The following is a 57671-nucleotide window of genomic DNA, read 5'->3' as shown; positions in this document are numbered from 1 at the left end:
GTTGTGACAATGATACTTTTCCTAACGCATTCAAATTATTATCTACACTTGCTAAAATTCGTTTGCTCAAATCTACCGCCGATTCATTTCTGCTTCCTGAACCAATCAAAATAGCTATTAATTCCGCATCACTCAAAACACTTTTGCCCTTGAGCATCAGTTTTTCACGTGGTTTATCATCTTCGGACCAATTGGTAATAGGGAAAAAGGAATTTTCAGCCATTCATTTTATTGTTTAAATTGGTTTCCGCATACAAATACTATTTTCTAAACCTACATAAGGCTCGTAATTCTCAACTATAGCATATCCTGTTTTTTGATATAAAGCAATGGCTTCCTTTTGTTTGCTTAAAGTTTCTAAAACAGAAAAAGAATATCCTAAATCACGTGCCCAAGCTTCTAATTCAAGTAATATTGTTTGTGCCAAACCCATTCCTCTAACATCAGGTGAAACAAACATACGCTTTATTTCTATTGTATTTTTATCGTATTTTTTAAAACAACCACAAGCAACAGGTTTCTCTTCTAAATAAAGAATAACAACATTTGGATTTATTTCCAAAATATTATTTCCCCAATAATCAGATTTCAATTCTGGATAACGTTCCCATAAACTTTTATCCAAAGCGGAAATCAAATTGACAAAATCTGGATTTTCACTAGTAGTTTTAACAATTCTAACTTTGTCTTTCATACCATTTTTACTTTACCAATTCCTTTACATCATCAAAGTTTAGTCCGCCGTAATTACCGGAACTCATCAACAATAAAGCAGAATTATCTAGATTCAAGTTGAATAAATAATCCTTGAAATCTTTTGGATTCGTATAAATAATCAAATCCTTTCTATTAAAAGCATTTGCTATTTGGTCGTAAGTAACTTCTTCAAGCTGTTTAATTTTTACTGCATCGGGCGAATAAAAAACAACTGCTTTATCTGCAAATTCGAGTGCGCCTTCGTATTCTTTTAGGAATTCAGCATTCAAACTGCTGTACGTATGCAATTCTAAACACGCGACTAAAGTTCGATTAGGGTATTGCTCTTTCACCGCTTTTGTAGTTGCAGCCACTTTGCTTGGTGAATGCGCAAAATCTTTATACGCCACTTTTGTTTTACTTTCGGCTATTTTCTCCAATCGTTTTGAAGCACCTTTAAAACTGGCAATAGCTTCATAAAAATCGGCTTCATCAATGCCCATATTTTGACAAATCCATTTGGCTCCAGCCAAGTTATTCAAGTTATGTGCCCCAAAAACTTCAATTGGCATGTCGCCTTCGGGAGTTTCCAGAAGTGTCACACCGTCACTTACAGTATATTTTGGAGTATGATACGCTAATTTTCGAATTGGGTTTGTTGCAGCTTCGGAAACACGCTTTACCTCAGCATCATCTTCATTGTAAACTAGAATTCCACCATTTGTAATTTTGCCAATAAAAATTTCAAACTGTTCAACGTAATTTTCATACGTTGGAAAAACATTAATATGATCCCAAGCAATTCCTGAAATTAAAGCAATATTCGGTTGATATAAATGAAATTTTGGTCTGCGGTCAATTGGCGAAGACAAATATTCATCTCCTTCCAATACAATAAAATCGTTCTCTTCTGTGAGATGCACCATCGTATCAAAACCTTCCAGTTGTGCACCAACCATGTAATCTACAGCAATGTCATGGTAGTGCATTACATGCAAGATCATTGAAGTAATCGTTGTTTTTCCATGAGAACCACCAATAACAACACGCGTTTTATTTTTGGATTGTTCGAATAAAAATTCCGGATAAGAATATATTTTCAGTCCTAATTCTTGTGCTTTTAGTAATTCAAGATTATCGGCTTTGGCATGCATACCAAGAATAACTGCTTCAATATCTGCCGTTATTTTCTCGGGAAACCAACCCATTTCTTGCGGTAAAATCCCTTTTTTATCCAATCTTGATTTAGAGGGTTCAAAAATCGCATCGTCACTTCCTGTTACTTGATATCCTTTATTATGTAGTGCTAAAGCTAGATTGTGCATGGCGCTTCCTCCAATAGCTATAAAATGTGTACGCATTCTAATTTATGATTTATGTTAAAAGACTAGAAAAACTAAATAAAATTAGTCTTGTCCTTTGTTACTGTAGGTTTCTAATATTGTTTTTGCCTTTTCAGGATCCCGCATTTTATTTTTGTATAAACTAGCTAATTTTTGATAACTCTTTTTAGATCCACCAATCTGTATTGCTTTTTTATACTGTAATTCAGCAGCTTTATATCGTTTAAAATATTCTTCGATGTGTCCTCTGGACAAATACCCGTCTACAGGAGATAATCGTAGTAATTCATTGGAGTATTTTATAGCTTTAGATTCGCTTCCACCAACAATTCCAGGCAACTGAATATACAATTCAATTAATGCCCAACGGGATTCAATGTGTTTTGGATTCAGACTGATGGCTTTTTCAAATGAAGATTTCACTTCATCAATCATTCCAAGTGCTTTAAATTTGTTTGAATCTTTGGCTTTCATGCCTAAAACTCCTCCATATTTAAAATGATAATCGGCCTCAGAAGGTTTCAGCTGTTTTAGTTTTTTATAATACCCAATTGCTTTATCCCAAGATTTATTATGTCCGGCAATATCTCCTAAATATTCAATTGTTTTTAAATTCGATGGACTGGACTTTAAAACAGATTCAAAGGCCAACTCGGCTTGATCCATTTTGTTTGCCTTATATAGTTGTTCCGCTTTATCAAAATCAGATTGACCCCACATCATAATTGGTAGAAATACAAATAAATAAATAATATGTTTCATTCTTCAAAAATAGGGAAATTTATAATTGTATTTCTCTAAGTATGTGAAAGGTTTAACTATTTTTTACAAAAAAACCGTCTCACATTATCTATGAAACGGTTTTGATTATAAATATAAAATCAAGAATTAGTCATTCAACATTTTCCATAATTTATCTTTCAACTCTGTTAAACCTTGTTGTGCTACAGAAGAAATAAACATATAAGGAATATCCTTGAAAGCAACATCTAGTTCGGTTTTCAATTCTGCTTTTAACTCATCATCAAGCATATCGCATTTAGATATAACCAACAAACGCTCTTTGTCAAGCATTTCAGGATTGTATTTTGTCAATTCGTTTACCAAAATATCGTATTCTGCCTTGATATCCGGAGTATCCACTGGAACTAAAAATAACAAAGTCGAATTACGCTCAATGTGACGCAAGAAATAGTGTCCAAGACCTTTTCCTTCGGCAGCACCTTCAATTATTCCAGGAATATCAGCAATTACAAAAGATTGAAAATCTCTGTAGGCTACAATTCCAAGATTTGGTTTTAAAGTTGTAAACGGATAATCTGCAATTTTTGGTTTAGCAGAAGTTAAAACAGAGAGCAAAGTTGATTTTCCTGCATTAGGAAAACCTACCAAACCTACATCAGCCAAAACTTTTAGTTCAAGAATTACATCCATTTCTACACCAGGTAAACCCGGTTGAGAGTATCTAGGGGTTTGATTGGTCGAACTTCTAAAATGCCAGTTACCTAAACCACCTTTTCCACCGCGAGATAGAATTTGTTTTTCACCATCTTCGGTAATTTCAAATAATATTTCACCAGTTTCTTTATCTTTTACTACCGTTCCTAACGGCACTTCTATAAATTTATCATCTCCATCAGCACCAGTACTTCTGTCTCCACTACCATCTCCACCATTACCCGCTTTGATGTGACGCGCAAATTTAAGGTGAAATAATGTCCAAAGACCTTTGTTTCCTACAAGATAAACATGTCCTCCACGACCACCATCTCCTCCATCTGGCCCACCTTTTTCAATAAATTTTTCTCTATGCAAATGCGTAGATCCTTTTCCTCCCTTTCCGGAAGAAACATATATTTTAACGTAATCTACAAAATTCCCTTCTGTCATTATAATTTTAGATTTAAGCATTCAGAGTTTAGATTTCAGTACTATTTTAATACTGAAAACTGCAACTGAAAACTATTTTTACACTTTTAAGGCTTTCACCATCACTTTATCAATCTTCACGCCATCCATATCGATGACCTCTAATTCAAATTTTTGCCAAATCAATTTTTCTCCCTGTTTTGGAATATGAGAGAGCTCTGTCATTATTAATCCGCTTACCGTAGTGACTTCATAATCATTGATTAATTCATCTAATTCAAAGTAAGTCAAAAAATCATGCAACGAATAATGCCCATCAACCAACCAACTGCCATCTTCTCTTTCTATCAACTGAAAATCATCTTTGTAAAAATCAGAAGCATCACCAACTAATGCTTCCAGAATATCATTTAGCGTAATTACCCCTTGAAAAACACCATATTCATCTGAAACAAAAGCATAATGTATTCCAGTTTTTTTAAAGTTTTCTAAAGCAACATAAGCTGTAGTTTGCTCCATCATAAAAGGTGCTTCGGTCATTATATCAGCCAAATTGAAGTTTTCATTTTCAAAATGAGCAAATATATTTTTGAGGTTTACAACTCCAACAATATCATCATAATTTTCACCATAAACGGGATAAATTGAGTGCAATTCTTTGAGCATAAATTCCTTTACTTGCTCGCGATCTGAATGCAATGGTAAAAAAACAACCGACTTGCGATGGGTCATCAAAGAGTTTATTTTGCGGTCTCCAATATGAAAAACACGCTCTACAATATCTTGTTCTATTTCCTGCACTTCGCCACCTTCGGTTCCTTCTTTAATTATCGCTTTTATTTCCTCCTCCGTTACTTTTCCGTCAGCTGTGGGTTTTATTTGTAAAACATTCAGCAAGAAATCTGTAGAATGTGTTAATAACCAAATAAATGGTGCTGTAACAATCGAAACAATTTTCATTGGTAATGCGACCGCTTTAGCAATGGATTCTGGATGATTTAAGCCGATTCTTTTGGGCAATAATTCTCCTAAAACTAAAGAGAAAAAAGTCAACACAACAACTACTAAACCGACGGCAACAGGATGAGCATACGGTTTTAGAATTTCAAATCCATTTACGAAAGATTCAACGTCAACAGTAATTTTATCACCACTATAAATACCCGTAAGGATTCCAATCAAAGTAATTCCTATCTGTACAGTAGACAAAAATTTATTGGGAGAGTTGGCTAAATCCAATGCGATTTTCGCACTCTTATTTCCTTTTTTTGCAGCAGTCTCTAACCTGTTTTTTCGTGCTGAAATCAATGCGATTTCTGACATAGAGAAAACTCCATTGAGCAGTATTAGAAAAAATATTATTAGTATTTCCAATGTGTTAATTGATTCGTTTATAAGTCTTGTTGTTTGTAGTACTGATTATCAGAATTACAATTGATCAATTACTGAACTCACGCGTTCTGTAATTTCGGTAATAGAACCAATTCCGTTTACAGCAAAATACTTATTCTGGTTTTTGTAATAATCCATTAAAGGCGCCGTTTTTTCGTTGTATTCTTGGTAGCGATTTCTAATTTTTTCTTCGTCTTGATCGTCTATTCTACCGCTTGTTTTTCCTCTTTCTAATAAGCGTTGAACCAAAATTTCATCGTCTGCTTCAAGTGCAATTGTAGCTGCAACAGAGGATTTTATTGATACTAGAAAAGCGTCTAATGCCTCTGCTTGAGCAATTGTTCGTGGATATCCGTCAAATAAAATTCCATTAGTGTCTGGATGTTTATTTACCTCATCAATAAGCATTTTTGTAGTTAATTCGTCTGGGACTAAGTCTCCAGCATCCATGTACACTCGTGCTTGCTTGCCTAGTTCAGTATCGTTTTTTAAATTAAAACGAAATACATCTCCCGTGGATATGTGTGTTAATTTGTATTTTTGTTTCAAGAACTCAGCTTGAGTTCCTTTGCCAGCTCCCGGTTTTCCAAATAAAACAATGTTAGTCATGTAGTTGTGTCGTTATTCTTTTAATTTATATACTTCAGGTAAATTTCGCCCTAATCCATCATAGTCTAAACCATAGCCCACAATAAATTTATTTGGAATTCGGATTCCAATATAATCTATTTTGATGTCTTTAGTATACGCTTCGGGTTTGAAAAAAAGTGTTGCTATTTTAAAATGTTTTACATTTTGTTTTTTAAATAATTCTTTCAATTCTACTAATGTATTTCCAGTATCAACAATATCTTCGATGATGACCACACTGCGTCCCGTAAGATCCTGATTGATACCTATTAATTGTTTCACATCGTTCGTAGATGAAGTCCCTTCATAGGAAGACATTTTGATAAAAGACACCTCGCATGGTTTTTTGTACTGCTTCATAAAATCGGCCACTACCATGAATGCGCCATTTAAAACCCCCACAAATACTGGTGTTTCATCAGCAAAGTCAGCTTCGACTTGCGAAACCATTTTAGCAATGGCAAAATCAATTTCTTGGGCAGAAATAAACGGAACAAATTGTTTATCGTGCAGTTGTATCATTATTTTCGTTTTTAAAATAATGGGCAAAGATACAGAATTCGGATTTGCGAATTGATAATTGGGCATTAATTTGTATTTATATATCGCTTTAATCATCAAAAGAACCTGAGACTTGTTTTAAATAGATAACTAGGCTAGTAGCAAATCAATCACATCGACAGTTTAGGCTCGTAAAATTAAATGAACGAGTAGTATTCTTTTCTAAACAAAAAAGAGGTTGACTGAAAATCAGGTAGCCTCAAATAATTAGAATGTCATAATGAATTAATGAAAATAAATTGAGGTCAAACTAAATAGCGCCTCTGTTTTTCAACTAGTTTAAATCAGGCAAAAACTGCTAATACTATTCATATTTAATTTAAAAACAATGCCAATTGAGGGCGTAAAACAAATAATTTTTGCCTTTTACTTTCTTATTGAACAAAAAAACGACAGAAGAATAAATGGTATTAAAATATACGTCAGTTGTTTAATTCAAAAAATAAAAAGACAAATTATCAAAATTCATTTTGCTTAAAATATACTGTTGGATGTTATTAAAAAATCTTCTAAATCATCCGTTAAAAAGGAATAATCTAGAGTAACAAGAATATAAATAGGATTTTCGGATTTGATCATTATGAAGTATCTTTGTCAAAACATACAACTACACAATGAATTATTTTTCTTCTAACTTTAAATTGGGAATTCTTGGCGGCGGACAACTCGGAAAAATGCTGCTGTTTGATACTCGCAAATTCGATATCCAAACCTACGTTCTTGATCCGAGCGATGAAGCACCCAGTAAAATTGCATGCAACCAGTTCTTTAGAGGTGATTTGATGGATTTTGATACGGTGTATAATTTTGGAAAAAAAGTGGATGTATTGACGTTTGAAATTGAGTTGGTTAATCTGGAAGCTTTGGTAAAACTAGAAAACGAAGGATTAAAAATATATCCTTCGCCGAAAACTTTAAAGTTGATTCAAAATAAAGGCATTCAAAAAGATTTTTACACCGAGCACGCTATTCCAACAGCCAAATACAAACGATTTGAAAATTTAAAGAGTTTGATTGTAGACATTCTTGATTCAAAAACAAAGCTTCCTTTTGTTTGGAAATGCACTGAATTTGGTTACGATGGCAATGGAGTAAAAGTGATAAGAGAACTTTCGGATTTAGATAATCTTGCTAATGTAGAATGTATCGCTGAGGAAATGGTTCCTTTCAAAAATGAACTTGCCGTTATCGTTTGTCGTAACCCATCTGGAGAAATTAAAACCTATCCAGTAGTCGAAATGGAATTTCATCCCGAAGCCAATCAAGTAGAATATGTGATTTGTCCAGCTCGAATTGATCCTAAAGTCGCTGAAAAAGCTAGAGCAATTGCTTTACATGTGTCGGAAAAATTTAATCATGTCGGACTTTTAGCCGTTGAAATGTTTCAAACTGAAGATGATGAAATTTTAGTAAATGAAGTCGCTCCTCGCCCACACAATTCAGGTCATTACTCTATTGAGGCAAGTTACACTTCTCAATTTGAAAATCATTTACGCGCCATTTTAGACTTACCTTTGGGAAATACGGATAGCAAAGTTGCCGGAATTATGGTAAATTTGGTTGGCGAAGAAGGTTTTTCGGGTCAAGTAGTTTACGAAAACATCGAAAAAATAATGGCAATTGATGGCGTTACACCTCACATTTACGGCAAAAGAGAAACAAGACCTTTCCGGAAAATGGGTCATGTTACGATTGTAAATGAGAATATGGTTGAAGCGAGAAAAATTGCAGAGGAGGTTAAGAATAGTATTAGGGTGATTTCATAAATTAAAAGATTGAAAAATTGGTTTGCAACAAAATTTAAAATTCCACTCTAAAATCTTTAAATTCTTAAATCTTTAAATCTTTAAATAAAAAATAATGAAAGTAGCCATCATAATGGGAAGTATTTCGGATATGCCGGTAATGCAAGAAGCCATCGACATATTAAAAGGATTTGACATCGAAACCGAAGTAGATATTGTTTCGGCGCACAGAACACCTGAAAAATTATTTGATTTTAGTAAAAACGCACACAAGCGTGGTATCTCAGTAATAATTGCGGGTGCTGGTGGTGCGGCGCATTTACCAGGAATGGTTGCTTCTATGTCGCCACTTCCTGTTATTGGAGTTCCTGTAAAATCTAGCAATTCTATCGATGGTTGGGATTCGGTATTGTCAATACTTCAAATGCCTGGTGGTGTACCTGTAGCAACAGTTGCGCTTAACGGAGCCAAAAATGCTGGAATTCTTGCCGCACAAATCATTGGAAGTCATGACAACTTCGTTTTAGACAAAATCATTTTTTACAAAGAAGGATTAAAACAAGCTGTTGATAAAGCGGCATCTGAATTGAAAAAATAATTATCTTTAATCAAAAGAAAACTATGAATATTCAAACTTCTAAAATTGAGTTAGCCAAAGTTATTTTGGATATTGAAAATCCAAAATTGATTGAAGAAATTATTCATTTGATTCAATCTAAATCTACTTTAACCGAAAAACAAAAGATAGCCATCGATGAAGCCATTTTTTCCATAGAAAACAACGAAGGGATTGCTCATGACTTGGTCATGGAGGAAACAAGAAATCACTATTCGAAATATTTCAAATAGTGATTATTATTTGGTCTCCTCAAGCAAAAAAAGACTATTGGCAAAACATTGATTATCTTGAAGCTGAATGGTCATTTCAAGATGTTGTAAATTTTATAGACAAAGTAGACAACACAATTGCTCTATTAGTAAATAACAACATTGAATTTATTTCTACAAATTACAAAAACGTAAACAAAGTTGTAATTACGAAACAAATAACACTTTACTACAGAATAAATTCTAATACCATCGAATTACTCCGATTTTGGAATACATACCAAGATTTAGAAAATTTTAAACTTTAAAACGTAAGGACAAGTCCCGACTTATCCCTTCAAATAAAATTATGAAAACACTTACCTCAACATTCAATACTAAACACAATACAGCACCATTTTCTGAAATAAAACTAGAAGATTACAAACCTGCTTTTATCGAAAACATTGCTACTGCAAAAGCCGAAATTAATGCCATCATTACAAATTCTGATGTTCCAACATTTGAAAACACGATTGTTACTTTAGATTTTGCAGGTGAACAATTGGATAGATTATCTTCGATTTTCTTCAATTTGAATTCAGCTGAAACTAACGACGAAATGCAAAAAATCGCTCAAGAGATTTCTCCATTGCTGACTGAATTTAGTAATGATATTGCTTTAAACGTAGATTTATTCAAAAGAGTTAAAGCCGTTTATGATCAAAAAGATTCGTTGCCATTAACCACTGAACAAGCGACTTTGATAGATAAAAAATTCAAAGGATTTTCTAGAAACGGTGCTTTGTTGAATGAAGAAGACAAATTAAAATTACGTGAAATTGACGCCGAATTAGCCAAAATCAAATTGACGTATGGCGAAAATGTTTTGGCTGAAACCAACAATTATCAACTTCATATTACTAAAGAGGCCGATTTAAAAGGCTTACCGGATGGCGCTAAAGAAATGGCCACAAGTTTGGCAAAATCAAAGGAACTCGAAGGTTGGGTTTTCACTCTTGATTTCCCGAGTTACTTGCCTTTCGTGACGTATATTGACAATCGTGAATTACGCAAAGAAATTGCCATTGCTGCCGGAAAAAAATCATTTCAAGACAATGAATTCGATAATAAAGAAAACGTAAAGCGAATTGTAGCATTGCGTCATAAACGTGCTAATTTATTGGGTTACAAATCGCATTCTAATTTTGTTTTGGAAGAACGAATGGCTCAAAATCCTGAAAAAGTGCTGTCTTTTTTAAATGATTTATTAGAAAAAGCGAAACCAGCTGCTCAAAAAGAATTTCTTCAATTAATGGCTTTTGCAAAAGAACTAGACGGAATTGAGCAATTGGAAAAATGGGACGGTGCTTACTATTCTGAAAAATTGAAACAAAAATTATTCAACTTTGATGATGAGATTTTAAAACCTTATTTCAAGTTAGAAAACGTGTTGAATGGAGCTTTTACTATTGCCGAAAAACTGTTCGGAATTACTTTCAAAGAAGTTTTTGATATTGACAAATACCACGAAGATGTTCAGACTTTTGAAGTTTTGGATTTCGAAGGACAATTGGTAGCTGTTTTCTATGCTGATTTTTTTCCAAGAAAAGGAAAACGAAATGGCGCTTGGATGACTTCTTATAAATCGCAAGCCATAAAAAATGAAATCAATGAAAGACCACATGTTTCTATCGTTTGTAATTTCACACCTGCCACAGAGACTAAACCATCTTTATTAACTTTCAATGAAGTAACAACTTTATTCCACGAATTTGGTCATGCGTTACACGGCATGTTAGCCAATACGACTTATCCTAGTTTGTCTGGAACTTCGGTTTATTGGGATTTTGTGGAATTGCCAAGCCAAGTAATGGAAAACTGGTGCTACGAGCCGGAAGCATTGGCTTTGTTTGCAAAACATTATGAAACGGGTGAAGTGATCCCTCAAGAATACGTAGAAAAAATAAAAGAAAGTGCAAGTTTCTTAGAAGGAATGGCAACATTAAGACAGATCAGTTTTGGACTATTAGACATGACCTATCACGGAAAATCGCAAGCAATTCAAGATGTAAAAGCCTTTGAGAAACAAGCTATGGCAGGCACAAGTTTGTATCCTGATGTTGCTGAGAATTGCATGAGCACCTCGTTTTCGCACATTTTTCAAGGTGGATATTCGTCTGGATATTACAGTTACAAATGGGCCGAAGTTCTCGATGCCGATGCGTTTGCTTATTTCCAAGAAAAAGGAATTTTCAATAAAGAAGTCGCAACAAAATTCAAAGACAACGTACTTTCAAAAGGTGGCACCGAATTACCAATGGAATTATACAAGCGTTTTAGAGGTCAAGAACCGAAGGCGGATGCATTGTTGAAACGTGCTGGGCTGATTTAGAAATTAAAACTAAAGTTATGAGGAGAATTTCGTGTTTTTTTATGATCATTTTAATGCTAGTTAGTTGTAAAAAAGAAAGGGAAATTAATAAATTTACTGAAATTACGCATTATTTTATTGATAGCGAAATTGGCAATAAAAATGATACGATAAAAAGATTCAATGAAATTTTTTCGAGTGTTTATGGACATAAAATAAATTTTCAAACTTTTGAAAATGAGCTTATTTCATATGGTTACATAAAAAATCCTGTGCCTAGAGAAAAAATTAGAAAAATTGATGAATTCCTAACAAATGCTATTAATTACGAAAGTCAATTAACAGCATGTTTTCCGTCATACAGAGATATATTAATTTTAAAGAAAAACAATAAAACCGTCAGTGTTTTGAAAATCTGTTTTGAATGTGGTATGGTTGATAAATATGGTGCTTTGGAATCAAATTATAGCAATAACATTGATTTTGATACTTACTTTATGAATCTTGAGGGTTTTTATAAAACCCTTTACGGAGAAACCTATTAACTATAAATTTAACCATTAAGAAAATTAAGTATAACCGCTTAATTTTCTTAATGGTTTTAAAATAACTCTACTTCAAAAAATCTCTAAAGTTATCTTTATCCACAACCAAAAAACTCGGCTGATAGGCTTCGACAAATGATTTTGGAAGCTTCGCTTTTTTAGTATTTGTCCATTTAAATTCAAACGCATTTACAGCATCGGCATTGGTTTCTACATAATCAATTTCTTGCTGCGTTGTGGTTCTCCAAAAATAAGGTTTTGCAACACTTTGAGAATATGACAATAATTTCATTCTTTCAGAAACTAGAAAGTTTTCCCAAAGCGCACCTTTATCTTGACGCAAGCTCAGCGTATTGAAATTACCAATAACCATATTGCGTACACCATTGTCGTAGAAATAGATTTTCTTGTTGGCTTTAATCTCATTTCGAATATTTTTAGAAAAACTATTCAGTCTAAAAATCACAAAACTTTTTTCTAATAAATCAATATAATTGTTCACTGTATTTTTATCAACACCAACTAGTTGCGCAATTTCATTATAACTCACTTCGCTCCCAACTTGCAATGCCAAAGCCTGCAAAATTTTTTCTAAAACATTCGACTTTCTAATTCCTGCCAAAGCCAAAATATCTTTATACAAATAACTTGAAACTAAATTTTTAAGGATTTCATATTCGTTTCCGAAATTGTTAATTACATCAGGATACATTCCGTAAAGCAATCGCAATTCCAATTGTTGTTGAGCTTTCATATAACCAACATTGTTCTCGAATTCATTCCAAGAAATCGGAAACATTTGAAACTCAAATTTTCTACCAGTCAATGGCTCTTGGGTTTCATTATTAATATCAAATGCTGATGAACCCGAGACTATTACTTGAACATCTTTGATTTGATCGACCATGATCTTCAACTTTAAACCAATGTTTGGAATGCGTTGCACTTCGTCAATAAAAACGTATTTACAATTTCCAATGATACTTTTAAGGTTCTCAGTATTGGCATTGGACAATGTTTCTGCAACAGTATTGTCATCACCATCCAAAAACAAATAGTCACTTTTACTCAAAATAGAATTTATTAAGGTAGTTTTGCCCACTTGCCTTGGCCCAATAAGGACAATAACTTTTCCTTTATGAAGTCTTGCCACTACATTTGAGGCTAAATCTCTAACTATCATTCTTATATTTTTTTTACAAAAGTACTAAATCATTATCTATTCACCAATTTTATATAAAATTTAGTGATTGTATTCACCAATTTTACATATTTTTAGGTGATTATATTCACCAATATCATATTTTTCAGAATAAATTAAATCAAAACAAAAACAAACTTTCATTTATTATTGAAAGTTCGAAAACATTATTTATCTTTACATCATGAAATTCAAAGAAGCAAAAAATAAATTCGTTCAAACTTGGGGTGCATTAGGCAGTCAATGGGGAATTAACAAAACCATGGCTCAAATTCATGCGCTTTTGATGGTTTCTCACGAAGCGGTTTCGATGGAAGACATTATGGAGGAATTGAAAATTTCGCGCGGCAATGCATCTATGAATCTACGTGCTTTGATGGATTGGGGAATTGTTTATAAAGAATACAAAGCTGGCGAACGACGTGAATTTTTTACAGCTGAAAAAGATTTAGATGAATTGGCGGTAAAAATTGCAAGAGAACGAAGTAAACGCGAAATCAAGCCTGCTTTGAAGGTTTTAAAAGAAGTTTCCTCCATAACATCTGACAATACTCCCGAAGAAAAACATTTTGTAGATCAAACTACTAAATTGTATGATTTTGTTCTAAAAGCAGATAATGTTTTAGACAAAATGACCGAGTATAAAGACAATTGGCTAGCAAAATTGGTTGTTAAAATAATGAAATAGTTTTTTAAACATTGTAAAAATAACATTTTAAAAAACTATTCAATGAGACCAATAAAAAACAATAACAAAGAACAAATCAAATAAAAAAAATTTAATTGAAACTTTCATTTTTTTCTGAAAGTTTAAAACAATAGATAATTATGAGACAGTCTGTATTTTACCTAAATCTAATTTTGACAATAGTAGCTGTGATAGGAGTACTTATTGAAAATGTAATTTACTATGATATAGATAGTGTTGCGTTTTTAATTATTCTCGGATTATTTCAGGTTTTTACATCCTTTATTTTGACATTTTATGCTATTTCAAATAATAAATATTTACTTTCTCTTTACATTCTTTATTGGTTTTTTGTAATGCTATTTTTTAGGTTTTTTATTCAAAACTTTTTTTATACGTGTCTTTTTATAGCGCTTTACAATTTATATGTAAACTATTGTAGTTTTTCAAATTCAAAATTTAATATACTTAACAAATGAGCTTCTTAACCGCAGAATGGAATGATTTAGCAATGTTCAATTACGAAATCGATCCACAAATTTTAGAAAATTTTGTTCCAAAAGGAACTGAACTCGATTTATGGAACGGCAAATGCTACATTAGTTTAATCGGATTCATGTTTGAAAACGTGAAAGTATTAGGAATTAAAGTTCCGTTTCATGTCAATTTTGAGGAAGTCAATTTACGCTTTTATGTAAAAAGAATCGAAAATGGACTTTGGAAACGAGGCGTAGTTTTCATAAAAGAAATTGTTCCGAAGCATGCTATAACAATTGTTGCCAACACCTTATACAACGAACATTACCAAACCTTGAAAATGCATCATTCAAGAACTGAAAACGAAACTTCAAAAACTTTTCAATACGAATGGTTCAAGGATGCAAAGTGGAATTCTATTTCCATGACGACAGAAAAAAATGCAATCCCGATTGAACTAAATTCAGAATCCGAGTTTATTACCGAACATTATTTTGGGTACACCAATTACAACAAAGAAAAATCTATAGAATATGCCGTTTCACACCCAAGATGGGAACAACTACATGTGATTGAATCGAAAATTGACGTTGATTTTGAAAGGATTTATGGCAAGGATTTTAAGTTTTTACAAGATTTAAAACCTACCTCTGAATTTCTTGCTATTGGTTCAAAAATAGCGATTGAAGGTAAAAAAACGATACGATGAAAATTATGAACTTAACTGTCCCAAACTGGCTAATTATCTTAAGTGGAATAGGTCAAATATTTACAGCAATGATTTATCCTTACATCCGTCATAAAGTTTTTGATTGGTATAATGATGTAAAGCAATTGAAACCCCTAAATCAAGAAATTGCAAAAACGTACGGAAGATATATTCAAGGTTTGAATTTTTCTTTCGGATTGATAGCAATTCTGTTTACAAATGAATTAAAAGAACAATCTGCATTAGCAGTTGCCATGACGGGATTAATTGCAGCCTATTGGGTTGGAAAAGTAGCTACTCAAATTGCGTATTATCCAATGTATGACATTCCGAAACGAACCCTATTTAAAGTGGGAAGTTATTTTATGAATACGTTATTTGTTCTTTTTGCAGTGGTGAATTTTTGTTTATTTATTCATAATTTAATTGGTCACTATAAATTATAACAACCATGAACCTCAACATTATTGGTTACACAATTTACCTATTGATAACCACAATAATCATTATAAAAGTTGGGAAAATATGTTACAAGAACGGCAACATATTCGTTTCAGAACTACTTCCAAATCATAAAGATTTATGTCACAAAATCAATCAAATATTATTAATTGTCTATTATTTATTGAATATAGGCTACTGTGCAATGACTTTACTTTCTTGGGAGAAAATCCTTTCGTTTCATCGACTTATTGAAATTATTGCTTTCAAATCGGCGGTAATTATTTGCACTATTGCTATGATGCACTACTTCAATATTATCCTTCTTACGAAATACATCAAAAAATTAATTTAAATACATTTATTATGGAAACTACAAAAATTTTAATCGGTTACGCCATTTATCTACCAGTTGCTTTATTCTTAACCTATTACGTTTCAAGAACGCTTTTCAAAAACAGCAAATTTTATATGTTAGACATTTTCAAAGGTCGAGAAGAAATTGCAAATGCGACCAACAAATTATTCGAAACAGGTTTTTATTTATTAAATTTAGGATTTGCACTAATGATTCTTGAAATGAATATGTATCAAGACAGTTACCAATTATTAATAGAAAAATTAAGCTACAAAATTGGAGGATTCACTATCTATTTAGGATTTATGTTATTTTTAAACTTGTACTTTTTCTTTAGAGGAAAACGTAAAGCAAGTGAAACCAAAATTGAAGAACGGATAGCAATTAACGGATAAAACAACAAACTTCACAGGTTTTTAAAACCTGTGAAGTTTAAAGATTTGAAAACGTTTATAACAAATTAGCTATGAATTGGACTTATTTATTTAAACATTGGTTAGGAACATTATTTCTCGCGCCAATAATTTCAGAGCTTATCAATATATTATTTATTCCAACTTCGAACAAAATAGTAGGTTTGATGGAAGTCTATCCAATTACAATTATTTTTAGCTTTATTTTTTCAATTCCAACTTATATCATCTATTCAATAGCATTCTATTTCCTAGGAATAAAAAATATAAAAATAATAACTTCAAAATTAATTTTGATTACATTATCAATCATTGGAATTATAATTAGTTTTTCCATCGCATTTAATAATCGAGAACATGAAATAACGACAGCCTACATTTTAGCATCACTAGCGACCGGAATATTTTTCAAATTAAAATTTATAGAAAACCAGAAATGACAACCATACAACTAACAACTAGAATAAACGCACCAATTGAACTCATTTTTGATTTATCCAGAAACATTGATGTTCATCAACAATCCACTGCAAAATCAAATGAAACAGCTATTGATGGAATAACTTCGGGTTTGATAAATGCAAACGAAACTGTAACCTGGCGTGGCAAACATTTTGGCGTTTATTTAAAACACAAAAGTTTAATATCAGCACTGGAAATTCCAACCTACTTTGTAGATGAAATGCTCGAAGGAAAGTTTAGATCTTTCAAACACCAGCATACTTTTATTCAAAAAAATGGATTTGTGATCATGGAAGATAAAATTCAATACGACACACCCTATGGTGTTTTTGGGAAACTATTTGACCATTTTCTACTCAAAAAACACTTAACTACTTTCATTCTTGAAAGGAATTTGTTTATTAAAGCATTAGCTGAAAAGCATCAAAAATAACCACCAAAAAACAGGGATACTTTCTACCCAAAAAGAAGCATAATATCTGGAACGGTTCTCATTTGCATACACTAAAAATAGGACTGCCGTGATTGCCAATCCTATTTTTAAAGCTAAAAATTCTATCCTAAAATCATTGGATAAAAATTCTAATAGTACAAATAAAACCATCAGAACCACTCCTACTATCTTTGTCTGTGGAACTCCAATTTGTTGCGGAACAGTTTTTAAATGTGGGTCATCCCATTTTAAATCAACTATTTCAAAAATTAAAATCAAAACAAAAATCAGTATGTAACGTTGTATTGCAACTAAAAAAACAAAACTTGTTACTTCTGCATTACTGTTAACGATGGGTAAAAAAAGCGTCACACCTACCCAACATAAAGCCACTATATAAATTTTTATACCAGCCCAGTTTCTAGCATTTTTTTTATTCGGAAAGAAAGGCAAAGTATACAGCAAAACGATGATTAGAAAAACAAGACCAATAATTTGTGTGACTCTTTCTAAATGAAAAAAATAATAGCTCGTGGCGATCAATGATAGAAAACTGAGCAAAGCAATCCATTGGAGCTGAACACTAAATTTGATTTTTTTAGTCCTAACCAAAGCATCGTACTTCACAAAAATATACCCCACTATTGTTCCAAAAAAAACAAAATACCCTAGAGCCGATTGATAAGAAATGTGGAAGAGTTGTTCAGTCATTTGCAGCAAGGCATAGCATGACAAACCCACGTGAATACTGCTATTAATGTAAAAATCAAAAATTTGTTTTAAAACCCTCATTAGACAAAATTAATCAAAGTGTTAATAAGAACGCCTTTTAGTTGAAAAATTCACAGAAAATCAAGTTAAAAAAGACAATTTATAGCATATTAATATTTAATTTTACAGCCTTTAAAAATAAGAAACACACAACCCATTTTATATACAATGAAAACAGACGCATTTGCATTAAGACACATTGGCCCAAGAGAAGATGATGTAGCACACATGTTAAAGACAATTGGCGCAGCTACGCTGGATCAATTAATTGACGAAACGATTCCAAGTGATATTCGATTAAAATCTGATTTGGATTTGGAACCAGCTATGACTGAGTATGAATTTGCAAATCACATTCAAAAACTGGGAAATAAAAATAAAGTTTTCCAATCTTACATTGGTTTAGGATACAATGCAGCGATTATTCCAGCAGTAATTCAAAGAAATATTTTTGAAAACCCGGGATGGTACACCGCCTATACACCTTACCAAGCCGAAATTGCTCAAGGCCGCTTAGAAGCAATATTAAATTTCCAAACAATGGTTATTGAATTGACCGGAATGGAAATTGCAAATGCCTCCTTACTGGATGAAAGTACCGCTGCTGCTGAAGCAATGGCATTACTTTTTGATGTAAGAACTCGCGATCAAAAGAAAAACAACACCAATAAATTCTTCGTTTCCGAAGAAATATTACCACAAACTTTGTCTGTTTTGCAAACGCGTTCCACACCAATTGGAGTTGAACTAGTAGTTGGAAATCATGAATCATTTGATTTTTCAGCAGAATATTTTGGAGCAATACTGCAATATCCTGGAAAATTTGGACAAGTTCATGACTACGCAGCATTTATAGCTAAAGCTGCTGAAAACGAAATCAAAGTAGCAGTTGCTGCTGATATTTTGAGTCTGGTAAAACTAACTCCTCCAGGAGAAATGGGTGCAGCAGTTGTTCTTGGAACCACACAACGTTTTGGTATTCCTCTAGGGTATGGTGGTCCACACGCCGCTTTTTTCGCCACTAAAGAAGAGTATAAAAGAAGTATGCCAGGAAGAATCATTGGTGTAACTGTAGACACTGATGGAAACCGCGCCTTGCGTATGGCGTTGCAAACTCGTGAGCAACACATCAAACGTGATAAAGCAACTTCAAATATCTGTACCGCTCAGGTATTATTGTCTGTTATGGCAGGAATGTATTCTGTATATCATGGTCCTAAAGGCCTACAATATATCGCTAATAAAGTACATGCCTCTACAGCAACATTAGCAAATGCGTTGACACAATTGGGTTACGAGCAAACCAATACGGCTTACTTTGACACGATAGTTATAAAAGCAGATTCCAAAAAAGTAAAGGCAATCGCAGAAGAAAATGAAATTAATTTTTATTACATCGATGAAAATACTGTTTCAATTTCCTTAAATGAAACTACAAGTATTACCGACTTAAATAAGATACTTACTGTTTTTGCTGATGCAAAAGGGACTCAGGCAACAGCTATTGAAAGTTTATCTACAACGAATCATTTTCCAGAAAATATACTTCGAACGTCAACGTTCTTGCAACACGATGTTTTCAATAAATACCATTCGGAAACCGCTTTAATGCGTTACATCAAAATGCTAGAGAGAAAAGATTTAGCATTGAATCACTCCATGATTTCTTTAGGATCTTGTACTATGAAATTGAATGCTGCTTCAGAAATGTTACCATTAAGCACCGCTCAATGGAACAACATTCACCCATTTGCACCTTTAGATCAAGCTCAAGGGTACCAAGAAATGTTGACTAAATTAGAACAACAATTAAATATAATTACTGGTTTTGCTGGAACTACTTTGCAACCAAATTCAGGTGCGCAAGGAGAATATGCTGGATTAATGGTAATTCGAGCATACCACCTTTCACGTGGAGATCACCACCGAAACATCGCCTTAATTCCATCATCAGCACACGGAACAAATCCTGCGTCTGCTGCTATGGCTGGAATGAAAGTAGTAGTTACAAAAACATTAGAAAACGGAAATATCGATATTGACGATTTACGTGAAAAAGCACTTTTGCACAAAGACAATCTTTCTTGCTTGATGGTTACTTATCCGTCTACTCACGGTGTTTTTGAAAGTGCAATCAAAGAAATCACACAATTAATTCACGATAACGGCGGACAGGTTTATATGGATGGTGCCAATATGAATGCCCAAGTTGGATTGACAAATCCTGCTACAATTGGCGCTGATGTTTGCCATCTAAACTTGCATAAAACATTTGCTATTCCGCACGGAGGTGGTGGCCCAGGTGTAGGCCCTATTTGTGTAGCACCACAGTTGGTTCCATTTTTACCCACAAATCCATTAATCCCAACTGGCGGCGATCAAGCCATTACAGCAATTTCTGCAGCACCTTGGGGTTCTGCACTAGTTTGCTTGATTTCATATGGTTACATCTGTATGCTTGGCGCCGAAGGTTTGAAACAATCAACTGAATATGCCATTCTGAATGCCAACTATATCAAAGAGAAATTAAACGGACACTACGATACGTTGTATTCTGGAGAAATGGGTCGCGCAGCACACGAAATGATTTTAGAGTGTCGTCCGTTTAAAGAAAAAGGAATTGAAGTAACTGATATTGCAAAACGTTTGATGGATTATGGTTTCCACGCTCCTACAGTTTCGTTCCCGGTTGCAGGAACCTTAATGATCGAACCTACTGAAAGTGAAAACTTAGAAGAATTGGATCGTTTTTGTGACGCCATGATTGCAATCCGAAAAGAAATTGAATCTACTACTTTAGACAATCCAAATAACGTATTAAAAAATGCACCGCATACTTTAATGATGGTTACTGCTAATGACTGGGTTTTTCCATACACCCGCGAAAAAGCAGCATTCCCACTAGAATATGTCTCAGAAAATAAATTTTGGCCTACCGTTCGTAGAGCAGATGAAGCATATGGTGACAGAAACTTAGTTTGTTCTTGTGCGCCAATTGAGGCCTATATGGAAAGTTAGTTTTGATCCCAATTATAAGACAAAAATGCCTCGAAAAATTTCGAGGCATTTTTTTTATATAAAAATTTAGACCTATTGTAAAATCTGTAAAACTCCTCAAAATACTTATTTTAGTTATTGATCGCTAAAGAAAATAAATATCACAGCAATAGTATAAAAACATAATAAAATTATCAATAATATTGCCAATAAATTAATATTTCATAATTATATGCACGCATAGTAAATTTTGTGAGTGTTATAATTTAATATTGATTAAATTAGCCTCAAATTTGGAAAATTAACGCAATGAAAATAAAAATAGCTGGAATAGGAAGCTATATTCCTAAGAAAAAAGTAAGCAATACTGACTTTGGCGAACATGTTTTTTTAAATGAAGATGGAACAGCTTTTGGCTATCCTAACGAAGTCGTAATTAAAAAATTTAAAAGCATTACTGGAATCGAACACAGACGCTATGCTGAAGATCATTTAACCTCATCAGACTTGGCGTTTTTTGCAGCTGAGAAAGCAATAGAAAATGCAGAAATCGATCCAGAGACTATTGACTACATCATCTTTGCCCATAATTTTGGCGATGTAAAATACGGTACTACTCAATCGGATATGATTCCGAGTTTAGCTACACGCGTCAAAAATAAACTTCAAATTAAAAACCCAAAATGTGTCGCATACGATATTCTTTTTGGTTGTCCGGGTTGGATTGAAGGTGTACTTCAAGCCAATGCTTTCATCAAATCAGGAATGGCAAAACGATGCTTGGTAATTGGGTCCGAAACACTTTCTAGAGTAGTGGATGCACATGATAGAGATTCCATGATCTACTCTGATGGCGCAGGTGCTTCCATCATCGAAGCTTCAGAGGATGAAACTGGAATGTTATCCTACGAAAGTGCAACTTACGCTATCGACGAAGCACACTATTTGTTTTTTGGAAAATCCTATAATTCAGATTTAGATCCAGACACTCGTTACATCAAAATGTACGGCCGAAAAATATATGAGTTTGCCTTGAGCCAAGTTCCCGCAGCAATGAAAAGTTGCTTGGATGCCAGCGGAATTGGCATTGACGACGTAAAAAAAATCCTGATCCACCAAGCAAATGAAAAAATGGATGAGGCAATCATACATCGTTTTTACAAATTATACAACAGATCAGTTCCTAAAGACATTATGCCCATGAGCATCCACGAACTAGGAAATAGCAGTGTCGCAACGGTTCCTACCCTTTTTGACTTACTAATTCGGGGCGAAATAGAAAATCAGTCCATCAAAAAAGGAGATATTTTGCTCTTTGCTTCCGTTGGCGCTGGAATGAACATCAACGCATTCGTTTACAGATATTAATAGGCTGCAGCAGAGTATTATCAGGAGCTAATCCGGCTATTCACTGCAATTCCTCACTACAAAACTTGTTTTTTTAAGGCGCAAGAAAGCTTCTTTTAGTCGCTTTTTGCGCCTTAAAAAACTATGTTTTTTACTTCCGGGATTTTCGTTGCTATCCGGGCTAAAAAACTATCTTCAAAAACACATTTATTACTATCTTTGTGGGCGCAAATGGAGGAAAACATCATTGTTGTCTCTATAAAAATAACCCCGACAGTGAGCAAGAAATTGCTCCATTACTAACAGTAATTATGTACGAAAAAACATTTCCTAATAAAAGATTCAAACATACTTTAGACTTTTTAAAAAAACACATTCCTACATCTGAAATACTATTTGATTTAGGAGTTCCAAATCCATTCTCAAAAATAATGGAAGAGAATGGCTATCTGGTAAAGAATACAAATGGAGAAGATTTAGACATTAATCAAACTGCACTTCAAACAGAAAGCTACACCGTATTTACCGCTTTTGAAATTTTTGAACATTTACTAAATCCTTATACTATTTTAGAAAACGTAAAGTGCGACAAATTACTTATTTCTATTCCGCTCCGTTTGTGGTTTTCTCCAGCTTATCGCAGTAAAACAGATATGTGGGATCGGCATTACCACGAATTTGAAGATTGGCAATTGGATTGGTTATTAGAAAAAACCGGATGGAAAATTACCGCTCGGGAAAAATTTACACATCCTGTAAAAAAAATTGGTTTTAGACCCTTACTACGCTATTTCACACCAAGGTATTATATCGTTTACGCAGAAAGAATTTCATAGAACTTCCTTTTAGCTCTGAAATAACAAAGACAGCTTTACCAAAGTTTTAAACTTTCACAATACTCGTTAAGGCTTACAAGCAAAATATACAACTAATGGATTATTACATAGTTATACCCGCTCATAATGAAGAGCAATTTATTGCATTAACTTTGGATTCTTTGATATCTCAGACGCTTTTGCCTAAAAAAGTGGTGATTGTCAATGATAATTCTACAGATAAAACAGCCGAAATAGTTTTGGCTTATGCCAAAAATCATCCTTTTATCACTTTAGTTGAAAAAAAATCAAGCGCCATACATTTGCCAGGAAGCAAAGTCATTCAAGCTTTTAACACAGGACTTGAATCAGTAGATGCAAACTATGATGTAATCATGAAGGCAGATGCCGATTTAATTTTCCCCCTAAATTATCTGGAAACTATCAACAAGCATTTTCAATCAGATGTTCGCATTGGTATGGCAGGTGGATTTTGTTATATCGAAAAAAATGGAGAGTGGATTCTTGAAAACTTAACCGACAAAGACCATATTCGCGGCGCCTTAAAAGCATACCGAAAAGAAACATTCCAACAAATAGGTGGCTTAAAAGCTCAAATGGGCTGGGATACCGTTGACGAACTACTCTGTAAATTCTATAATTGGAAAGTGGTAACCGATGCTACTTTGCAAGTAAAGCACTTGAAACCTACAGGAGCAAATTACAACAAAACAGCGCGTTACAAGCAAGGCGAAGCGTTTTACACTTTGGGATACGGATTTATAATCACAGCTATTGCTTCGGCAAAATTAGCCCTAATGAAGAAAAAACCTTTACTTTTTTTAGACTACATCAAGGGTTTTTGGAAAGCGAAAGCTGCCAGAACTCCTTTATTAGTAACTGAAGAACAAGCTAAATTCATTCGAAATTACCGTCTGAAGAAAATGAAAGAAAAAATTTTCTAACTAAACTAAGTACACAAGAAGTATAACTCCTAACTAATTTTGTAAATTAGCCCATAATCACAACACTATGATGCTCATTCGATATATTACGCAAATAGGAAGATACTTCCTCATGCTAAAAGAAATTTTCAACAAACAGACCAAATGGTCCGTTATGAGAAATCTAATTTTTAAAGAAATTGACGATTTGGTGATTGATTCCCTAGGTATTGTAGCCTTCATTTCGTTCTTTGTTGGGGGAGTTGTCGCCATACAAACTGCACTAAACTTGACCAATCCATTAATTCCGAAATACCTTATTGGTTTTGCTACAAGACAATCCGTTATTTTAGAATTTGCTCCTACTTTCATTTCAGTAATTATGGCTGGAAAAATGGGTTCTTTTATAACGTCTAGTATCGGTACCATGCGCGTTACGGAGCAAATTGATGCACTAGAAGTGATGGGTGTCAATTCTCTAAATTATCTTGTGTTTCCTAAAATAATAGCGCTATTATTGTATCCGTTCCTAATTGGAATCGCAATGTTTCTAGGTGTTCTTGGTGGTTGGATGGCCGGTGTATATGGTGGATTTACCTCAAGTGAAGAATTTATAAATGGTGCACAACTAGATTTTATTCCTTTTCATATCGTTTATGCTTTTCTTAAAACATTAATTTTTGCCATGTTGCTAGCAACCATACCTTCATTTCATGGCTACTACATGAAAGGTGGCGCACTCGAAGTAGGTCGTGCCAGTACCGTCGCCTTTGTTTGGACCTCTGTGACCATCATACTTTTCAATTATATATTAACGCAATTGTTATTAGGATCATGATAGAAGTAAAAAATATAGAAAAATCATTTGGTGGCATTAAAATTCTGAAAGGAGTTTCTACTGTTTTTGAAACAGGCAAAACAAATTTGATTATTGGACAAAGTGGATCTGGAAAAACGGTGTTGCTAAAAAGTCTTTTGGGAATACATACTCCGGAATCAGGACAAATATGTTTTGATGGTCGCGTGTACTCTGAGCTAAATCCAGATGAAAAACGAGATTTACGAACTGAAATCGGCATGGTATTTCAAGGAAGTGCTTTGTTTGACTCCATGACAGTTGCTGAGAACGTGGGTTTTCCTTTAAAAATGTTTACCAAAGACAACAATGCAAAAATTCAAGAACGTGTTGACTTCGTTTTAAAAAGAGTCAATTTGACAGATGCACATAAAAAATTACCTTCAGAAATTTCAGGAGGAATGCAAAAAAGGGTTGCCATTGCACGTGCCATTGTGAACAATCCAAAATACTTGTTTTGTGATGAACCCAACTCGGGTTTAGATCCAAATACCGCTATATTAATTGATAATTTGATTAAAGAAATCACCGAAGAATATAACATCACAACGGTCATAAATACACATGACATGAACTCTGTGATGGAAATTGGAGAGAAAATTCTATTCTTAAAAGATGGCTTAAAAGCGTGGGAAGGAAACAAAGAAGAAATTTTCAGAACCGATAATGAGGCTGTCGTTGCCTTTGTTTATTCTTCCAATTTATTCAAAAAAGTACGAGAAGCGTATTTGAAAGAGTAACGCTAACTCGATTTTAACAACTCAACCTCAGCATTAGGATTGAATAAATAGGTTTTTCCAGAACTCATTTCCAGACATTCAAAACGTTTGGTTCTTACTGCTATTTTCTTGAAAATTTTTCCATTTTTAATTCGGAAAACACTTCCATACGGAATTTCAAAAACATAATTTTTATCATTTTGATTATCGTACTGTTTCAGGGCCAATGCCAAAGTTGTATCGGTATCGCTGGTAGCACTTGGATTTCTAAAATGTCTTGCTAGCAAGGGTAATAAATGATTAGGATAAATTTCTGGCCGAATGTATGGTACCATTAATTGCTGAAAAGTATGTTTCCATTCTTGACCATGCGGTTTAATATTACGACCGTATTTCTCAAAAGCTACTAGATGCGCAATTTCATGAATAAGAGTCATAAGGAACCTATATTTATTTAAGCTCCCATTAACTGTTATTTCATGTTTACCACTTAATCCTTTCCTATAATCGCCATGACGTGTAGCGCGTTCATTCACAATTTTTAAATGAACACCATGTGTCACAATCAATTCAAATGCAGGTTTGACAGCGTGATCAGGAAGAAATTTAGCAAGCGTTTCGATCAAAATAATTCAGAATTACGGATTTGTTGAAGAAACTTGCAATACTTTTCCATTAAAGTATTTGTTTCCAGTTAAAGTAAAATCATAAATATAATTTGCCATTTCATTCGCTGATATAGGCGCTTGATAGCCTGGAAAAGCTTCTTCCAGCATTTCGGTTTGCACGGAACCTAATGCCAAAACATTAAAGGAGATGCCACGCTCTTTGTACTCCTCAGCTAATAATTCTGACAAGGTGATTACAGCTCCTTTACTCGAACTATATGCTGCTAATCCCGCAAACTTTAAACTTCCTTGAATGCCTCCCATAGAACTTATAGTCACAACATGACTCCCTTTTTGCAAGTACGGCAAACAAACTCGTGTTAAATTAGCAACTCCAAAAACATTGACTTTGTAAATGCTTTCGAAATCCTCCTGAGTGGTTTCTAGAAAAGGTTTCAACAATAAACTTCCCGCATTATGGATAACTGCATCAACTTGTTTCCAAGACTTGGCCAGAAACTCATTTACTTTATTCAACTCCGATTCATTTGATAAATCTACCGAAAGACAGCTAATTTTTTCATTACTTAATAAAGCTTGCGGAATGTTTCTAGAAATAGCCAATACTTGATGACCAGCTTTCGCAAACTGCAACGCCAATTCAAACCCAATTCCTCTACTAGTTCCAGTAATAATAATATTTTTCATGACACAAAAATAAACAAAAACAACATAAAAAGTACTGCTTCGCATCAAGATTGTTGGACCATAAATATTAAAAAAATCAAGTTAATTTTGCTATTTTTGATTTAGATATCATACTCCAAACTATTTCAAGATGACAGAAAACGTAACATTCGAAATTGCTCAAATCAACGACATTGAAGGGGTATTGGCCTTGCAAGAATTATATCTTGTTGCAAATCTAACTGAAGTCGAAAAAACTGCTGGATTTGTAACCACGCCATTTATAATACCACAACTTCATGAAGTTATTCAAAAACAAGAATTGTTTGTTGCCAAGGACGCCAACAAAATCATTGGGTACATTTTTGCAGGAAGTTGGGATTTTTTTAAGCAGTGGCCCATTTTTGATTACATGAGTACATTACTTCCCGAATTAAAATTTCTAGAATTTAACATTACGTTGACTAATAGTTTTCAATACGGACCGATTTGCATTCATAAAGAATATCGCGGAAATGGATTGATAACGCCACTTTTTGAATTCATGAGAATACACATGCTCACTAAATATCCGCTAGGGTTGACTTTTATTAACAAAAGCAATATCCCTTCGACAAAAGCACATACCGAAAAACTAAATTGGACTATTATTAGTGACTTTCAATTCAATAATAATGACTATTTTATTCTAGCTTACGAAATGAACAGTGCCGTTTCGTAAAGGCTATTTAAAGCAAAATGGTTTCTAGTGTTGATAACAACTTTTTCTATAACTTTATTTGCAACTTCAATAGTTTTATCAACTCTCTCTATCGTTTGAATAATTCACCATGTTAGCAGAAAACTATAAAATTAGGAAAAAAATACAAATACTTTTTTTAAGATAAATGAGGTTTGTATTCTACAGTAGGGATACCTAAATTTTTATAGGATAGTTTTAGTTCGATAATATTTTTTATACACTTTAACCATTTGAAAGAGACCTAAGGCTACAAAAAACAATGGAATAACCACAGGTATGACATATTTAGAAAAGCTTGTAGTGTTTTGAGACAAGACGTTTAGAATCAAAACTAAACTTAGCATACCTGTAAATGTACCTACCAAAGTTCCTACAATATAAAACAGTTTCAACTTACCTTCAATCGAAATATAATTCCCATTCATTAAATAGAGATTCCAACCAGTCCAGAATGGTACTTGTAAAAAATTAATTGCGCTTAAAAAAAAACCGATTAAAAACGGAGAATAGGAAGCATATTTTTCTAAAATTCCTTCTTCAGCCATTGTTTTATTGGAGCTAGCGAAAAAAGAATAGCCTACTATAAAGAGAAATAAAATAGCCAAAAAATCAATGATTTTCATTAGTTTTTTGTTGCTAACCAATTGTTTTGCGAAAATCAACGTGAAATAAATGACAAACATTTCTACAAATACAACACCCAATAAAAATAAAATCAAATTACTTACTCCTAGTTTTGAATATATTTCGAAACCAATTACATTTAAATAACCTAGCGGTATAGAACCAATAAAGCTCACTAAAAAACCAATAAAAATGTTCTTTATAGCTTTCATAATTTTAGAAATTTACAATTTTATTGCTCTGCACTAGGTGCATTCTATACTCTTTCATTCCATCCTTATGCGATAAATAAGTAGCGCCATTTTTATGGTTGGCCACACTTATTTCATACATGTACGTAATGTGACGCGCGAGTTCTCTCCATGCAAAAAACAGTGAATGTTGAGGGTCATAAATATGTGTGGGTTCACTTGCAGCACCATTTAGCTCAACAATAGAAAAATTAATCCCTTGCTCTAATTCCTCGATAGTATTGTACATGACGTCTAATCTGCCGAAATAAAAACCTGGAATTTGCAAACACATTTCATTAATGGTTTGTGTCAATTTTGGAGTTATCCAATGACTTCCATCAATGAATTTTGCTCCTCGAGCATGATTCCCGTACGGCACTAAATTTAATTGTTCGCCTTTTGGGAGAATTTCAAACAACTTTGCACCATATTCTTGTTTCAAAACCTTTAATTGCATTTCGTATCGCGGATTTTCTTTGATTAATTCCTCTACGGTCGAAAATCCGTTTCCAGTAATAATCAGAAATTCTTTGGAAACAATCCCTGTAATTCTGCCTACTTTTTCATGAGGATACCGCACATAAAAGATTCCAACTTCATTCTTGTACGGAATTAAATCCTGCACCACATAATTGAAATTTGCTTTTTCAGCATATTCTTTTAAATCCTGAACAGTGTTAATTTTTTTGACTCCAGATCCTCGCAGTCCTATATCTGGTTTAGCTATCAAGGGGTATTTTATTTTTGATCCTTGAATCGTATTTAAAATTTCTTCCAGAGCAGTTCCTTCCTGTATTAACTCCGTTTTAGGATAATACTGTTGCGGTATCAAATCATAGATTTCTTTTTTGGACTCCATCATAAAACCTCCATTTTTTATAGTGGGATTAGAAGCATTAAAGAAAAAAATAGACTTTGCCTTGATCGAATAATAGGACCACAAAAAATAAATAGGAATATATACAATCTGGAAAGGCCAATATTCCCAGTGGGTAATTTTATGAAAAAATAGTTTCAAAATGTATTTTTTAAACTGTGATAAATGAAGTCGAAAAATCTTGTTGGGCAATCAAATCATAGTGCAAGATACTCACTTTATTTTCCTTCATAACAGCTTGAGTAATACTTAAGGTTTTCATTTCGTTATTTCTATTGATAACTAAGCCATTTTCATCGTTCCCTTCTTCGGTATAGCGATGAAAATCATACATTTCCGACTCTGAAATTTCATAATTCTGATTCATAAAGGTATGGAACCAACTAGCACGTTTTTCCCGAATTGCTGCTGGATATAATGTCGCTGAAGACCAAATATGATTTCTATTTACATCCAAAGTAACAGTCTCTTTCTCTTTTCCGTTCCAGCGCAATTGAAAAAGCGCCTTTTTTTGAAATAAAACTAATGTAAAAGGTTCTATGTTTTCCAAATCAATTTCATTCCAGAAATCCTTTGGCGATGCGCTGCTGATCATTTCTAAAACAATCAAGCCACGGCTTTTTAGATACGGAAATTGTACTTCATGCTTTTCATCAGCACCATTTAAAAGTACCAAAATTACTCCGTCAGCATTAGCAACAAACCACGTTCCTCCTGCTTTTGGATCTTTGGGAAAAATAAGATTTTTGCCATTTACGGTATAACTTCTTGGTGGTATTGCACTTGGTCTTAGTGTTTTTTCGTCCCGATTTGAAGTAATGATAATAGTATCATTCGATTGTACAAAACTTACTGTGCACATTGATTTCTATATTCTATGGTAGATCTGGCTACGCCAAAATTAGGATCAATTGTCACTGTTTCACATTGTAATATTGCAACCTTTATTAGCGCTTGATGATGTATACAATGTTCTAAATTATAAAGCAACTCTCTAAAATAGTTGCTTTCAATACGAATTTCTTCGCCATCAATAATTTGTAACAACTCGATATTTTTATTTTCTTTTTCTAAATTTTGTTGAATTGACACTATATTTTGAATTGCAAATTCAGTGTCAGTTTGAATCAGAACATTGCGTTTTCTTTTGTCATAATTAACAACACCTAAATCATATTGATTTTCAAGACATTGAAACATCTCAATAATATGCCTAGTATGCTCACCAATAGTTGCATTACTCAGTTCCGTACAAGAATTAGAATATTCTTTTTGTGACAATTGATTCAGCAAATCAATCAGTTCATTTAAACTATTATTAATAGAAGGTATTAGCATATTTAAGTTTTAATTCAGTAAATTCATTACTTTAGCTCTGTCTTTAAAAACTAAAGCAATACAGCAAAGAAAAGCAATTAACGCCAAAATAAAAAGCGTCCCGCCATCATTTTTTACTTCAATTCCAAGCACAAACAGATGAGCAAAAATCGCAACAACCAGTATACCGCAACCCATTACAGCGCCAAACAACGTGGTTCTTGGTATTAAAATCAAAATTACCGCAATTAACTCGGCAATTCCAGTACCAATCCTCCCATAAGGTTCTATTCCTAAAGCTGAAAAAATATAAACAGATTCTTCACTCGCCATAAATTTAAAGTACAATGTTTGCGCTAAAATTACTGCTGCCGTAAGTCTCAGCAACCAGAAAAAAAGAGATAATTTCATGATTTCTATTTTTTTAATTTATTATTTTATTCCAATTTGAATCGGCTTTCATCATCAATCCAGATTCATTTTTGTTCCAAATTTTCAATGTATTATTAAAGAAAGCATTGTAAAACAGATACAACTTCCCATTAATAATTTTGTAAGTTTCAGGATTTACAGACACTTTTTCATTAGAGTCGCCCATTGCAAAAGCACACCAACCTCCATACTGGGGCTCGAATTTTGAAGGATTCTTTAAGAAATATTCTTTATTACCTGGCATCGAAAAATAATAAACCACGCCTTCATACGTTGCGGCTATTTCTTTCCTGCCTTTAAGGGCTTTTCCTTGTTTGAAATAAGCCACAGGATCATAACCTTGAATAGCCACATTTTTTTCGAGATTAAAATGAGTCATTCGTTTGCTGGCCTTTTGCGCAAAGCCAGAAAGTGCAAACAATACAAATACAACAAACAATAGCTTTTTCATGATTATTTATTTAAAGATTTTGCAACAGCAATCAACAAATCATTTGAAATTCTATTTTTGAAATTTGGTGCGATGTGTTCAAATTCAATTTCAGTATTTACATTTAAAAGAAACACTGCCGGTACGGGCAAAAAAGAATTATTCACACCATCAGAACCTTTAGCAATTGTAGCCTTATAATTTTCTGGAGCTTGAAATGCAATACCCACGGATTTCGATAATTCGCCTGTACTGTCTGACAATAACAAATAATTTAATTTTTCTTTATCATTCGTAACCTTCAAGCTTGCTGGAGCATCAGGACTTATTGCTATAATTTGATATCCCAAATCTAGTAATTCTTTTTCGGCTTCAGCCAAAGCTGCTAAATGAGCATTACAGTAAGGGCACCAACCACCACGGTAAAAAACTAAAACTGTTTTTTTCTTACTGATTAGTTCCGTTAAATCAACATCTGTATTTTCTACAGATTTCAAAGTGACATTAGGGATTTTTTCACCAATAAGTAACGGAGCGATTTCTGTCGCTAGTTTCGGTAAATTATTTTGGGCATGAGCAGATAATCCAATTGCCATAAATGCCAGACAAATTATTTTTTTCATAGTGTTACATTTTGAAGTTGTAAAACTACTTTGCTATTTCGAAATGATTTGTCGGCTATGTTACAGTTCAAGTAAAATAATTACAATTTACTGATGTCTGTTATTATTATTTCTTTCCTACTGTAAATAATAGTGCCATTTGTTTCCATTTCATTCAGCAAATGGGTAGCGGTCTGTCTCGAAGTGCAAATGATTTGTGCAATATCGTTTTGGGTCAGGTAATTTTCAATAACAACTTTATTCCCTACTCTTTCGCCCTCTTGATCAGCCCAATCTTTTAGGAACTGAAACAATCTGGTTTTGGCATCTTTAGAAATCAGATTAGCATAACTGTTCTTAATGCGTTTCATCTTGAGACCTACAAACTTTGTGTAGGACAATGCAAGACTTGGATTTCTAAGTAATAAATCTTCAAAATCAGACATTAGAAAACTACAAATAGCAACATCATCGGAAAGCACTTTTGCATATTCATTGACTTGGCTGTCTGCCTCCAGAGTCAATTCTCCAAATAAATCTCCTTTTTGAATAATATCCTTTATAGTTTCGTTTCCGTCTTCATCAACTGCAACAATCTTTATATTCCCTTTTTTAAGCAAAAAAATTCTTGGCAAATCTGATGAAGAAAAATAAATAATTTCGCCTTTTTGCGCTTTTTTAAAACCAGTAATAATACACAATTGTCTGATTTGTCCAAAACTCAACGTTCTAAACAATTTGTGATCACGCAAATACCAATACTTTAAATCTTCGTACATAAAAATTTATTTTAGTAAATGTATTAAAAAAAAAGCCCTTTCTAACCGAAATTAGAAAGGGCTTAAACAGCTATTTTATTCTCTTTACGAAACCAAACCTCTTGAAATAACGATACGTTGAATCTCTGAAGTACCTTCGTATATCTGTGTAATCTTAGAATCACGCATCATACGCTCTACATGATATTCAGCTACGTAACCGTTTCCTCCATGAATTTGAACCGCTTCGTTAGCTACCTCAAGAGCAATTTCTGAAGCATATAATTTTGCCATTGCACCAGAGTGCGCAATATCTTTACCTTCATCTTTTTCACAAGCAGCTTTCATTACTAATAATTTAGCAGCAGTAACTTTTACGTACATATCCGCTAATTTAAAGGCAATCGCTTGATGATTGAAAATCTCTTTTCCAAATGCTTTTCTTTCTTTTGAATATTTCAAAGCTATTTCATAAGCTCCTGTTGCGATTCCTAATGCCTGAGATGCAATACCGATTCTACCTCCGTTTAATACGTTCATTGCAAAAGCAAACCCAAAACCATCCTCACCTATCCTGTTTTCTTTCGGAACCTTTACATCGGTAAACATAAGTGAATGTGTATCACTACCACGAATTCCCATTTTCTTTTCTTTTGGACCAATATCAAAACCAGCCCAACCTTTTTCAACTATAAAAGCATTGATACCCTTATGTCCTTTTTCAACATCTGTTTGTGCAATTACTAAATAGGTTGATGCAGTACTTCCATTTGTAATCCAGTTTTTAGTTCCGTTTAACAAATAATGATCGCCTTTATCAATTGCTGTCGTTTTTTGAGAAGTTGCATCACTTCCTGCTTCTGGCTCAGACAAACAAAACGCTCCTATTACTTCACCTTTAGCCAGAGGCACAAGATATTTCATTTTTTGTTCTTCTGAACAATATTTCTCCATCCCAGCACAAACTAGTGAGTTGTTTACAGACATAATCACTGCCGCAGACGCATCAATTTTAGCAATTTCGGTCATTGCAAGCACGTAAGAAATACTGTCTAGACCTGACCCACCGTATTTAGGATCTACCATCATACCCATAAAGCCTAAATCAGCCATCATTTTTACTTGCTCCGTAGGAAATTTTGAATGTTCATCACGTTCAATAACGCCCGGTAATAATTCTGCTACAGCAAAATCTTTAGCGGCTTGCTGAATCATTAAATGCTCTTCAGTTAGATTAAAATCCATATTTTTGTTCTAGATTAATTGTTCTTAAATTCGTCCACAAAAGTAATTATTAAATATCAGATTTCAAACGTTTTCGTAATTTTAGCCTATGTTTAAAGAAAAGTATAAAGTAATAGGAGTTATGTCTGGAACTTCGCTTGACGGAGTTGATTTGGCACACATTGATTTTACCATACAAAATAATAAATGGGGATTTGAAATCTTACACTCTGAAACCGTACCCTACACCGCTGACTGGTTAAACAAATTGAAAATAGCAGTATCTTTCAAGAATGCAGCTCTCGAAAATCTGAACCAAGACTACACGCAATATTTAGGTTCGATTATTTCTAATTTTATCAAAAAACACAACATAAAAAACCTTGACGCAGTTTGCTCTCACGGACACACTGTTTTACACCAACCTCAAAAAGGTCTTACCCTGCAAATTGGTAACTTAGCAGAAATATCTACTGAAACAGAACAAACAGTAGTTTGTGATTTTAGAGTTCAAGATGTTCAACTTGGTGGCCAGGGTGCGCCTTTAGTGCCTATTGGTGATCAAATGTTATTTCCACAATACGACTATTGCATGAATTTAGGGGGCTTTTCTAATGTTTCCTTTGAGCAGAATGGTAACCGAATAGCATTTGACATTTCGCCAGTGAATACGGTTTTAAATTTTTATGCCAATCAATTGGATTTGGATTATGATGATAAGGGCGCACTCGCGAGAACAGGAACCTGCAATCACTCCTTGCTAAATGAATTAAACAGAGTCAAGTTCTATCAAAGAAAACATCCAAAATCACTTGGATTCGAATTTGTAAAGGAAACTATCTTTCCTATAATGAATAGCTATTCTTTACCTATTGTAGACTTTTTAAATACATTCGCAGAACATGTAGCCATGCAGATTGCAATGGCTTTACCTAATAAAAACGCAACTCTTTTTATTACTGGTGGTGGCGCTTACAATGATTTTCTTATCGAAAGAATACAATTTCACTTACCTGAAATGAAAATCACAATTCCGCCTGCTGAAATTTTAGAATTCAAGGAAGCGTTGATTTTTGCATTACTTGGCGTGTTGAAATTAAGACAAGAGATTAATGTTCTGAGCAGTGTGACAGGAGCTTTGAAGGACCACAGCTCTGGAGTTATTTATCAAAATAAATATATTCCCTCCTAATTTTAAGTATTCAATCAATTATAACCCAAATTTCATCACCTATTTATGGAATCCCTATTTTTATTACTGCAACTGATTTAAAATTGTTCAGTACATTTGTATTTTAATTAAACCCCTAAAATTTATTTTTATGAAAAAACTAGTATCATTAATCACCCTTGTACTATTATTACAATTTAGCAACGCTACTGCACAACAAAACTTTATAGTGAACGGTGTACAAGTTCCAAGAACATTAGATTTTAAAGGGAAAACACTGGCATTGAACGGCGTAGGAGAGCGCTCAAAATTTTTTACAGATCTTTATGTTCAAGCTTTATACTTAACGAAATATTCGTCAGATGCAAAGCAAATATTAGACAGTGAAACTGAAATGGCAATCACATTGCATATTACTTCCTCTTTAATTAGCTCTAAAAAGTTATCAAAAGCTTTAGCGAAAGGCATGGAGAAATCAGTAGGTGCTGAGGGAATGTTAAAATTCAACAAAGAGATTACTGAACTTGAAGCATTATTAAGTACTGAAGATACTAAAATTGGTGACATCTTTGAATTAACTTTCAATTCTCTTGATGAATCGCTTTGGATTACAAAAAACAAAAGCTACAAAGGGAATATTAAAGGTATTGAATTTAAAAAAGCTTTTTTCGGAATTTGGTTGTCAGAAAATCCAGTTGATAAGGATTTAAAAGATGCTTTATTAGGTAAAAATTAGGAAAACAATCTTTTACAAATTTTTAAAACAATAAACATTTCGCATAATTCCTTTTTTTATATTTGCCAAAAATAAACATATCGCAACAAATGAAAGATTTATTAAATAAATTCGAAAATAAAGAGCCTGAAATAGTTTTCCATTGGAAAGATGCCGAAACAGAAGCCGAAGGTTGGACTGTGATCAATTCACTGCGAGGTGGTGCAGCTGGCGGTGGAACTCGAATGAGAAAAGGGTTGGATATGAATGAAGTTTTGTCATTGGCAAAGACCATGGAAGTCAAATTTTCTGTTTCTGGTCCCGCAATAGGTGGTGCTAAATCTGGAATTAATTTTGACCCAAATGATCCAAGAAAAAAAGGTGTTTTGCAACGTTGGTACAAAGCCGTTTCTCCATTATTAAAAAGTTATTATGGAACTGGTGGTGATTTAAATGTTGATGAAATCCACGAGGTTATTCCAATGACTGAAGAATGTGGTGTATGGCATCCTCAAGAAGGTGTATTTAACGGACACTTCAAACCTACAGAGGCTGATAAAATAAATAGAATTGGACAATTGCGTCAAGGCGTAGTAAAAGTGATTGAAAATCCAAAATTTTCTCCTGATGTTGCAAAAAAGTATACAGTAGCCGATATGATTACTGGTTACGGCGTTGCCGAAGCAGTTCGTAATTATTACGCTATTTATGGCGGTGATGTAAAAGGAAAAAAGGCTATTGTACAAGGTTTTGGTAACGTAGGATCTGCTGCTGCTTTTTACTTAGCCGAAATGGGTGCACAGGTAATTGGTATCATTGATCGCGATGGCGGTTTGATTAATGAAAATGGATTCTCATTTGAGGAAATAAGAGCTTTGTTTCTGGCAAAAGACGGAAACAAATTGGTTGCTGAGAACATGATTCCGTTTGAAGAAATCAATCAAAGAATATGGTCTATTGGCGCTGAAATATTTACGCCTTGCGCTGCTTCTAGATTGGTAACACAATCCCAAATAGACAGTTTAATTGCCAATGGACTTGAAGTTATTTCTTGTGGCGCCAATGTTCCTTTCGCTGATAAAGAAATTTTCTTTGGACCAATAATGGAAGACGTAGATCACAAAGTGAGTTTAATTCCTGACTTTATATCAAACTGTGGTATGGCACGCGTTTTTGCCTACTTCATGGAAAAGAAAGTACAAATGACTGATGAGGCTATTTTCTTGGACACCTCTGAAATCATAAAAAAAGCGATAGAAAGAGCCTATCAATTAAATCCAAGTAAAACAAATATTAGCGCTACTGCTTTTGAAATTGCACTGAAGCAATTGACTTAATTTAAAAATTACTCTTAATAAGAATCACATAAGGGATTTAGTAGATGTAACAATCTTCTAGATCCCTTTCTTATTTTTGATAGTTTCTCCAGCCCTTCTTTTTTATAATCCCAATGTCGCTTTTTACTCTAAACAATTTTTAGTACTTTTCAACGTTTTTTAGTAATAGACTTTTTTAAAATTTAAAATACAAATGAATTCCACCATTTCATCAGATCAAAAGAAATCATTAGTCTTTACCATTCTTTTGTATGCGACAATGTTGTTAATTTTATTTTTCATACGATTTTGGCCTCCCGCAAACATCGATCAACTTGCTGGCGGTGGTGGCGGTGGTGGTGTTACAGTAAACTTTGGAGATAGTGACTTGGGTTCGGGTGCGAATTACAAAAGCGAAGTATTAGAAGTAAAAAATCAAACTAAGCAAGTTCCAACAAAATCAATTCCCGAAGAAGCTATTTTATCACAAGAAAACAGTACCGAAGAAAGTGTTGTGATTCCGATTAAAGAAAAAACCAAAAAACCTACCGTTGTCATAAAACCAGAAACTAAACCGGTTGCGGTAAAACCTAAAGTTTCAAGTAATACTAATGATGCTTTATCCAGTATCTTAAAAGGCTCTAATAAAGGTGGCGATGGCGATGACAAAGCAGCAGGAAACAAAGGAAAAGCTAACGGAAGCTTGAGTTCTAATGGCTATTATGGAACAGGTGGTTCTGGTGGCGGAACTGGTGGCGGAAACGGCACTGGAACCGGAGTAGGAACCGGTAGCGGATATGGATCTGGAAGTGGTGGTGGTTCAGGAAGTGGTTCAGGAGGAGGAATTGGTTATTCATTAGGAAACCGAAAAGCAGTATCTAAACCAGCCCCAAAATACACTTGTAACGAACAAGGAAAAGTAGTAGTAGAAGTTTCAGTAGATCGTAACGGGAGAACTACTAGTGCGATAGCAGGAATAAAAGGAACTACTAACACTGCCAGTTGCTTGCTAGAACAAGCAAAAATAGCAGCGATGAATACGAGATGGGATGCTAGCAGCGATGCTCCTGAAAAACAAGTTGGCAAAATTGTTTATAATTTCAATTTGAATTAATGTGTTAACACCTATTTACAGGTAACAATGACACTTTTCAACACTTACATGAATTTGCGTGAGGGATAGAAGCAAGTACCGAAGTACTGCGAATAGCCCGACTAGAATAAAAAAAGGGGCCAATCACTATAAAGTTGATTAGCCCCTTTTATTTATTGTGGTCACGCCCAAAAATAGAAAGATTTAAAAACTTATAATCTCATTTATTTCGGACTCGTAGCAATCACAAACTTAAGATTGTTCTTCACTCCTATTTGCAGTACATCTACCAGATCTTGTACTTGCAAATTAAATGGAATTCTCACAATAACTGTTTGGTCTTTTGCTGAATCCATTTTTGACATTAGTGTAGTCTCGAGTTCTTCGAATGAAACAGGTTGTTTATCGATATAAAATTTTTTGTCCTCTGTAACAGATAAACTAATGTATTGCTTGTTTGTTTTTTCATTTGATTGCGCTTTAGGCAGCGTCATCTTGATCACATTTGGATTGGCCAACGTTGATATGATTAAGAAAAACAATAACAAGAAAAACATAATGTCACTTAATGAAGAAGTCGCGACCTCGGCATGAAATCTTCTTTTTCGTTTTATAGACATATTATGATCTTTGAATGATATTTACAAATTCTAATACTTGCTTTTGAATTTTTAGAGCAAAGTTATCAATTTTACCGTTCAACAAGTGATACCCGCTGTAAGCAATAATACCAACAATTAATCCAGCACCACTACTAATCATCTTTTCATATAGTCCACCAGAAATATTACCAATACTGATATTCTCTGTTACTGAAATACTGTAAAATATTTTGATAACTCCTGATATGGTTCCAATAAACCCAAGTGTAGGTGCAATTCCGGCAATAAGACCAAGGTGACCTAAATGCTTTTCCATTTCTCCAATCTCAATATCGGCTGCGCGATCCATATTAGACTCAATTTCGACAATTGGTCGTCCAATAACTAGAATTCCTTCCTTAACAATATTACCTGAAGCTGAATTATTTCTTTCAGCAATAGAACGCGCTAAATCTAGATTTCCAGAATTAAGATTGTCACGAATATCACGCATCAACAAAGAGTCTATCTTAGAGGCTTTACTGATATACAAATACCGTTCAATAATGACATAAAAAGTATAGAACAATAGAATACCAATTGGAATAAGCCAAATACCTCCTTTTAAAAGGAATCCCAAAGTGGAAATTTCGGTATTTGGAGCAATTTTTTCGATAACTACATTTGAAGCAGCGTTAGCAATGGTGTCGGCTTGTAATTGTATAAAACTAAACATATAATATTATTGTATTTTAATCATTAATTCTAAAAAATATTTCAATTTTGCACTAAAGATACTTTTCGATGTACTATTAAACTAAAAAAATCAAAAAATATTTTAAACAACTACTATTTTATTCGCAAATGAACTATCAAGAAACAATAACCTGGATGTTTAATCAGCTCCCAATGTACCAGCTTCAAGGAGCCTCGGCCTATAAAAAAGATATGACTAACGCCTACCTCCTATCTAATCACCTTAAAAATCCTGAAAAAAAAATTAAGTGTATTCACGTTGCTGGAACAAACGGGAAAGGATCTACATCACATATGCTTGCCTCTATTTTGCATGAAGCAGGTTATAAAGTTGGACTGTACACTTCTCCCCATTTAAAGGATTTTAGAGAACGCATCAAAATTAATGGCCAAGATATTACTGAAGATTTTGTAACTGATTTCATCAACCAGCATAAGACTTTTTTTGAATCCAATGACATGAGTTTTTTTGAAATGACAGTTGGACTTGCATTTGAATATTTTGAAAAAGAAAAAGTAGACATCGCGATTATTGAAGTGGGAATGGGCGGACGATTAGACGCTACCAATATTATCACTCCATTAATTTCGGTGATTACCAATATAGGATTAGATCACACCCAATTTCTAGGAAACACTCTTGATGCCATCGCTTTCGAAAAAGCAGGAATCATCAAGCCTAATGTACCAGTAGTCATAGGAGAATACGCGCCAGAAACAAGACCAGTGTTTTATGATAAAGCAAAAGAATGCCATTCGGAGATCCATTTTGCCTCTGATTTAATATCAGAAAACTATCCCTCAGACTTAATAGGAGCCTACCAATTTCACAATAAAAAAACAGTCTTACAAACCATTTGTGTCTTGAATAACCAAAATGAATTTGTGATTACACCTGAAAATACAAAATCAGGCTTATTACAGGTAGTTAAAAACACAGGCCTTCAAGGCAGGTGGCAACAATTGAATACTTCTCCAAAAGTTATTTGCGATACTGCACACAACAAAAATGGACTTGAGATTGTTATAAAACAAATTGGAAAAGAAGAATTTGAAGTTTTACATGTTGTCTTAGGTGTTGTAAACGACAAAGATTTAAACGAAATCTTGCCTTTGTTCCCCAAAAAAGCACATTATTATTTTTGCAAACCAAATATTCCTCGTGGACTCGAAGCTCTCCAACTACAGCAAAAAGCGTCAACATTCGACCTAAAAGGCGAAGTATATAATTCTGTTTCAGAAGCTTATAACCAAGCCACTAAAAGAGCTTCAAAATCCGACTTCATTTACGTTGGCGGTAGCACCTTTGTAGTAGCAGAAATTTTATAATTTTTTTGTTTTTTACTTGCAAATCTAGAAAAGTGATGTATATTTGCACACGCAATCAGGGAAACGAAAGTGACTTAATTGATTCGGGCGATTAGCTCAGCTGGTTCAGAGCACCTCGTTTACACCGAGGGGGTCGGGGGTTCGAACCCCTCATCGCCCACAAAAGGATACTTTTTCAAGTATCCTTTTTTTTATATCATACTTTTTTATAATAAAAATAATTAATCTGTTTTCACAATACATATTACTTTTCTAAAGTATTGTGAAAAACAAAAAAATTATCCGGGTATAAAATCTAGAGTTCGCTCTAGCGCCATTCCTCTCGATCCTTTGATGAGAATAGTATTGTCTATAAGCACTGTATCTGCCAAATCAACTGAAAACTCTTCGAATGTTTTGTAAAAATTGAAATTACTTTTTTCAAGTTTATTATTATAAAACGCCGTGCCAATAAAATAACATTTGACTTCTTTTTCATTCAGAAGCATTTCTACTAAAGATTTATGCTCTTGATTACTTTCTTCTCCCAACTCAAACATATCGCCTAAAACTATTATTTTGCTGGTACTTTCTAGTTGTAAAAAATTCTCAATTGCTACAGCCATACTACTAGGATTGGCATTGTAAGCGTCTAATATAATTTGATTGGTTCCTTTACTTACTATTTGCGACCTATTGTTTTCTGGCACGAAACTCTCCAAAGCCTCTTTAATGGCATCATTTCCAACCTCAAAATACTTCCCTATAGCAAGAGCTGCACTAATATTATTCGCGTTATACAAACCAATTAATTGAGACTGAATAGTAACACCTGAATAGGCTATAGCGACGAAAGGGCACGCTTGAACTGCTGTAATATTTACATCGGCATCTATTTTATTAACACCAAAAGTATATGTTTTTAACGATACTGATTTTTCAACTTGAATGGGATCTTCTAAATTTATGAAAGTAAGTTTCTTGTTGAAAGAAAGATATTTATACATTTCACTTTTTCCAGCAATTACTCCTTCAACACCACCGAAACCCTCTAAATGAGCTTTTCCGAAATTAGTTATATAACCATAATCGGGCTTCGCTAATTCGCATAAAAACTCAATTTCTTTTTGGTGATTTGCGCCCATTTCAACAATCCCAATTTCTGTTTCAGAATGGAATGAAAGTAATGTCAGTGGAACTCCAATATGATTGTTTAAATTCCCAACTGTTGCTTTTGTATTGAATTTTTTAGAAAGAACAACTTGAATAAGTTCTTTGGTTGTTGTTTTTCCGTTACTTCCTGTGAGAGCGATTATTGGTATATTTAAAAATTCTCGGTGAAATTTAGCCAGGTTTTGCAACGCAATTAAACCGTCATCAACTAGTAATGTTCTTTCATCAATATAATAAGAGTCATTGTCAATTATCACGTAAGAAGCACCTTTATCTAGAGCTTCTTGCGCAAAAGTATTAGCATCAAAACGCTCTCCTTTTATAGCAATAAATAGCGAGTTTAATTCAATTTTTCGGGTATCTATAACAACCGATTTACATTTTAAAAATAAACTATGAATGTAACTAATATCCATTTGAAACGATTTAAAAAAATAAAAGCCCTAATCAAAGGGCTTTTATTTTTATGATATAAAAAAATTAATTTCGAGGTGATTTTTTTCTGTCTGCTTTTGGTCCTACTCTAGACATTGCGCATCTAAAACCAATATAATCAGTTGCCATATCTTGAGGAAAATACCTTCTTTGTGCAGGATCTAGCCAATACGCTCTATCTCTCCAAGAACCCCCTTTGTATACTCTAACTTCATCATTGATTAAAGTTGTTCTTTTGCTTGATTTATCATATTTACGAACCATTTTACCTAAACTATCTGTTGTTACATTATGCTTAGGAGAATTGTACATGGTTTTTTCATCTTTTTGTTTTTCAGTATCATCTTCTGAAGAACCAAAATTATAATATCTGGTAGATTGTTTATCACCATCTCTATAATTCACATTGTTACTTTTGTCAAAATTCTGTCTTAAATACGTCTCTCTTTCATCAACAGGAACCTGAGCAATTTGGCCCGGGAATCTTCTCGCTACAATTCTACCATTACTTAATGTATCGAATTTCATATTGGCTGCAGTAACAATTTCAATTTTACCATCGGCACCAATTTTATTTTTGGTATACTGGTTTCCTCTGAAATAATTAAAATCATTTGCTTCGTTGTCAATAATCGGTCTGTAAACATCTTGAACCCATTCAGCAACGTTACCTGCCATGTCATACAATCCAAAATCATTTGCGGGGTATTTTTTTACTTCATTTGTGATATCTGCACCATCATCTGACCAACCAGCAATTCCACCATAATCTCCATTACCTTGTTTAAAGTTGGCTAACTGATCTCCTTTAGTTTGTCTTTTACCCGAACGTGTATATCCACCAGACCAAGGGTATTTTTTTTGCCCTTTGTAAATGTTATACTCTCTTTGTCCTACATCTGCAGCAGCTGCATATTCCCATTCAGCCTCTGTTGGTAATCTATATTCAGGAAGTAAAACTCCAGAAGAACGTTGTGCATACACATTTTTTGCTTCTACAACCTTACCATCTTTACCTGGTTTGGGTGCTTTTTTTCCTCCTTTTTTTCCTTTAAGGACGATTTCTTCATTTCCACCGTAAGTAGAAGTAGGAGAGCTTAAATACGTTTCGGTATCAAAATTAGCATCAGCTGTTACATCTAGGGTCTTTGCATTCTTTTTTAAATATCCATTTTTTTCTAAAAGCGCTTCATTTACACGTTGTGTTCTCCAGTTACTAAACTCAACTGCTTGAATCCAATTTACTCCAACAACAGGATACTCAGCATAAGATGGGTGTCTTAAATAATTGTTTGTCATTGTTTCATTGTAACCCAATCTATTTCTCCAAACTAACGTATCAGGTGAGGCACCTTCGTATATGTTTTTATAATTTTCTTCAGTGGGTGGGTATACACTTTTCAACCAATCTAGGTAATCTAAATACATAGAGTTAGTCACTTCTGTCTCATCCATGTAAAAAGACTGCACATGTTGCTGCGTAGGAGCATTATTCCAATCATGCATCACATCATCTTCTACTTTACCCATGGTAAACGTACCGCCTTCAACAAAAACCAAACCTGGTCCCGCTTGTTGCTTTTTGTTTGCACCAGCTTTTTTGCTGTCCATATTCCATCCGGTTGCTCGTGAGGTATTTTTAGAGCTGGACTTTTTACTACAACTGGAAAAACCAATTACTAATAGGATCGATACCATCAATCGTAAGCCCATAATTTTGTTTGCTTTCATACTCTTTTAGTAGGTAATAATTTAAGTGATGCAATATAATAATTAACCATTAATCAACACAATACTTCTTGAAAATTTTTGTTGATTTAACTTTAACAATAAATTGTATATCATAACGCAAATTTATAATATTTATTATTTAAATCCCATCAAATGATTTATTTTTACTGATTAATAATAACAGACTACTAATCACGTTAAAAAAACGATGAGAAAAATACTTTTGGCGTATTTAAGCCTGATTCCTTTTGCTTCTTTAGCTCAAATTAAAGGAAATGCTGTCATTGAATGGACGGATAAAAAAGAAATGTCTTTTGGAGACTCAAAAGTAGTTATCCCTTATTTCTCGGGAATCAGTTTCCATTATGATGCCGATCAGAAAGCTTTATTTTACACCTTAAAAATAAACGAAACAATCAATTTTACAGAGGGTACCGTTACAATCACAAATTCAACATACGAGACTATTACAACCGCACAACTGGGCGACCTAGCTCCTGAAAATATTCCTAAAACACCAAATGCAATTTTAAAAATTAACATTTCAAGAGACATCAACGAAGCTTTTGTCTATTTATCACCAATAATTAAAGACGAATTTGGATTCAAACGAATCAAATCATTTTCTTATGAAATCGAGAGTAATAATTCCAAACTCTCAAAATCAAATAATAACACCAGCACAAATAGTGTTATTAACTCTGTTCTAGCAACCGGCAATTGGTTCCAATTTTATATCGAAAAGTCAGGTGTTTATAAAATCACGAAAGGTTTCTTGCAACAATTAGGTATTGATATTAGTACACTAGATCCGAGGAAGTTAAAAATATACGGAAATGGCGGACGAATGCTTCCTTTATCTAATGCTATTCCTTATCCAAATGACCCAACCGAGAACGCCATTCAAATCAGTGGCGAAGCTGATGGAATTTTTAATAATGAGGATTTTATTCTTTTTTATGCTGAAGGTGTTGATGTTTATAATCAGGAAAGTTTGACAAACATTAATTTGTATGATACCAAATCCTATTATTATATCAACGTTCAGGGTACCGATGGAAAAAGAATTGCTCCAATGACTCAACCTTCGGCAGGAAGTACTTTAAATTTGATCGCTTTTGACGACCATCAATTTCACGAAGTCGACCTTACTAATATCGCACGATTGGGTCGCCAGTGGTTTGGCGAATCGTTCGAAGTTAAAGAGGAACAAGAATTCGATTTTAACTTCCCTAACATCGACACAACTTCGCCTGTAAAACTTAAGTTGACTGCCGCTTCAGCAGCATTTACACCCACAAGTATGAATGTAGCTGCAAATGGAAACGCAGTAGGCACCATTTCATTTCCTTCTTTGAATCCGAATTCTGAAACAGCATTTTATGTCGGATCGCTCCCTAACAATACAAGTTTTAACGGTGCCGAAAATATAAAAATAAAACTGAAATACAACAACAACGGTGTTCCTGGCTCCAAAGGATACCTTGACAACATCCAGCTCATTGCCAAGCGTAAATTGCAAGGCTACGGCAAACAATTTCATTTTCAATATGATCAATCGTCTTCTAATATTGGCATTGCATCATTTAGTATTTCTAACGCTATTAATATCGCACAAGTTTGGGATGTAACTGACATTTACAATGCATCCAAAGTTGAAAATTCTGGTCAAAATTCATTAATTTTTAAAGCCAACTTGGGAGAACTCCGGAAATATATTGCTTTGGATCCTTCCGATTATTATACACCACTTCAAGTTCCTAAACCAAAAATTTCAAATCAAAACCTAAAAGGAACTTTGTTTAAAAACGGACAAGGCCAATTTCAAGATATCGATTATGCGATCATTGCACCTGCTATTTTAGTTAATCAAGCCGAAAAATTAGCCACTTTTCATCGAACGAAATCTAATTTAAATGTAAAAGTCATTACGTTAGAACTAATCTACCAGGAATTCTCATCAGGAAAACAAGATGTGGCAGCAATTCGAAACTGTATAAAATACATATATGAAAACGCTTCTGCTCCCGAAAAAAGAATAAAGTACATCAATCTTTTTGGGGACGCTTCCTACGATTTCAAAAATAGAATCTCAGGAAATACTAATATTGTACCTATATATCATGCCTTAAACAGTAACTCATCTGGCGAATCATCTTTTGCATCCGATGATTTTTTTGGACTAATGGATTCCTCCGAAGGAAACATAGTGTCTTTTTTTGGTGGAATCGACATCGCTGTTGGTAGGATGTTGGTGAATGATGCTAGGCAGGCAGAAGAAATGGTGAATAAAGTTTTCGAATATTATGATCTAAAGTCTTACGGAAGCTGGAGAAATAATTTTGCGTTAATTTCAGACGATTCTGATATTAGTAATGACGCTAGCTTACAAAACAGACAAAACGCACTCGCTAATACTATTGCTACCGAAAAACCATTTCTAAATGTGAACAAAATTCTGCTAGATTCTTACGTTCAAGAGGCATCTGCTGGAGGTTCACGATATCCAAAAGCGCGAACCGACTTTTTTAATGCTTTTGAAAAAGGAGCTTTGGTGTTTAATTATTTAGGTCATGGTGGCGAGGATGGTTTATCGAGCGAGCGCATTTGGGAAAAATCAGACGGGCAAAATCTGAGCAATCAGTATAAATACCCTTTGTTTATAACTATCACTTGTGAATTTTCGCGTTTCGACAATCCTTTTAGGCCAACCGCTGGTGAATATACGTACTGGAATCCAAAAGGGGGAGCGATCGCAATGATAACAACTATTCGTTCCATTGGACAATTTAGTGCCGAGAACTTCAATGATACCTTTACAAAAAACCTACTGTCGTATAATTCTAATCAATATACTTCTATTGCTGAAGCCCTAAGAATATCTAAAAACAGTAATCCAAACTCAGCAACGAATGTTGTTTTTTATATAGGTGATCCGGCATTGATGCTTGCCATCCCAAAACCGAAAATCAGATTGACAAAAGTAAATGATGTTCCAGTTACCCAAACTATTGATGACTTTAAATCATTGTCGAAAATGAAACTCACAGGCGAGGTAACAGACGAAAACAATAATTTACTCCCTAATTACAACGGAGAAGTTGCCGTAACTATATTTGACAAAACGGTTTCAAGAACGACCTATAATAACGATGGCAACAGTCCGCCCATCACTTTCAATGTTTTAGGAGAAGCAATATTTCGAGGAAACGCATCCGTAACCAACAGCCAGTTTGAATTTAGTTTTGTAGTTCCTAGAGACATTAGAATTCCGGTAGCCAATGGCAGAATCAGTTTTTATTCTAAAAAAAATCAGGTCTTACAGAACGAAACAGGATATGACAGTGCAATAAAAGTAGGTGGAATTAATGAAAATGCAATTGCAGACAATATAAGTCCAAGAGTGAAGTTATACATGAATGATGAAACTTTTGTTTCTGGTGGCATAACAAATGAGTCCCCGTTTTTTGTTGCGCTACTCGAAGATGAAAACGGGATCAACACAGCAAGTGGTATTGGTCATGATATTGTTGCCATTCTGGATGGAGACGTTAGTAATCCATTTGTGTTAAATGATTATTACCAAACAAAACTAGACGACTTTACAAGCGGAACACTTCGATTTCCTTTAAGAAACTTAGCTCCTGGACTGCATACAATAACATTCAAAGCATGGGACGTTTACAATAATCCAATTACCGCAGAGATTCAATTTATTGTTGTAGGCGATGATGCCATAACATTGACTCATGTATTGAATTATCCAAATCCGTTTGTAAATTATACTGAATTTTGGTTTACTCACAACAGACCCTTCGAACCTTTAGAGGTTCAAGTTCAAGTAATGACAATAACTGGAAAGGTAGTCTGGACTAAAAATCAAATCATCACAACAGAAGGTTTTTTGTCTAAAGAAATTACTTGGGATGGCAAAGATGATTTTGGAGACAAAATAGGAAAAGGCGTTTATGTGTACAAACTCACTGTTAAATCGACTTTGACGAACAAAAAAATTGAAAAATTTGAAAAACTTGTAATACTTTAATAAAATACTATATTTGTTTACTAAAAATCACCGCTGATAATGAAAAAATTAACGTTACTTTTTATCTTTTTATTTGTAACTTGTCTTACAAAAGCTCAAGATAGAGTCATAAATCCTGGTGTTCCATTCTTATTAGTTGCCGCCGATGCTAGAGCTGCAGGTATGGCTGATATTGGGATTGCAACTTCGGCAGATGCCTTTTCTCAACAATGGAATCCAGCCAAATATGCTTTTGCTACTGATGCCAGCGGGTTTTCTATTAGCTACACCCCTTACTTAACAGACTTGGTTAATGATATATCATTAGGACAAGTGACCTATTATCAAAAAATAGACGAGAAAAGTGCCTTTGCCGGCAGTCTTCGTTACTTTGGTTTAGGTGACATTGAATTACGTGAAAATGCTACTGACGAAGCAAGAATAGTCTCTCCTAACGAATTTGCTATTGACGGATCCTATTCCTTAAAATTGAGCGAGAAATTCTCGATGGCTATTGCAGGAAGATTCATTAATTCTAATTTAAAAGTAGCTTCAGATAGCAATGACGCATCGTCTGCAAGCACATTCGCAGTTGATGTGGCAGGTTTTTACCAGTCTGAAGAAATAGCGTATAACGATTTTAATGGAAGATGGAGAGCCGGATTTAACATTCAAAATTTAGGTCCAAAGATTAGCTATGACAATGATGATTTCAACAATAACTTCATTCCTGCAAATTTAAAAATAGGAACTGGTTTTGATTTTATTTTAGACGACTTTAATAAGGTAGCCTTGAATGTTGAATTTAATAAATTATTAGTTCCAACTCCTCAAATTCCTGTCCCTCAGCCAGCAACTGATTTAAATGGAGATGGGGATACCCTCGATCCTGGAGAACCTGCTAATGATGGAACTGCTAAAGCAAATAATGATTACCGAGGTATTGGATGGACTTCAGGAGTTTTCAAATCATTTGGCGATGCGCCCGATGGATTCAGCGAAGAGCTAAAAGAAGTTACCTATGCTGTGGGAGCCGAATATTTATATCAAGATTCCTTTGCAATGCGTTTGGGTTACTTTCACGAAAGTCCTGTGAAAGGTGCTCGACAATTTTTCTCCCTTGGAGCAGGTTTCAAATATAACGTAGTCAAAGTAGATGTTTCATATTTATTTTCAGCGTCTAAAGTAAAAAATCCATTAGAAAATACCCTTCGTTTTTCGTTGACCTTCAATTTTGGAGATAAATATGACGAATATTAAACTAAAGTAAATCACCAATAACAATCCAAATTTCAAACTCAATTATTCGAGATGAAATTTGGATTTTTTTTCCAAAAAAATAATGAAAGAAATATCAATTACGACACAATTCAAAGCATTCGATGCGGTACCAGATTTACCAACTGACATTCAAGAGTTAATGTTGAAAGCCGTCGCAGTCAGAAAAAATGCCTATGCTCCGTACTCTAAATTTAGAGTTGGAGTTGCAATCCTTTTAGATAATGGTGAAATTGTTTTGGGCTCGAACCAAGAAAACGCAGCTTATCCCTCAGGACTTTGCGCAGAACGCGTTGCAATTTTTCATGCAGGTGCCATTTATCCAACAGCCAAAATTTTGAAAATGGCAATCACAGCAGCTTCGGACACCAACCAAACTACGTCCCCTATTCCGCCTTGTGGTTCTTGCAGACAATCTATTGCAGAGTATGAAATCAAACAGGAAACACCTATTGAGATTTATTTTATGGGAGAAATTGGGAATATTTATAAATCTGATTCCATAAAAAATTTACTGCCTTTTATGTTCGATAAAAAATTCTTGTAAAAAGTCCAAAAATCACCTTTTATATTTCAGTTCTTACTTGGAATATCTTATTTTTGCAACCCGACGCTTCGGGGCGCAAACTTGTGGGAGGAAACTATTTTGCGTTATAGGTACAAATTGATAATACAATAACACTTTAGCAAAAGAAAAATTCAGATGAAAGAAGTTACAAAAGAAGTATATTTAAAGTGGTATGAGGACATGCTGCTTTGGAGAAAGTTTGAGGACAAACTTGCGGCATTATACATCCAACAAAAAGTTAGAGGATTTTTACATTTATACAACGGTCAAGAAGCGGTACTAGCAGGTGCTTTACACGCCATGGACTTGACAAAGGATAAAATGATTACTGCATATAGAAATCACGTTCAACCTATAGGAATGGGCGTTGATCCTAAACGCGTAATGGCTGAACTTTTAGGAAAAGTTACCGGAACTTCAAAAGGTATGGGTGGTTCTATGCATATTTTTTCTAAAGAGCATCGTTTTTATGGCGGTCACGGAATTGTAGGAGGACAAATTCCAGTGGGTGCAGGATTAGCTTTTGCCGATAAATATTTTGAAACTGGTGGTGTGACTATGACTTATTTTGGTGATGGCGCAGCACGTCAAGGTTCTTTACACGAAGCTTTTAACATGGCTATGTTATGGAAACTTCCGGTTGTTTTTATTGTGGAGAACAATGGTTACGCGATGGGAACATCAGTAGAAAGAACGGCTAACCATACCGATATCTGGAAACTAGGTTTAGGCTACGAGATGCCTTGCGGACCTGTTGACGGAATGAATCCTGTAAAAGTTGCTGAAGCAATGACAGAAGCTATAGATAGAGCACGTCGTGGTGATGGACCAACTTTCCTAGAAATGAAAACGTACCGTTATAGAGGACACTCTATGTCAGATGCACAACTGTACCGTTCTAAAGAAGAGGTAGAAGAATACAAAAAAATAGATCCAATTACACAAGTTTTAGATGTAATTATGGATAACAAATATGCTACAGAAGAGGAAATTGAGACGATTGATCAACGAGTTAAAGACTTAGTGGAAGAATGTGTAACATTTGCTGAGGAATCAGAATATCCACCTATTCAACAATTGTATGACGTAGTATACGAGCAAGAAAACTATCCATTTATTCCTCATAAATTATAAATCAATTATGGCAACAATAATTACAATGCCTCGTTTGAGCGATACGATGACGGAAGGAACGGTAGCAACTTGGCTCAAAAAAGTAGGCGATAAAGTAAGCGAAGGAGACATTCTTGCAGAAATTGAAACCGATAAAGCAACAATGGAATTTGAATCTTTCAATGAAGGTACACTTTTACATATAGGAATTCCAGCTGGTGAAACCGCCCCTGTCGACTCATTACTAGCAATTATAGGAAAAGAAGGAGAGGATATTTCGGCATTACTTTCAGGAAAACCAGCAGAGGCAACTCCAGCTGCAGACACGGCTAAACCTACTTCAGAAGCAGTAGCTGTTCCAGAAACTACCAAAGAGTCAACTTCAGCGGCTACTTCTTTACCAAAAGGAGTAGTGGTAATAACGATGCCTCGTTTAAGCGATACGATGACCGAAGGAACCGTTGCAACCTGGTTGAAAAAAGTAGGAGACGCAGTTACCGAAGGTGATATTCTTGCCGAAATTGAAACAGATAAAGCAACAATGGAGTTTGAGTCTTTCAATACAGGAACATTATTATATGTAGGTATTGAAGAAGGGAATACTGCTCCTGTTGATAGTCTTTTAGCAATTATTGGTCCCGCAGGAACTGATGTTGCTGGAATTGCTACAAGTTATAAAGCAGGCGGAGCAACGTCAACTGCTCCTGCTGCAGAAGTTAAAGAAGAAGTTGCAACAACAGCCGCGACTGAGCCAATTGCTCAAGAAACTGTAGCTGACGGACAACGTATTTTGGCTTCGCCATTAGCAAAGAAAATTGCAAGTGATAAAGGAATCCAGTTGAATCAAGTTAAGGGTACTGGTGAAAATGGTAGAATCGTAAAAAGCGATATCGAAAACTTTACACCAGCTGTTGCTCAGCCAACTGCTGATGCACCAGTAGTTGCTAAAACAGAAACTGTAGTTGCACCTGCTGCACCAAAAGTGTTCGTACCAAACGGAGAGGTGTTCAATGAAGAAATTAAGAATTCCCAAATGCGCAAGATCATTGCAAAAAGATTGGCCGAATCCTTATTTACTGCACCACATTACAACTTAGTGATCGAAGTGACTATGGATGACGCCATGGCAGCGAGAGCAGTTATTAACAACGTACCTGATACAAAAGTATCTTTTAACGATATGGTTATTAAGGCCTGTGCGATGGCATTGAAAAAACATCCAAAAATCAATTCACAATGGAAAGAGGATGCTATTACCATCAACCATCACGTCAATATTGGTGTTGCTGTAGCTGTTGAAGATGGCTTAGTAGTTCCAGTATTAAAATTCACGGATGCGATGAGTTTATCTCAAATTGGCGGCAGCGTTAGAGATCTTGCTGGACGAGCAAAAAACAAAAAACTATTGCCTACAGAAATGGAAGGAAGTACTTTTACTGTTTCTAATTTAGGGATGTTTGGTATTGTAGAATTTAATTCAATTATCAACCAACCTAATTCTGCAATCCTATCTGTAGGTGCGATTGTCGAGAAACCAATCGTTAAAAATGGCCAAATTGTAGTAGGAAACACTATGATGTTATCTCTTGCTTGTGATCACCGAACTATCGATGGAGCAACTGGAGCGCAGTTCTTGCAAACTTTAAAACAATACATTGAAAATCCAGTGACCATGCTTGCATAACTACGGATTCAATCTAATAACAAAACCCATCACTTTTTTTTAAGCTGATGGGTTTTGTGTTTTTGGGCATGTCCCAGCTTCCACTAGCGTTACAGCTGCGTCAGGCTATACGCTATATCTTTTATTACGCTACCGCTTCATAAAAGGATGCCGCTCCTATCCTTCATGTGCACAAGATCTTAATAGAGAAGATTGCGTAGCAGTCTAATTATTTTTGAAAATGAAATACAAACAAAGTAGTTTTCATGTTGTAGTAGCATTGGTTTAAAAAATGTATTTTTATAGGACTTTCAATAGATAAACTATTAATTTTGTATCCACATAATATACTACAAAATGATTGAAAAGGAATACATTGATCCCAGTGCAGGTTTTTCACAAACAGTACTGGTAAAAACGGGCGATTTTAAAACTCTTTATATTTCAGGGCAAATTGGCATTGGGGATACACTAGAAGCTCAAGTAATTGCTACTTTTCAAAACCTTGAACAGCAATTGCGCAAATGCAATGCTACGTTTAAGGATGTGGTTAAAATGAATACCTATATCGTAAATTTTAATCCAGAAACCGATTTACCGATTTTTAGAAAAATTAGAAACGAATTTTTAGGAAATGAAAATTATCCAGCAAGCACCCTTGTTGGCGTTTCGGTATTGGGTAATAAAGATTGGCTCATTGAAATTGACGCTATTGCTGTTATTGAATAAATGCAGCTTGAAATTAATTAGTTTAGAAGTGAATTTCGTTCTAGTTTTTATTTTTCTCAGTAATCCATTTTGACATGTACATGGTACTTTTCAAGGTATGATGCTGTAGCAATGCACCTATAAAATTGTCTAAACGGTGTTGTTCTAGATTTTTCTGTATGTTTTGCATTTGCTCATTGAAATCAGTTTCAAATAATGTTCTTGCATAGCGTTGCTTAATTATTTCAAATCCATTTTCTTGAGCGGTTAGCCATGTTTTTTCATTTTGATACAGCAATACTGCTTGGTTGGCAAAAAGTTCGGGATTGTCTTGGATAAAACCATTCCATGGCAAATCACCATGCATTGATTCGGCGCCAATTGTAGTAGTTACGCTAGGTGTACCGCATTGCATGGCTTCGAGCAATTTTCCTTTTATTCCTGCGCCAAAACGCAAGGGTGCTAGAACAACTCGGGCTTGTTTTACTACTTCTTGCGCATCCTCTGCGCGACCCAGAATCAAGAATCCTTCTTTTGTGTTGTTTAATTGTAGCACTTTTTGGGAAGGATAGGCACCATAAATTTTGCAAACGGCCTCAGGCACTTGTTTTTTAATCAAGGGCCAAATGGTTTGTTTTAAATATTGAACCGCATTCCAATTGGGTTCGTGTAAAAAATTACCAATAAAAGTAAAGTCGCTTCTGTTCTCAAAGGATGGTGTTGTAGTTGTATTTAAAATTGCCTCAGGCTCAAGTAAAAGAGGCAGGTATATTAGAAGCGACTGGTCAATTTTGAATGTGGTAGTTAGTATTTCAATTTCATATTGAGAAATCATTAAGGAGATATCGCAGCGCAAAATACTAGCAATTTCTCTTTTGGCAACTTCTTCAACAACTAAGTCTTGGGTTGTGTATACTCGGTTTTCCTTGAAAGCTTTTTGTCTGGCAAGACGCAAACAGTGAAGGTCCTCAGTATCCAATATTCGGATTGCAGTAGGGCAATTTTCGGCAACACGCCAGCCAAATTGTTCTTCAATCATAAAGCGATCAAAGAGCACTACAGCCGGATTTAGCTCTTTGATAAACGCATCAAAAGTAGACGAGTTGAGAAGGATTGTTTTCTTTTCAACGTTTAGGGACGCAAGATCCGTACTAAAAGCGCTGTCTTGTGCTGGAGAGGCAAAGGTGATTTTAAATCCTTGTTTTTGATACAGCGAAATTAATTGTATCATTCTTCCGCCTGCTGCTGAGGAGTTGGGTTCAGGCCAAACAAAGCCAATAATTAATACTGATTTCACTTTTGTGGGTGTTGAAAATTAGGATTGCAAAGTACTTATTTAAAATGAAATTGTAACTGTTTAGAATTGTAAATGCAACTGAAAAAAGTAGCTGTATTTTACACTAATTTGCGTGAAGGATAGCAGTGAAAAGCCCACAATTGCAATGCAGCGCAGCGAAAGTGCAATGAGGACTTGCAACGAATAGCCTGACAGCAAAAAATGGCTGCATAAAAAGTTGCTTTTGCCATTTTTTTGGTGACACGCCCCACTTATTTTTGATAGTGAATTTTAAGAAGAAAACACTAAATTTGTACTCAGATAAATTTCATTAAAATGTTAGGATTAAAATTAGCTACCGATCCAAGATGGGTCAACATAGTAGAATCGAATATTGAAGAAATATTGACCGATCATGCCTGGTGTGAACAAAAAGCAGCTTCGAATGCCATAAGTTTGATTACGCAAAATTCAGAAAAAGAGGAATTAGTGACCGAATTAATGGTTATTGCAAGAGAGGAATTAGAACATTTGCAAATGGTACACGACTTGATAAAAAGCAAAGGACTTGCCTTAGGGCGGGAACGGAAAGATCATTATGTGAATGAATTATTTAAATTCATGAAAAAGGATGGAAGTAGAAATGATGCTTTATGCGAACGCTTGCTGTTTTCAGCGATGATTGAGGCAAGAAGTTGTGAGCGATTTAAAGTATTATCTGAAAATATTACAGATGAAACGTTAGCGAAGTTTTACCGTGATTTGATGATTAGTGAAGCGGGACATTACACCACTTTTTTAGGTTTTGCACGAAAATATTCTGATAATGTAGATGTGGATAAACGTTGGAAGGAATGGATTGATTTTGAAACCTCGATTATCACAAATTATGGCAAACAAGAATCTATACACGGATAATTGAAACTATATTTTACGTTATCAAAAACACGGTACTTAAAAGTGTCTGATCTTGAAAAAGGATGATTCCAATTATATTTTAAAATTACAGTACTTATTAGCCTCAGAAGTGAAAATTTTCGAGGTTTTTTTTACACCATTTTTTTTTAAGGAACAGGAACGAAACCTGCGGTGGAATTATATAAAAAATAAGAAAAACCTTGCGAAATAAATAAACAGAAATAACTTCTATAGATTTATTAAAATTTAAACTGCCTGATTTTCTTGTAGATTACTTTGAAATAGTCACTGCTATTAATATCGAAGAACACCTTCGCTTGTATTTCGAAGGGAATGCACGACCTCCAATGCACTATGATTCTGTAGCATTCATATATTAAGGCTTATTAGATGAAATAACAATATAGGATTTTCCTCTTCAGGGTAAATAGATCTATTAGCATATTAAACGTCTTCGTTGGACCAATAAAACTTCTGCAAAACAATCAAAAAAGAGTCGAATTTAGTAGCAGACGGAACTCGTGTAACGCAGGAGTTTGCGTCTTTTTTAAAAGAGAACAATAGATTCCAAGCCTAATGATTGAACTGCGATTGCTTCTTTTTATGGCGTTAGCGGCAAAAACCTACAACATCAATACAAAGATTTCTTAAGTGATTTCAAAACGTGGGATCAACTATCACACGCCAAACAATGGCCTATTTTTCCAAAAAACTTAGGCAAACGATTATCGATTGATGAAACTTCATTCTCGAATGGAGAACTCTATACTATCTTAACCAACAAAGCAGGCAAAGGAAAGAAAGGAACTATCGTAGCTATGATTGCCGGAACTAAAGCTGATACTGTAACTGCTATAATTGAAAAAATCCCTCTCAAAGCGCGCAATCAAGTCACAGAGATTACCCTAGACATGGCTGCAAATATGGGGTTAATTGCTAAAAAATGTTTTCCAAATGCTACGCGGGTTACCGACCGATTTACTCATTAATTTTCATTAAAATTTTGGAATTCGTGATACCGCTTCGCTAAATTCATGTTCAAAAACTAGCCTTGGAAGCTTAACAAGAAATCAGAATCAAATACCGTTGGCAATCAATAGATCAGGAAAATGAAGCAATGGAAAAAGCTAAAAAAGGAAATAAAAAGTTTGAATTGGAAGTGCTATCTGATGGAGATACACTTAAACAATTACTAGCCCGTAGCCGCTATCTTCTATATAAAAACAAATCTAAATGGTCCGAAAACCAAATAGAACGAGCCTCTATATTATTTGAATTATATCCCGATATTGAAAAAGCGTACAATTTAGCACAAGATTTGAGAAATATCTTTGAAAAAACAACTGATAAAATTATTGGACTTTCAAGGCTAGCCAGATGGCATGAAAAAGTAAATCAATCCGGGTTTAAATCTTTCAATACAATCTCAAGATCCATAATAAATCACTACCAAACAATATTAAACTATTTTGATAACAGAAGCACCAATGCTTCAGCAGAGTCCTTCAATGCTAAAATAAAAGCGTTTAGATCTCAATTCAGAGGGGTTAGAAATATAGAATTCTTCCTTTTTAGACTAACTAATATTTATGCTTAATTTTTGCTTCCCCACAGGTTTTAGGATTGATCCATTGCTCTACCATCTGAGCTCGGGTACCATACTTTAAAAAAGTAAATTATACAAAAAAGCCTATCATTTCTGATAGGCTTTTCAAAG

59 protein-coding genes and 1 tRNA gene (1 of these 60 running past the window's edge) are annotated in these 57671 nt (G+C 34.3%); 34 read left to right on the top strand and 26 right to left on the bottom strand.

Features of this window, described 5'->3' with window-relative positions; translation table 11 throughout:
- The 8 genes from radC to hpt form a co-directional block, all read right to left on the bottom strand.
- Positions 1 to 223 carry the beginning of a RadC family protein gene (gene radC / locus AC061C_RS05460; protein WP_417943989.1) on the bottom strand. The gene continues 473 nt to the left of window position 1, outside the view, so 223 of the gene's 696 nt are visible here — the first part of the coding sequence; it begins with the start codon at positions 221 to 223; the stop codon falls past the left edge of the window.
- Between the two features lie 12 nt (positions 224 to 235).
- Positions 236 to 694, bottom strand: coding sequence for a GNAT family N-acetyltransferase (locus AC061C_RS05455; RefSeq protein ID WP_478290343.1), 459 nt, complete (start codon positions 692 to 694; stop codon positions 236 to 238).
- 7 nt (positions 695 to 701) lie between these two features.
- Positions 702 to 2057: a UDP-N-acetylmuramate--L-alanine ligase gene (locus AC061C_RS05450; RefSeq protein ID WP_478290342.1), complete on the bottom strand. Its 1356-nt coding sequence runs from the start codon at positions 2055 to 2057 to the stop codon at positions 702 to 704.
- A gap of 45 nt (positions 2058 to 2102) precedes the next feature.
- The gene (locus AC061C_RS05445; protein ID WP_478290341.1) at positions 2103 to 2801 is read right to left on the bottom strand and encodes a tetratricopeptide repeat protein; all 699 of its coding nucleotides are present in this window, start codon (positions 2799 to 2801) and stop codon (positions 2103 to 2105) included.
- 126 nt (positions 2802 to 2927) lie between these two features.
- On the bottom strand, positions 2928 to 3929 hold the full coding sequence (gene obgE / locus AC061C_RS05440; protein ID WP_309756124.1) for a GTPase ObgE: 1002 nt from the start codon (positions 3927 to 3929) through the stop codon (positions 2928 to 2930).
- A 78-nt stretch (positions 3930 to 4007) separates the two neighbouring features.
- Complete coding sequence (locus AC061C_RS05435; RefSeq protein ID WP_309756120.1) at positions 4008 to 5282, bottom strand: hemolysin family protein; 1275 nt, start codon at positions 5280 to 5282, stop codon at positions 4008 to 4010.
- Between the two features lie 54 nt (positions 5283 to 5336).
- Positions 5337 to 5909: an adenylate kinase gene (locus AC061C_RS05430; protein ID WP_309756122.1), complete on the bottom strand. Its 573-nt coding sequence runs from the start codon at positions 5907 to 5909 to the stop codon at positions 5337 to 5339.
- A 12-nt stretch (positions 5910 to 5921) separates the two neighbouring features.
- Positions 5922 to 6452, bottom strand: a complete 531-nt coding sequence (hpt, locus tag AC061C_RS05425; RefSeq protein WP_309756126.1) for a hypoxanthine phosphoribosyltransferase — start codon at positions 6450 to 6452, stop codon at positions 5922 to 5924.
- Positions 6453 to 7105: 653 nt separating this feature from the next.
- Between hpt and AC061C_RS05420 the strand changes: the two genes are divergently transcribed.
- The 6 genes from AC061C_RS05420 (at position 7106) to AC061C_RS05395 (ending at position 11962) form a co-directional block, all read left to right on the top strand.
- A complete protein-coding gene (locus tag AC061C_RS05420; protein ID WP_478290340.1) occupies positions 7106 to 8257 on the top strand; it encodes a 5-(carboxyamino)imidazole ribonucleotide synthase in 1152 nt (383 codons plus the stop codon).
- Positions 8258 to 8348: 91 nt separating this feature from the next.
- Positions 8349 to 8834, top strand: a complete 486-nt coding sequence (gene purE, locus AC061C_RS05415) for a 5-(carboxyamino)imidazole ribonucleotide mutase (protein ID WP_478290384.1) — start codon at positions 8349 to 8351, stop codon at positions 8832 to 8834.
- 23 nt (positions 8835 to 8857) lie between these two features.
- Positions 8858 to 9085: a hypothetical protein gene (locus AC061C_RS05410; RefSeq protein ID WP_478290339.1), complete on the top strand. Its 228-nt coding sequence runs from the start codon at positions 8858 to 8860 to the stop codon at positions 9083 to 9085.
- Positions 9085 to 9372: a type II toxin-antitoxin system RelE/ParE family toxin gene (locus tag AC061C_RS05405; RefSeq protein ID WP_478290338.1), complete on the top strand. Its 288-nt coding sequence runs from the start codon at positions 9085 to 9087 to the stop codon at positions 9370 to 9372. Before AC061C_RS05410 ends, AC061C_RS05405 begins: the two co-directional genes overlap by 1 nt.
- A 41-nt stretch (positions 9373 to 9413) precedes the next feature.
- Positions 9414 to 11438 (top strand): M3 family metallopeptidase, encoded by a 2025-nt coding sequence (locus AC061C_RS05400; RefSeq protein ID WP_478290337.1) that lies wholly within the window; start codon positions 9414 to 9416, stop codon positions 11436 to 11438.
- A gap of 41 nt (positions 11439 to 11479) precedes the next feature.
- Positions 11480 to 11962: a hypothetical protein gene (locus AC061C_RS05395; protein WP_478290336.1), complete on the top strand. Its 483-nt coding sequence runs from the start codon at positions 11480 to 11482 to the stop codon at positions 11960 to 11962.
- A gap of 67 nt (positions 11963 to 12029) precedes the next feature.
- On the opposite strand, the gene AC061C_RS05390 is transcribed toward AC061C_RS05395, so the two are convergent.
- Positions 12030 to 13145 (bottom strand): ATP-binding protein, encoded by a 1116-nt coding sequence (locus AC061C_RS05390; RefSeq protein ID WP_478290335.1) that lies wholly within the window; start codon positions 13143 to 13145, stop codon positions 12030 to 12032.
- A 202-nt stretch (positions 13146 to 13347) separates the two neighbouring features.
- On the opposite strand from AC061C_RS05390, the gene AC061C_RS05385 reads away from it, so the two are divergent.
- The 6 genes from AC061C_RS05385 (at position 13348) to AC061C_RS05360 (ending at position 17144) form a co-directional block, all read left to right on the top strand.
- Positions 13348 to 13851 carry a GbsR/MarR family transcriptional regulator gene (locus AC061C_RS05385; RefSeq protein ID WP_478290334.1) on the top strand — a complete coding sequence of 168 codons (504 nt, stop codon included), beginning with the start codon at positions 13348 to 13350 and terminating at the stop codon, positions 13849 to 13851.
- Between the two features lie 475 nt (positions 13852 to 14326).
- Positions 14327 to 15037 carry a YqjF family protein gene (locus tag AC061C_RS05380; RefSeq protein ID WP_478290333.1) on the top strand — a complete coding sequence of 237 codons (711 nt, stop codon included), beginning with the start codon at positions 14327 to 14329 and terminating at the stop codon, positions 15035 to 15037.
- The gene (locus tag AC061C_RS05375) at positions 15034 to 15483 is read left to right on the top strand and encodes a hypothetical protein (protein WP_478290332.1); all 450 of its coding nucleotides are present in this window, start codon (positions 15034 to 15036) and stop codon (positions 15481 to 15483) included. The genes AC061C_RS05380 and AC061C_RS05375 overlap by 4 nt, the downstream gene beginning before the upstream one ends.
- A gap of 5 nt (positions 15484 to 15488) precedes the next feature.
- Complete coding sequence (locus AC061C_RS05370; protein ID WP_478290331.1) at positions 15489 to 15833, top strand: hypothetical protein; 345 nt, start codon at positions 15489 to 15491, stop codon at positions 15831 to 15833.
- Positions 15834 to 15844: 11 nt separating this feature from the next.
- On the top strand, positions 15845 to 16231 hold the full coding sequence (locus AC061C_RS05365) for a hypothetical protein (protein ID WP_478290330.1): 387 nt from the start codon (positions 15845 to 15847) through the stop codon (positions 16229 to 16231).
- Positions 16232 to 16685: 454 nt separating this feature from the next.
- On the top strand, positions 16686 to 17144 hold the full coding sequence (locus tag AC061C_RS05360; protein ID WP_478290329.1) for an SRPBCC family protein: 459 nt from the start codon (positions 16686 to 16688) through the stop codon (positions 17142 to 17144).
- On the opposite strand, the gene AC061C_RS05355 is transcribed toward AC061C_RS05360, so the two are convergent.
- The gene (locus tag AC061C_RS05355; RefSeq protein WP_478290328.1) at positions 17121 to 17936 is read right to left on the bottom strand and encodes a UbiA prenyltransferase family protein; all 816 of its coding nucleotides are present in this window, start codon (positions 17934 to 17936) and stop codon (positions 17121 to 17123) included. The genes AC061C_RS05360 and AC061C_RS05355 overlap by 24 nt on opposite strands.
- 147 nt (positions 17937 to 18083) lie before the next feature.
- Here AC061C_RS05355 and gcvP point away from each other — a divergent pair, with 147 nt between their 5' ends.
- The 6 genes from gcvP (at position 18084) to AC061C_RS05325 (ending at position 25614) form a co-directional block, all read left to right on the top strand.
- On the top strand, positions 18084 to 20933 hold the full coding sequence (gcvP, locus tag AC061C_RS05350; RefSeq protein WP_478290327.1) for an aminomethyl-transferring glycine dehydrogenase: 2850 nt from the start codon (positions 18084 to 18086) through the stop codon (positions 20931 to 20933).
- 288 nt (positions 20934 to 21221) lie between these two features.
- Positions 21222 to 22280 (top strand): 3-oxoacyl-ACP synthase III family protein, encoded by a 1059-nt coding sequence (locus AC061C_RS05345; protein ID WP_478290326.1) that lies wholly within the window; start codon positions 21222 to 21224, stop codon positions 22278 to 22280.
- A 290-nt stretch (positions 22281 to 22570) separates the two neighbouring features.
- On the top strand, positions 22571 to 23095 hold the full coding sequence (locus AC061C_RS05340; RefSeq protein WP_478290383.1) for a methyltransferase: 525 nt from the start codon (positions 22571 to 22573) through the stop codon (positions 23093 to 23095).
- 95 nt (positions 23096 to 23190) lie between these two features.
- The gene (locus tag AC061C_RS05335; RefSeq protein WP_478290325.1) at positions 23191 to 24039 is read left to right on the top strand and encodes a glycosyltransferase family 2 protein; all 849 of its coding nucleotides are present in this window, start codon (positions 23191 to 23193) and stop codon (positions 24037 to 24039) included.
- A gap of 67 nt (positions 24040 to 24106) precedes the next feature.
- On the top strand, positions 24107 to 24856 hold the full coding sequence (locus AC061C_RS05330; RefSeq protein WP_478290324.1) for an MlaE family ABC transporter permease: 750 nt from the start codon (positions 24107 to 24109) through the stop codon (positions 24854 to 24856).
- Positions 24853 to 25614 carry an ABC transporter ATP-binding protein gene (locus AC061C_RS05325; protein ID WP_309755457.1) on the top strand — a complete coding sequence of 254 codons (762 nt, stop codon included), beginning with the start codon at positions 24853 to 24855 and terminating at the stop codon, positions 25612 to 25614. Before AC061C_RS05330 ends, AC061C_RS05325 begins: the two co-directional genes overlap by 4 nt.
- 2 nt (positions 25615 to 25616) lie before the next feature.
- Here the strand turns inward: AC061C_RS05325 and AC061C_RS05320 are convergent, their stop codons facing one another.
- Together AC061C_RS05320 and AC061C_RS05315 are read right to left on the bottom strand one after the other, a co-directional pair.
- Positions 25617 to 26219 carry a SprT-like domain-containing protein gene (locus AC061C_RS05320; RefSeq protein ID WP_417969070.1) on the bottom strand — a complete coding sequence of 201 codons (603 nt, stop codon included), beginning with the start codon at positions 26217 to 26219 and terminating at the stop codon, positions 25617 to 25619.
- A gap of 12 nt (positions 26220 to 26231) precedes the next feature.
- On the bottom strand, positions 26232 to 26909 hold the full coding sequence (locus AC061C_RS05315) for an SDR family NAD(P)-dependent oxidoreductase (protein ID WP_478290323.1): 678 nt from the start codon (positions 26907 to 26909) through the stop codon (positions 26232 to 26234).
- A gap of 130 nt (positions 26910 to 27039) precedes the next feature.
- Between AC061C_RS05315 and AC061C_RS05310 the strand changes: the two genes are divergently transcribed.
- The gene (locus AC061C_RS05310) at positions 27040 to 27609 is read left to right on the top strand and encodes a GNAT family acetyltransferase (RefSeq protein WP_478290322.1); all 570 of its coding nucleotides are present in this window, start codon (positions 27040 to 27042) and stop codon (positions 27607 to 27609) included.
- Between the two features lie 203 nt (positions 27610 to 27812).
- On the opposite strand, the gene AC061C_RS05305 is transcribed toward AC061C_RS05310, so the two are convergent.
- The 9 genes from AC061C_RS05305 to AC061C_RS05265 form a co-directional block, all read right to left on the bottom strand.
- Positions 27813 to 28466 carry a hypothetical protein gene (locus AC061C_RS05305; RefSeq protein WP_478290321.1) on the bottom strand — a complete coding sequence of 218 codons (654 nt, stop codon included), beginning with the start codon at positions 28464 to 28466 and terminating at the stop codon, positions 27813 to 27815.
- 4 nt (positions 28467 to 28470) lie between these two features.
- Positions 28471 to 29505 (bottom strand): D-alanine--D-alanine ligase, encoded by a 1035-nt coding sequence (locus AC061C_RS05300; protein ID WP_478290320.1) that lies wholly within the window; start codon positions 29503 to 29505, stop codon positions 28471 to 28473.
- 10 nt (positions 29506 to 29515) lie between these two features.
- Positions 29516 to 30226, bottom strand: a complete 711-nt coding sequence (locus AC061C_RS05295; RefSeq protein ID WP_478290319.1) for an NRDE family protein — start codon at positions 30224 to 30226, stop codon at positions 29516 to 29518.
- Positions 30214 to 30702: a DinB family protein gene (locus AC061C_RS05290; protein ID WP_309755440.1), complete on the bottom strand. Its 489-nt coding sequence runs from the start codon at positions 30700 to 30702 to the stop codon at positions 30214 to 30216. Before AC061C_RS05290 ends, AC061C_RS05295 begins: the two co-directional genes overlap by 13 nt.
- A gap of 9 nt (positions 30703 to 30711) precedes the next feature.
- Positions 30712 to 31092, bottom strand: coding sequence for a DoxX family protein (locus tag AC061C_RS05285; protein ID WP_478290318.1), 381 nt, complete (start codon positions 31090 to 31092; stop codon positions 30712 to 30714).
- Positions 31093 to 31105: 13 nt separating this feature from the next.
- On the bottom strand, positions 31106 to 31564 hold the full coding sequence (locus tag AC061C_RS05280) for a YHS domain-containing (seleno)protein (protein WP_478290317.1): 459 nt from the start codon (positions 31562 to 31564) through the stop codon (positions 31106 to 31108).
- 2 nt (positions 31565 to 31566) lie between these two features.
- Complete coding sequence (locus AC061C_RS05275; protein ID WP_478290316.1) at positions 31567 to 32166, bottom strand: peroxiredoxin-like family protein; 600 nt, start codon at positions 32164 to 32166, stop codon at positions 31567 to 31569.
- Between the two features lie 80 nt (positions 32167 to 32246).
- A complete protein-coding gene (locus tag AC061C_RS05270; RefSeq protein WP_478290315.1) occupies positions 32247 to 32924 on the bottom strand; it encodes a Crp/Fnr family transcriptional regulator in 678 nt (225 codons plus the stop codon).
- Positions 32925 to 33008: 84 nt separating this feature from the next.
- On the bottom strand, positions 33009 to 34148 hold the full coding sequence (locus AC061C_RS05265; RefSeq protein ID WP_309755427.1) for an acyl-CoA dehydrogenase family protein: 1140 nt from the start codon (positions 34146 to 34148) through the stop codon (positions 33009 to 33011).
- An 88-nt stretch (positions 34149 to 34236) separates the two neighbouring features.
- Here AC061C_RS05265 and AC061C_RS05260 point away from each other — a divergent pair, with 88 nt between their 5' ends.
- The 4 genes from AC061C_RS05260 (at position 34237) to AC061C_RS05245 (ending at position 38443) form a co-directional block, all read left to right on the top strand.
- Positions 34237 to 35319: an anhydro-N-acetylmuramic acid kinase gene (locus AC061C_RS05260; RefSeq protein WP_478290314.1), complete on the top strand. Its 1083-nt coding sequence runs from the start codon at positions 34237 to 34239 to the stop codon at positions 35317 to 35319.
- Positions 35320 to 35449: 130 nt separating this feature from the next.
- Positions 35450 to 36034: a chalcone isomerase family protein gene (locus AC061C_RS05255; protein ID WP_478290313.1), complete on the top strand. Its 585-nt coding sequence runs from the start codon at positions 35450 to 35452 to the stop codon at positions 36032 to 36034.
- 89 nt (positions 36035 to 36123) lie between these two features.
- The gene (locus AC061C_RS05250; RefSeq protein WP_417943951.1) at positions 36124 to 37350 is read left to right on the top strand and encodes a Glu/Leu/Phe/Val dehydrogenase dimerization domain-containing protein; all 1227 of its coding nucleotides are present in this window, start codon (positions 36124 to 36126) and stop codon (positions 37348 to 37350) included.
- Between the two features lie 193 nt (positions 37351 to 37543).
- On the top strand, positions 37544 to 38443 hold the full coding sequence (locus AC061C_RS05245; RefSeq protein WP_478290312.1) for an energy transducer TonB: 900 nt from the start codon (positions 37544 to 37546) through the stop codon (positions 38441 to 38443).
- A 203-nt stretch (positions 38444 to 38646) separates the two neighbouring features.
- Here AC061C_RS05245 and AC061C_RS05240 read toward each other — a convergent pair whose 3' ends face one another.
- Positions 38647 to 39042 (bottom strand): ExbD/TolR family protein, encoded by a 396-nt coding sequence (locus AC061C_RS05240; RefSeq protein ID WP_196853583.1) that lies wholly within the window; start codon positions 39040 to 39042, stop codon positions 38647 to 38649.
- A gap of 1 nt (position 39043) precedes the next feature.
- A complete protein-coding gene (locus AC061C_RS05235) occupies positions 39044 to 39739 on the bottom strand; it encodes a MotA/TolQ/ExbB proton channel family protein (protein WP_417969054.1) in 696 nt (231 codons plus the stop codon).
- Between the two features lie 128 nt (positions 39740 to 39867).
- On the opposite strand from AC061C_RS05235, the gene AC061C_RS05230 reads away from it, so the two are divergent.
- Together AC061C_RS05230 and AC061C_RS05225 are read left to right on the top strand one after the other, a co-directional pair.
- A complete protein-coding gene (locus AC061C_RS05230; protein WP_478290311.1) occupies positions 39868 to 41088 on the top strand; it encodes a bifunctional folylpolyglutamate synthase/dihydrofolate synthase in 1221 nt (406 codons plus the stop codon).
- An 85-nt stretch (positions 41089 to 41173) separates the two neighbouring features.
- Positions 41174 to 41248 (top strand) — tRNA-Val (locus tag AC061C_RS05225).
- Positions 41249 to 41366: 118 nt separating this feature from the next.
- Here AC061C_RS05225 and AC061C_RS05220 read toward each other — a convergent pair.
- Together AC061C_RS05220 and gldJ are read right to left on the bottom strand one after the other, a co-directional pair.
- Positions 41367 to 42656, bottom strand: coding sequence for a UDP-N-acetylmuramoyl-tripeptide--D-alanyl-D-alanine ligase (locus AC061C_RS05220; RefSeq protein WP_478290310.1), 1290 nt, complete (start codon positions 42654 to 42656; stop codon positions 41367 to 41369).
- 64 nt (positions 42657 to 42720) lie between these two features.
- Complete coding sequence (gene gldJ / locus AC061C_RS05215; protein WP_309760042.1) at positions 42721 to 44406, bottom strand: gliding motility lipoprotein GldJ; 1686 nt, start codon at positions 44404 to 44406, stop codon at positions 42721 to 42723.
- Positions 44407 to 44614: 208 nt separating this feature from the next.
- On the opposite strand from gldJ, the gene porU reads away from it, so the two are divergent.
- From porU to AC061C_RS05185, 6 genes are all read left to right on the top strand, one after another.
- A complete protein-coding gene (gene porU, locus AC061C_RS05210) occupies positions 44615 to 48451 on the top strand; it encodes a type IX secretion system sortase PorU (RefSeq protein WP_478290309.1) in 3837 nt (1278 codons plus the stop codon).
- A 39-nt stretch (positions 48452 to 48490) separates the two neighbouring features.
- The gene (porV, locus tag AC061C_RS05205) at positions 48491 to 49690 is read left to right on the top strand and encodes a type IX secretion system outer membrane channel protein PorV (RefSeq protein ID WP_478290308.1); all 1200 of its coding nucleotides are present in this window, start codon (positions 48491 to 48493) and stop codon (positions 49688 to 49690) included.
- An 82-nt stretch (positions 49691 to 49772) separates the two neighbouring features.
- Positions 49773 to 50255 (top strand): cytidine deaminase, encoded by a 483-nt coding sequence (cdd, locus tag AC061C_RS05200; RefSeq protein WP_478290307.1) that lies wholly within the window; start codon positions 49773 to 49775, stop codon positions 50253 to 50255.
- A 156-nt stretch (positions 50256 to 50411) separates the two neighbouring features.
- Positions 50412 to 51410: a pyruvate dehydrogenase (acetyl-transferring) E1 component subunit alpha gene (gene pdhA / locus AC061C_RS05195; protein ID WP_478290306.1), complete on the top strand. Its 999-nt coding sequence runs from the start codon at positions 50412 to 50414 to the stop codon at positions 51408 to 51410.
- Between the two features lie 7 nt (positions 51411 to 51417).
- Positions 51418 to 53073, top strand: a complete 1656-nt coding sequence (locus AC061C_RS05190; protein ID WP_478290305.1) for a dihydrolipoamide acetyltransferase family protein — start codon at positions 51418 to 51420, stop codon at positions 53071 to 53073.
- A gap of 336 nt (positions 53074 to 53409) precedes the next feature.
- On the top strand, positions 53410 to 53781 hold the full coding sequence (locus tag AC061C_RS05185) for a RidA family protein (RefSeq protein WP_478290304.1): 372 nt from the start codon (positions 53410 to 53412) through the stop codon (positions 53779 to 53781).
- A gap of 40 nt (positions 53782 to 53821) precedes the next feature.
- On the opposite strand, the gene AC061C_RS05180 is transcribed toward AC061C_RS05185, so the two are convergent.
- Positions 53822 to 55057, bottom strand: coding sequence for a glycosyltransferase (locus tag AC061C_RS05180; protein WP_478290303.1), 1236 nt, complete (start codon positions 55055 to 55057; stop codon positions 53822 to 53824).
- Between the two features lie 315 nt (positions 55058 to 55372).
- Between AC061C_RS05180 and AC061C_RS05175 the strand changes: the two genes are divergently transcribed.
- The 3 genes from AC061C_RS05175 to AC061C_RS05165 all read left to right on the top strand — a co-directional run bounded on the left by AC061C_RS05175 (position 55373) and on the right by AC061C_RS05165 (position 57551).
- Positions 55373 to 55954 carry a MiaE family protein gene (locus tag AC061C_RS05175; RefSeq protein WP_478290302.1) on the top strand — a complete coding sequence of 194 codons (582 nt, stop codon included), beginning with the start codon at positions 55373 to 55375 and terminating at the stop codon, positions 55952 to 55954.
- A 590-nt stretch (positions 55955 to 56544) separates the two neighbouring features.
- Positions 56545 to 56943, top strand: coding sequence for a transposase (locus AC061C_RS05170; RefSeq protein ID WP_478290382.1), 399 nt, complete (start codon positions 56545 to 56547; stop codon positions 56941 to 56943).
- 128 nt (positions 56944 to 57071) lie between these two features.
- Positions 57072 to 57551 (top strand): transposase, encoded by a 480-nt coding sequence (locus AC061C_RS05165; RefSeq protein ID WP_478290301.1) that lies wholly within the window; start codon positions 57072 to 57074, stop codon positions 57549 to 57551.
- Positions 57552 to 57671: the final 120 nt, after the last annotated feature.

The sequence above is a fragment of the Flavobacterium sp. GNP010 genome, assembly GCF_056428945.1.
The sequence above is the reverse complement of the archived record's forward strand: the minus strand, read 5'-3'. Positions and strand labels throughout refer to the sequence as shown.

What these genes read in the sequence shown, in the direction of transcription:
- AC061C_RS05395 (WP_478290336.1), top strand. Translation starts at nt 11,480, where the DNA reads ATGATCATTTTAATGCTAGTTAGTTGTAAAAAAGAAAGGGAAATTAAT.
- AC061C_RS05450 (WP_478290342.1), bottom strand. Translation starts at nt 2,057, where the DNA reads ATGCGTACACATTTTATAGCTATTGGAGGAAGCGCCATGCACAATCTA.
- AC061C_RS05260 (WP_478290314.1), top strand. Translation starts at nt 34,237, where the DNA reads ATGTTTAAAGAAAAGTATAAAGTAATAGGAGTTATGTCTGGAACTTCG.
- AC061C_RS05315 (WP_478290323.1), bottom strand. Translation starts at nt 26,909, where the DNA reads ATGAAAAATATTATTATTACTGGAACTAGTAGAGGAATTGGGTTTGAA.
- AC061C_RS05455 (WP_478290343.1), bottom strand. Translation starts at nt 694, where the DNA reads ATGAAAGACAAAGTTAGAATTGTTAAAACTACTAGTGAAAATCCAGAT.
- AC061C_RS05390 (WP_478290335.1), bottom strand. Translation starts at nt 13,145, where the DNA reads ATGATAGTTAGAGATTTAGCCTCAAATGTAGTGGCAAGACTTCATAAA.
- AC061C_RS05165 (WP_478290301.1), top strand. Translation starts at nt 57,072, where the DNA reads ATGGAAAAAGCTAAAAAAGGAAATAAAAAGTTTGAATTGGAAGTGCTA.
- AC061C_RS05360 (WP_478290329.1), top strand. Translation starts at nt 16,686, where the DNA reads ATGACAACCATACAACTAACAACTAGAATAAACGCACCAATTGAACTC.
- AC061C_RS05400 (WP_478290337.1), top strand. Translation starts at nt 9,414, where the DNA reads ATGAAAACACTTACCTCAACATTCAATACTAAACACAATACAGCACCA.
- AC061C_RS05330 (WP_478290324.1), top strand. Translation starts at nt 24,107, where the DNA reads ATGATGCTCATTCGATATATTACGCAAATAGGAAGATACTTCCTCATG.
- gcvP (WP_478290327.1), top strand. Translation starts at nt 18,084, where the DNA reads ATGAAAACAGACGCATTTGCATTAAGACACATTGGCCCAAGAGAAGAT.
- hpt (WP_309756126.1), bottom strand. Translation starts at nt 6,452, where the DNA reads ATGATACAACTGCACGATAAACAATTTGTTCCGTTTATTTCTGCCCAA.
- AC061C_RS05255 (WP_478290313.1), top strand. Translation starts at nt 35,450, where the DNA reads ATGAAAAAACTAGTATCATTAATCACCCTTGTACTATTATTACAATTT.
- pdhA (WP_478290306.1), top strand. Translation starts at nt 50,412, where the DNA reads ATGAAAGAAGTTACAAAAGAAGTATATTTAAAGTGGTATGAGGACATG.
- AC061C_RS05365 (WP_478290330.1), top strand. Translation starts at nt 15,845, where the DNA reads ATGGAAACTACAAAAATTTTAATCGGTTACGCCATTTATCTACCAGTT.
- AC061C_RS05230 (WP_478290311.1), top strand. Translation starts at nt 39,868, where the DNA reads ATGAACTATCAAGAAACAATAACCTGGATGTTTAATCAGCTCCCAATG.
- AC061C_RS05295 (WP_478290319.1), bottom strand. Translation starts at nt 30,226, where the DNA reads ATGTGCACAGTAAGTTTTGTACAATCGAATGATACTATTATCATTACT.
- AC061C_RS05445 (WP_478290341.1), bottom strand. Translation starts at nt 2,801, where the DNA reads ATGAAACATATTATTTATTTATTTGTATTTCTACCAATTATGATGTGG.
- AC061C_RS05185 (WP_478290304.1), top strand. Translation starts at nt 53,410, where the DNA reads ATGATTGAAAAGGAATACATTGATCCCAGTGCAGGTTTTTCACAAACA.
- AC061C_RS05310 (WP_478290322.1), top strand. Translation starts at nt 27,040, where the DNA reads ATGACAGAAAACGTAACATTCGAAATTGCTCAAATCAACGACATTGAA.
- AC061C_RS05270 (WP_478290315.1), bottom strand. Translation starts at nt 32,924, where the DNA reads ATGTACGAAGATTTAAAGTATTGGTATTTGCGTGATCACAAATTGTTT.
- AC061C_RS05240 (WP_196853583.1), bottom strand. Translation starts at nt 39,042, where the DNA reads ATGTCTATAAAACGAAAAAGAAGATTTCATGCCGAGGTCGCGACTTCT.
- AC061C_RS05220 (WP_478290310.1), bottom strand. Translation starts at nt 42,656, where the DNA reads ATGGATATTAGTTACATTCATAGTTTATTTTTAAAATGTAAATCGGTT.
- AC061C_RS05355 (WP_478290328.1), bottom strand. Translation starts at nt 17,936, where the DNA reads ATGAGGGTTTTAAAACAAATTTTTGATTTTTACATTAATAGCAGTATT.
- AC061C_RS05285 (WP_478290318.1), bottom strand. Translation starts at nt 31,092, where the DNA reads ATGAAATTATCTCTTTTTTTCTGGTTGCTGAGACTTACGGCAGCAGTA.
- AC061C_RS05420 (WP_478290340.1), top strand. Translation starts at nt 7,106, where the DNA reads ATGAATTATTTTTCTTCTAACTTTAAATTGGGAATTCTTGGCGGCGGA.
- gldJ (WP_309760042.1), bottom strand. Translation starts at nt 44,406, where the DNA reads ATGAAAGCAAACAAAATTATGGGCTTACGATTGATGGTATCGATCCTA.
- AC061C_RS05280 (WP_478290317.1), bottom strand. Translation starts at nt 31,564, where the DNA reads ATGAAAAAGCTATTGTTTGTTGTATTTGTATTGTTTGCACTTTCTGGC.
- AC061C_RS05335 (WP_478290325.1), top strand. Translation starts at nt 23,191, where the DNA reads ATGGATTATTACATAGTTATACCCGCTCATAATGAAGAGCAATTTATT.
- porU (WP_478290309.1), top strand. Translation starts at nt 44,615, where the DNA reads ATGAGAAAAATACTTTTGGCGTATTTAAGCCTGATTCCTTTTGCTTCT.
- AC061C_RS05305 (WP_478290321.1), bottom strand. Translation starts at nt 28,466, where the DNA reads ATGAAAGCTATAAAGAACATTTTTATTGGTTTTTTAGTGAGCTTTATT.
- AC061C_RS05430 (WP_309756122.1), bottom strand. Translation starts at nt 5,909, where the DNA reads ATGACTAACATTGTTTTATTTGGAAAACCGGGAGCTGGCAAAGGAACT.
- AC061C_RS05385 (WP_478290334.1), top strand. Translation starts at nt 13,348, where the DNA reads ATGAAATTCAAAGAAGCAAAAAATAAATTCGTTCAAACTTGGGGTGCA.
- AC061C_RS05410 (WP_478290339.1), top strand. Translation starts at nt 8,858, where the DNA reads ATGAATATTCAAACTTCTAAAATTGAGTTAGCCAAAGTTATTTTGGAT.
- AC061C_RS05340 (WP_478290383.1), top strand. Translation starts at nt 22,571, where the DNA reads ATGTACGAAAAAACATTTCCTAATAAAAGATTCAAACATACTTTAGAC.
- AC061C_RS05325 (WP_309755457.1), top strand. Translation starts at nt 24,853, where the DNA reads ATGATAGAAGTAAAAAATATAGAAAAATCATTTGGTGGCATTAAAATT.
- cdd (WP_478290307.1), top strand. Translation starts at nt 49,773, where the DNA reads ATGAAAGAAATATCAATTACGACACAATTCAAAGCATTCGATGCGGTA.
- AC061C_RS05265 (WP_309755427.1), bottom strand. Translation starts at nt 34,148, where the DNA reads ATGGATTTTAATCTAACTGAAGAGCATTTAATGATTCAGCAAGCCGCT.
- AC061C_RS05380 (WP_478290333.1), top strand. Translation starts at nt 14,327, where the DNA reads ATGAGCTTCTTAACCGCAGAATGGAATGATTTAGCAATGTTCAATTAC.
- AC061C_RS05290 (WP_309755440.1), bottom strand. Translation starts at nt 30,702, where the DNA reads ATGCTAATACCTTCTATTAATAATAGTTTAAATGAACTGATTGATTTG.
- AC061C_RS05190 (WP_478290305.1), top strand. Translation starts at nt 51,418, where the DNA reads ATGGCAACAATAATTACAATGCCTCGTTTGAGCGATACGATGACGGAA.
- obgE (WP_309756124.1), bottom strand. Translation starts at nt 3,929, where the DNA reads ATGACAGAAGGGAATTTTGTAGATTACGTTAAAATATATGTTTCTTCC.
- AC061C_RS05345 (WP_478290326.1), top strand. Translation starts at nt 21,222, where the DNA reads ATGAAAATAAAAATAGCTGGAATAGGAAGCTATATTCCTAAGAAAAAA.
- AC061C_RS05175 (WP_478290302.1), top strand. Translation starts at nt 55,373, where the DNA reads ATGTTAGGATTAAAATTAGCTACCGATCCAAGATGGGTCAACATAGTA.
- AC061C_RS05370 (WP_478290331.1), top strand. Translation starts at nt 15,489, where the DNA reads ATGAACCTCAACATTATTGGTTACACAATTTACCTATTGATAACCACA.
- AC061C_RS05375 (WP_478290332.1), top strand. Translation starts at nt 15,034, where the DNA reads ATGAAAATTATGAACTTAACTGTCCCAAACTGGCTAATTATCTTAAGT.
- AC061C_RS05250 (WP_417943951.1), top strand. Translation starts at nt 36,124, where the DNA reads ATGAAAGATTTATTAAATAAATTCGAAAATAAAGAGCCTGAAATAGTT.
- AC061C_RS05245 (WP_478290312.1), top strand. Translation starts at nt 37,544, where the DNA reads ATGAATTCCACCATTTCATCAGATCAAAAGAAATCATTAGTCTTTACC.
- AC061C_RS05235 (WP_417969054.1), bottom strand. Translation starts at nt 39,739, where the DNA reads ATGTTTAGTTTTATACAATTACAAGCCGACACCATTGCTAACGCTGCT.
- AC061C_RS05275 (WP_478290316.1), bottom strand. Translation starts at nt 32,166, where the DNA reads ATGAAAAAAATAATTTGTCTGGCATTTATGGCAATTGGATTATCTGCT.
- porV (WP_478290308.1), top strand. Translation starts at nt 48,491, where the DNA reads ATGAAAAAATTAACGTTACTTTTTATCTTTTTATTTGTAACTTGTCTT.